The sequence below is a fragment of the Arthrobacter sp. zg-Y179 genome (assembly GCF_020907345.1).
GTDB classification, from domain to species: domain Bacteria; phylum Actinomycetota; class Actinomycetes; order Actinomycetales; family Micrococcaceae; genus Arthrobacter_B; species Arthrobacter_B jinronghuae.
The window spans coordinates 1-56,837 of the sequence record NZ_JAJJOB010000006.1; the positions used below are offsets into that span (position 1 = coordinate 1).

The following is a 56,837-nucleotide window of genomic DNA, read 5'->3' on the forward strand; positions in this document are numbered from 1 at the left end:
CCGGATGTGGAAGCGGGGACTAAAGACCCGTGAAGCTGACCGGTACTAATAGGCCGATAACTTACACCACACCAGCACCTGGACGGACACGACTTCAAACGGTCCGTCAAAGTATAAAGGGTGTTGTAGATCATGCTGCTTGCGTCCACTATGTGGTTCCCGGACAACAACACTGTTGTTGCGCCTGGAACACGAACCCACTATGCCTCCTTGTCCAGGGGGCGGGTTCACCAATATTTACCGCACTGCCGGCACCCCTTTGGGGTTTCGGGACGTGTTGTAACCATTGTTTTCCCCTTCCACCCTTTGGGGTGGGTGCGGGTAGAAGGGTTACGGCGGTCATAGCGTGGGGGAAACGCCCGGTCCCATTCCGAACCCGGAAGCTAAGACCCACAGCGCCGATGGTACTGCATCCGGGAGGATGTGGGAGAGTAGGTCACCGCCGGACAATATTTAGTACAGAGGGTCAGGTCCCGCACCATTCGTGCGGGACCTGATCTGTTTAACCGGCAGATGCGGATAGGGTAAATGTATGGAATCCAGAGTGGAGACAAAAATCACCAGCGGGCGCGGTATTCTCTGGCTGACCCATTTCGCTGCAGTGCTTGTTCTGGCGTCCTGTTTTGCCTATGGAACCACGATTTACGATTCCTTGCCGGAAACCATTCCGACCCACTGGGGCGCCGGTGGCCGCCCGGATGCCTGGGAGGCCAAATCCTTCGGGACCGCCTTCCTCCCTCTGCTGATGGGTGCCGGTACCAGTGCACTCCTGGCCTTGGTGGCCGCCGTCGTACCCGCCATGGTTCCCCCTGAAAAGGATCCGTCGCCCTGGGAGCTGTATCGGCGCGAGGGAATGATCCGCGGCACGGTTGTTGCCCTGGGTGGGACTTCTGTCCTGATAGCGGCGCTGATCGGCGCGCTCACGGTTGCCGGCTGGCGGAGCCCGGACCATGTATCCGGCGGGCCGGCCCTCGTGATGATTCCCCTGATCCTTGGCTTCTTGGTCCTTTCCTATACGGCTGCCGCCCGCTGGGCGCGGCGGACGGCTGAGCGGCACGGTGCCCGCCCCACAGAGGAGGAAGAGGAGGAGGAGAAGCGGTGGGTCGGCGGCATCCTCTACAACGACCCGAATGATCCCCACATCCTGGTACCCAAGCGCAGCGGGTCCGGCACCGGCTTGACGGTGAATGTCGGCAACCGCAGGGGGCGCACCGCCGTCGTGGTGTTCCTGGTGGTCTTTGTTGTCCTTCCTGCTGTGTTCGGAGTCTTTCTGGCCCTCTAGGCACTGCCTGCCGGCTTGGTCCGTTTCTCCACTAGGCTTGTACCCATGCGTATTGCTCGATTTGTACAGGACAGCGACCCCGCCTTCGGCGTGGTCGGCGGAGAAGAAGGCAGCGAAGAAATCGCCGTCATTAAGGGTGACCCGTTCTTTTCGGGCGTCCAGCTGACAGGGGAGCGGCACAAGCTGGAAGACGTGCGCCTGCTGGCCCCGATCATCCCGCGAAGCAAGGTGGTCGGCATCGGCCGCAACTACGCGGACCACGCCAGCGAAATGGGTAACGACGTGCCGCCGGCCCCGTTGATGTTCCTCAAGCCCAACACCTCGGTCATCGGCCCCAACGATCCCGTGGTGCTGCCGTCCTTCTCCGACGAGGTTTCCTACGAAGCCGAACTCGCCGTCGTCATCGGACGCATCTGCAAGGATGTCCCGATTGAACGCGTAGACGAAGTCATCTTCGGATACACCTGCGCCAACGACCTCACCGCCCGCGATGCCCAGCGCACCGACGACCAGTGGGCCCGGGCCAAGGGCTTTGACACCTCCTGCCCGCTGGGCCCGTGGATCGAAACAGAGCTGGATCCCGAGAACACCGCGGTCCGTGGTTACCTCAACGGTGAACTGGTCCAGGACGGCAACACCAACTCGATGATCTGGGGCGTCAAGGAACTGGTTTCCTACGTCTCGCAGGCCTTCACCCTGCTGCCGGGCGACGTCATCCTCACCGGCACCCCCGCCGGTGTCGGCATCATCAGCGACGGCGAACGCTTCGAGGTCGATATCGAAGGCATCGGCCGGCTGGTCAACACCGTCCGCAGCTGATGTCCCGCGGAGCGGCCCGGGAGTCCGGCCGGAGTACAGCCATGTCTGCGCTGATCTGGTCCCTGATCCTCCTGGCCGCTCCGTTTCTCGGCTCCCCACCCGCTGCCGCCCTGCCGTGGGGCACAGGTGCAGCGCTGCTGATGGGTGTTTTCCCGGCTGTCCTGGTCACCTACCTGCAGCGGAACAATGACCTCCGCCGCCTGCCGCCGTCGTCCCTGCCGCCAACAGTGCTGGGTGCGGCGGCGCTGGCGTTTATGTTCCAGCGGCTCATCCTCTGGCTGGACGGGCCGCTGCCGCTCTCAGCGGCGGTCTTCGGCCTGCTGGCTGCCGCCGTCGTGCTGCTGGTCGCAAATGCGTTCACGTCCTGGTCCTGGCTGGACCTCACCCTGGGGGCGGGCATCGTGATCCTCGGTTCGACGGCGTTCCTGCTGTTCCCCGGACTGCCGGGAACCATGGCAGGTGTCGTTCTTGCCGGCGCGCTGGCACTTTCCCTTACTGCCCGGCTGCGGCAGGGACGCCCGGCAAGACATCTCGCGGCCGCGGCCGCCGGAGCGGTGGCCGGCGGGGGAGTCTTCCTCTGGCTGCTCTCCTACGCACAATAAGGCGGCAACCGGGCGGAAGAGTCTAAACTGGGAAACATCATGACTAACGCTCCCACTCCCTTAGCTGACCTTCCCACCGTTACCGATGACACGCCCGTACGCGTGCGCTTCTGCCCGTCTCCCACGGGCACCCCGCACGTCGGCCTCATCCGGACCGCCCTTTTCAACTGGGCCTATGCCAAGCACACCAAGGGCACCATGGTGTTCCGCATCGAAGATACCGACACTGCACGCGACAGCGAGGAGAGCTACCTCCAGCTCCTCGACGCGCTGAAGTGGCTTGGCATCACGTGGGATGAAGGCGTGGAAGTGGGCGGGCCGCACGAACCGTACCGCCAGTCCCAGCGCGGCGAGATCTACCAGGACGTCATCGCGAAGCTGCGCGAGGCCGGCTACGTCTACGAGTCCTACTCCACCCCGGAGGAAATCGAAGCGCGCCACCGCGCCGCCGGACGCGACATCAAGCTCGGCTATGACAACTATGACCGCGACCTGACCCCGGAACAGATCGAAGCCTTCCGGGCCGAAGGCCGTTCACCCGTGCTGCGTGTCCGGATGCCGGATGAAGACATCACCTTCACTGACCTGGTCCGCGGCGAGATCACCTTCAAGGCCGGAACCGTTCCCGACTTCGTAGTGGTCCGGGCCAACGGCGCACCGCTCTACACGCTGGTCAACCCGGTTGACGACGCCCTCATGGGGATCACCCACATCCTGCGCGGCGAGGACCTGCTCTCCTCCACCCCGCGCCAGGTTGCGCTTTACCGCGCCCTGATCGACGTCGGCGTCGCCAAGTACATGCCCCTGTTCGGTCACCTTCCGTACGTCATGGGTGCCGGCAACAAAAAGCTGTCCAAGCGCGATCCGGAGTCCAGCCTCTTCCTGCACCGGGAACGCGGCTTCATCCCCGAAGGCCTGCTGAACTACCTGTCCCTGCTGGGCTGGTCGCTGTCCGCAGACGAGGACATCTTCACCGTCGACCAGCTCGTGGAAAACTTCGACATCCACAACGTGCTGGCCAACCCTGCCCGCTTCGACCTGAAGAAGGCCGAGGCCATCAACGGCACCCACGTACGCATGCTCGAGGCCGAAGACTTCCGCAACCGGCTGGTTCCTTACCTGCAGCAGGCCGGTCTGGTAGGGGAGACCCTTACGCCGCGTGAAGAGGAAATCCTGACCGAAGCCGCACCCCTGGTACAGGAGCGCATCACCCTGCTGGGTGAGGCTCCGGACATGCTCGGCTTCCTGTTCAAGGCCGACGACGCCGTCGACGTTGCCGATGACGCCCGCAAGGGCCTGCCCGCGAACCTGGGCGAGGTCCTCGATGCCGCCCTGGCGGCTCTCGAGTCCGTGTCCGACTGGACCGCGGAGAACATCCAGGCAGCGCTGCGCCAGGCACTGGTGGAAGACATGGGTATCAAGCCTCGGCTGGCCTTCGGTCCGGTGCGCACTGCGGTCTCCGGACGCCGGATTTCGCCGCCGCTGTTCGAGTCCATGGTCATCCTTGGCCGGGAATCCTCGCTCGCACGGATCCGCGCGTTCCGCGCCGCAGCCTAGGAACACCGAAATGGGCAGGTTCATCGATGCGGTTCTATTCGACATTGACGAGACCCTCATCGATCTGCAGGCCGCCATGGGCAGCACGCTGCAGGCGGTCAGCGTCGATGACCTGACCCATTTCACGGCGGCGGACTGGGAGGCCTATACCTCCCTGTTCGCCGCCGACCCGCAGGGGCACTACAACGCTTACCTGGCCGGGCGGCTGGGCTTTGCCGACCAGCGGGTACTGCGCCTGCAGCACGCCCGCGAACAGGCGGGGCTTGCACCCCTGGACAGCGATGCGGCCCGGGCATGGAACCAGGCCTATGAACAAGCCCTGCCGCAGTACTTCCGCGCCTTTGACGACGTCGTTCCCCTTCTCGATGCCTTGGAAGCCCGCGGCATTGCGTACGGGGCAGTCAGCAACAACGTGCACGACTACCAGCGGGCCAAGCTGGACGCCGCCGGACTGCAGCGCATCAAGGTCCTGGTCGGGATCGACACCGTCGGTGCCGCCAAACCGGAACCGGCAATCTTCCATGAAGGAGTACGCCTCCTCGCCAGCAGACCGGAACGGGCTGCCTACGTGGGGGACAACCTGCAGGTGGACGCCGTGGGAGCGGCAGCCGCCGGCCTGCTGGGCGTCTGGCTCGACCGCATAGGCAATCCTTCCCCTGTGCGCGTCGACGGAGCAGCAGTGCCTTCGGGGGTCCCCACAATCGGGTCCCTCGGCGAGCTGCTCGAGCTGGTCTGAAGCGGCTGTCGGGCCCGTTTTGTACTTGGCCCGAAACCCGTGTATAGTTATATCTCGTGCTGAGGGGTTGCAGCCGAGGATAAGTCCTCGAGAAGCAGCCAGGAAAGTGCATTGGGATATGGTGTAATTGGCAACACATCGGTTTCTGGTACCGACATTCTAGGTTCGAGTCCTGGTATCCCAGCGGTAATAGGGTAGAGAATATTCGACTTTGTTTCCAACACTAGGGCCCCATCGTATAGCGGCCTAGTACGCTGCCCTCTCACGGCGGTAACGCGGGTTCGAATCCCGCTGGGGTCACATATAAAAGCCGGTCCCGGACATTGTCCGGGACCGGCTTTTCTTATCTGTTAGTACGCAAATGCGCGGTGGTGCTCTCGGATGGCGTTTACGTCGCTCCGCAGGAGGTTTCAGTTGCTGACCGGCTACAGCTAAGAGATGGGCCGACAGATACCCGTTCCCGGGGGAGCATCGGGAATGGGTATTTTTCCTCACGGCCGCTTTTTGTGCCCGCGTCATACACCCGTGAGCACCGAACGACGGGTCGTCGCGTTACGCTTCACCCGCCGGGGACCGCACCGCATCGCCTACCAGCTGCACCTGGCCCGGTCCAGCGGATTGCCCAGTCGAAGGCCCGGCGGGCCTACTCCGAGATACTCACCGATTAGAAAAAGGAGACCGCCGCCGTTTTCCGGCAGTGCGCCCCGGAAGTTCTTCGACGGCCACGGCACACCGTGTTTCGGGTGCTCGGCGGACAACGGGTCCTGCTATGGTTCCCAGGCCTTCACGCTAGCTCTTGGGCCGGGGATCAAAGAAAATTTTCCCACCCGTACCGGCCGCGTACCAACGGGAATGGGTGCGATTCAACCGCACGCTGGACATGGAACAGGCGTACGCGAAACCCAATAGGAATAGGAGCGAAGAAGCCAGGATCGCTGATCACGATTCCTGGCTTCATCACTACAACCGTCACCGATCCCATACCGGGATCGAGGCCTCTCACTTACGGAACACGTCAACAACGCCCGCGAGAGTTATATCTAGAGCCGTGAACCGCGATCCTCCGCAACAGTTCCACGCGTATCCAGGAAAATTTTGCTCAACCCGGCCAGATGGTCTACTTCATATTCTGAGTGGCTCTGAAGAAGGACCACGGCGTCTGCCTCTGCCGCTGCCCGCTCGAGGTCGGTGATGCACTTCTTTTCAGTATTAGGGGCCAACCAGTTCGCCACGTATGGGTCGTGATAGTCAACTTGTGCGCCCTGTGATTCGAGCAGGTCCGCAATTTCAGACGCCGGCGACTCGCGTTGGTCGGCTATATCAGCTTTGTAGGTGACACCTAAGAGCAGAATCTGCGAGCCATTGAGACTCTTTTTCTCCATATTTAGAAGACTCTGCACTCTTCGAGCCACGTAGCCGGGCATGGAGTTATTGATCTCTTCGGCCAGCTCCACAAATCGGAACGGGTAGTTAAGTGTCTTGCGGACTTCAAAGCTTAGATAATTGGGATCGATGGGGATGCAATGTCCGCCGACACCCGGACCAGGATAGAAAGCTTGGAATCCAAAGGGCTTGGTTTTTGCAGCCCGGATAACGTCCCACAGATCAATACCCAGCTCATGACAGAATTTTGACATCTCGTTCACAAGAGCGATGTTCACGTGTCGGTAGGTGTTTTCTAGGAGCTTTGCTGTTTCGGCTTCCTTGGCACCCTTGGTGGCAATAACTATATCCACGAAGCGTTCATAAAAGGTACGCGCCCGAGCGGTAGACGAAGGGGTAAGTCCTCCTACCACTTTCGGCGTGTTCTTGAGACCGTAAATCTTATTTCCTGGATCGATGCGTTCAGGCGAGAAGGCAAGGAAATAATCCGCATCGAATTCCAAACCGCTGGATGCGAGAATAGGCAGCAGAACATCTTCCGTCGTGCCTGGATACGTGGTGGACTCAAGGACAACCAACGTGTCCGAAGTTAGATGACGGGCTATGCTTTCCGTTGCGGATACGACCGCCCCCAGATCGGGGGCTCCAGCGTCACCCAGCGGTGTGGGGACGCAGATCACAATGGTGCGCGCATCAGCGAGGACTGTCTCGTCTGACGTTGCTTGATAGCCCGCGGCAATCATCCCAGCGATATCTTGGTCACTGACGTCATCGATATGCGAGACACCACTATTGAGAAGTTCTACGGTCCCGGCACTGGGGTCATAGCCAGCGACTTTGAGACCTGAATTTGCTGCTTCGCGGGCGAGGGGAAGGCCAACATAGCCTTGACCCATAACGACTACATCGAACGGCACGGGGCAATACCTAATTCCTGTTATTGAGGGTGATTCAAGTCTTTATTCGGTGAAATGCAGCTGCAGCCCGCAGGCATGGAGCAGTCTGGCAACGTTGTTCAGTTTCGGAGTGCGGGGTATTCCGGCGGGGAGCTTGATGATTCCGACGTCCAGATCCTCAGCCAGGAGCAGAGCCTGCGCCACATAAGGAAGAATCCGTACGTCGGCGGGGGCATCATAAGGAATGACTAGACCTGCATTTGTTGGAACCTGAAGTATTTCATCGGAGAACGATGACAGATAGGCATCCGACATCGGAACCATTCGAAGCTCAAATTCCCTGGGGCAAGCGAAACCATGCCATTGCAGGTCTACTGTATCCTCACCGTCCACGTTGAGCTTGAACATGTTAGTTCCATACGTGATTGCTCGTGGTGTGTAATCTACCGTTGGAATCGCTACTGATGCCGGCGCCAGCATCGAAATTGCTGCGTCGGCCAATTCTGCGGATACCGGTGACATCAGGTTGATCGCCCCGCCGGCATAATGGCCGAAAGAAAGGATGCAACTCACGGCCAGCCGATCGTTGGCTACGAGCCGAGGTATGTGATCCATGGCAAGAACCTGAACCGACGGAAACGCGTCATAGTTCTCAGGACTGGCAATGACGGTACAGAAGCCATCGTCGGACTCTCGTTCCCAAGTAAATTTCATGCGTTCGTGCTTTCTAGCTGGCGCAGCATGCTGCGCGGATCGAGTTCCGTATCCATATACCTGGCGGTCACAGAAGGGTGCAGTTTACCTAGGGTCCCTCGCAGGTCCTCAGACAGATCATCCGGGGTGTAGAGATACGCATGGGTTTTCAAAGCGGACTCTTCGCCGTCCGTGGCGGTGTAAGCAGCCACGATGTCCTTCCCTAGGCGGGGGAGCGATTCTGCTGGTCCGGAAAGTACGAGCAATCCAGCCTCGTGGGGCAGTGTGGTGAGGAAACGCAGCAAGTGCGAATCTAGATACGTTTCTACGCCCGACCTAGTACTAGCTTGCGGGGTTTCGACCTCGGCCCCGTCGGTTGGCCAGGAAGAAAGGTCGAAGCCCACGCCTGCAGAGGTAAGGGAAGCTAAATCCACCCATCGCGCGTCCCGGAGTTCCCCGTATGACGCCAGAACTGCTCCGCTGATGTCATCGGTGAGGGTCACAGCGGTGAAGCGCGGATCGTCCATGTATCTTCCAGGGAGGAGGATCATGTGTTCAGGAGGTATACGCAGCGTCCGCTTGGTCAAATGATCCGGCAAATAGGGCTGGATAAGTGCTTGCGGATTATCGGCGCCGGCGATTTCAACAGGGACACTGTCCTTCATGCGTTCCCGGATCGCCTTTTGTTTGCCAGGACGAATGCTTCGAAGTGCAAGGCTGGACGAAACGCGTGCCGACGACTTCTGTACGGTGGAGTCAGCCGCAGTGACCTGGCGATCATGTAGTCGCCGGATGAGATGGAAGTGGCCTGTATGTGCCAGCTTGACACCAGACCGTGCTAACCGTAGTGCCAAATTATAATCCGAACCGCTTCGTAGGCGCTCGTCATAACCGATTTGCTGTATCAGTGCTGTTTTTAGCATCAGGGTTGCATGGGCATAGACCTTGCTGCTGAATAGCAACGCAGACAGCGAGAACTCCTTGCCTGCATTCGCCATGCAGTCGTTGGCATCCCTGTTTTGGAAGTCGATCCAGCCCCCATATGTCCCGCTTATACCTCCAGCCAGAGCCTGGAAGTGGTTCTCGATCCGGTCCGGAAACATGATGTCGTCGTCGTCGTGAATTACGGTATAGGGAGAGAGGGAAACCGAAGCGGCAAAATTCCTAGCTGCTGCGATCCCAGCTGGCTTACGTTTAAAGTATCGTACTCGAACGTCATCTATGTTCTGCACGACCGATTCAGTGTCGTCAGTGGAGCCGTCGTCGATAACAAGGACTTCAATATCTTCGACCGTCTGGTTCAATACGGAATAGATACTCTCCGGTATATACTCGGCACGATTTCTAGTGCTTATCACCACTGAGGCTAGGGGTGGGGCGTCGTGCGGTTGGTGTGTCCAGCGTTTAGTGTTGCGAACGACTGATTTATCGTTGAGGAAGATGTCCCTATTGAATTTGATGGCAGCAACGCCTTCAGGTGACTGACTCACATCCTGTCGGCTGGACGGATGCCACATGTGGTACATCCGCACCCGGGGGTCTTCGAGCCAACTCAGTCGAGTACCGAACCATCGAACGCGCTGGGCAAAGTCCATGTCTTCGCCCCCGTAGATCTCCATGCGCTCATCAAATCCGCGAATCCCCAGGTAAGTTTCCCGGCTGACGGCCATCATGCCGCCCATGCCCCACCTGGGGCGAAGGGTCGAGGCATCTGAATAGTGCTGCCATTGGAAGTTCGATGGGTCTATTGCTGCGGCATGAAAACGTTCAGGAAGGTCACGGCATTGAAGAACGAGCGCTTCGGAACTATTTTGAAGAATCCGCTCCCCAATGATTGCCATCGATTCAGGTGTGAACAACATATCGGCATCGGTAGATACAAGAACTCGCCCGGTCGACTGCGCGAATCCGGCGTTGAGTGCCCTGGAACGCGACCAAACACCGTTTGTCGACGTATATACATATTTAGCGCCAAGAGCTTCAACGTGTTCCTGTAACGAAGAAGGCAGTTCCGAACCGTAATCCGAAACGATAACTTCACCCTTAAGCGGGCCGAAGGACTGCATAATGGATCGTATGGAAAGGAGTAACCGTTCCATGCCCCAATCCTTAAAGCCAATGACTACAGATATGTCAGCGGGGCTGCTCATGTAATTATCCTTTTGATTCATTACGCGGGGCTGCCAACTGGCCACACGAGATTTACCGAACGTGCCGAATGGGTTTCTAGCCGGCCAATATTTGTCAGGAAAACGAGCGCACCAAACTGGTCAGTCCTGATTGGCGTGCGAGTAAAGATGGGTACGTAGTCGATACGCAATGACGCGATTCGTTTACGTAATGCCAATTTTGGGAGGGGCATGAGGCCCAAGGCTGGGGTGTCGGATACGTATGCGAATACAGAATCAAGGTGGGAGGACGTGGATAGGCCCAGCTCGGACGCAGCAACTTCTTGCCCGCTTGCGTCCTTCACCTCGAACGTCCAGACGCCGGAACGTGCTTCTATGGCCGCCCCGAGATTCGTTACACCGCCCTCAAAACTATCGATTGGCGTCTCAAAGGTCAGATTGAAGAGTTCCAATTCATGTTTCCACTTCTACTATCGCGATCCTGACCGCACCGTATAACAAACCTCCGTAATGATATCCCATGCATTGCTCACTCGAGATTCACCGGCGGGTTTTAGGACGCCAACAGCGGAGTTACGGGATTTGAGTATGCGAAGGAGCGTGCGGCGGCGTCCTGGTACCAACTTCAGCTGCTACTGCGCTGGACCCTTGCAGGCATGCGACCGTGTATGCCAGAGGACAATCCTCGAGTTCCGGTTCCACCCGCTTGTTTAGGGGAGCCTTTTTCGGGACACCGGCGGCTGAAACGCATATACCGACGCGTATGCTTTGGCAGCGTCCGTCCTCTGATGTAAGCCGGAATTCTTCGACTAGGTCTGAGCGTTCCGGGGGCGCACCGTTAGCTTGAGGGGAAGCCGGGAGATGACGGAATTCTACGTCTTGGCTACAGGCCGTCCTCCAGCCTAAAACTTCCCTGCCTCCCTACCGTAATGGCGGCGATCAAGGCGTCGTGGCCGAAATCGTCACGTAGCGGGATAACGCAAGGGCGGCGATCTTACGACGCAACCCGGCGGTCTAAATCGCTCCTACGTATGGCGGTGCCGTTGACGTTCACCCCTTACAGAAACAGTCCGTAGTCGGACGCGAATCGGGCTCGTCGAATTCGGTTCCGCGGGGAAGGAGGCACCATTGGGACACTCCTCCGGCGTGCTAATTTCGAAACGGTAGCCGCAAAACAATAACGAGAGGAATCCCGTGCCGCCCGAAGCCCTGACCGTGGACCAGCTAGATGAGAAGGCACTCCTGGCCCGGATCTTTCCCCGGCTGGGGCCGGACACTGCGCTGCTGGGGCCGGGCGACGACGCCGCCGTAATCGCGGCGCCGGACGGCCGGACCGTGATCTCCATCGACACCTTGGTCCAGGATGCAGATTTCCGCCTCCTGTGGCCTTGCGGTTACCGCACCACCGGCTTCGATGTCGGCTGGAAATGCGTTGCCCAGAACGTTTCCGATATCCGTGCCATGGGCGCGGTCCCCACCTCGCTGGTGGTCAGCCTCACCCTCCCGGGCAGTACGGAAGTCGCCTGGGTGGAGGAACTCGCCGCAGGGCTTGCCGGCGGCATTGATTCCCTGGCGTTCGAGCGGTGCTCCGTGGTGGGCGGCGATCTGGGCCGGGGCAACCAGATTGTGGTCACGGCCGCTGTCACCGGTGACCTGGAGGGGAGGGACCCGGTTCTGCGTTCGGGGGCCCGGCCTGGCGATATTATGGCCCACATCGGGTCGCTGGGACTTGCGGCAGGCGGGCTGGCAGTACTCGAAAGCAACGTCGACATGGCGGACCCAGGGGATTCCAAGGACCACGCGCTTGCCGTGCTGGCCATGGCGCAGTGCCGGCCGCGTCCGCCGCGGACCGGGGCCGGGCCCGAGGCAGCGGCTGCGGGCGCCACCGCCATGCTGGACGTCTCCGACGGCCTCGTGCGCGACGCCGGCCGCATCGCCCGCGCCTCGGGGGTGGCCATTGACCTCGACGCCGGCTATCTCTCCGACCGGGCGGAGCTGCTGGCGCCGGCAGCTTCCCGCCTCGGTGCGGATCCGCTGGCCTGGGTGCTGGGCGGGGGAGAGGATCACGGTCTGCTGGCTGCCTTCCCGCCGGACGCGGTCCTGCCCGAGGGCTTTGTGCGCATTGGAGAGGTAACGGACGGCGAGGGGGTTACGTTCGGCGGAGAGGTGCCGCCGGCCATCGGCTGGGACCACTTCGCCGGCTAAGGGCGGGCTGCCGGCACGGCCCGCTCAGGAAGGGGGCTGAATACGCCGGTTGCGGATCCTTTCGGCAAGATCCAGCAGCTGCTCCCGTGACAGGTCCGGCAGGTGCTCCAGCTCCTTGACGAAGTCATCCAGCGCGGTGGTGGCCCGGGCCTTGAGGAGTTCGGTATAGAAGCCCACAATAATACCGGTCATGAGGGCCACCACGAGGATCCCGTACAGGGTCACGACCACCGTGATAATCCGGCCGGCCGGTCCGGTGGCCACATAATCGCCGAAGCCGACGGTCGTGAAGGAAACGAACAGGTACCAGAGGCCGTCGCCGAAATCGCTGAATTCCGGTTCGAGCCGCGGCAGCAGGAAGCTGGCGACCCCCAGGACAATCAGGAAGCCAAAGAAAATGTAGTCGGCGCCGGAGATCCGGATAATGTGCCACAGCACCCGCATCCGCTTCATGGGAACTCCCTTGGGTTTTCGATCCCCAACGGTTTCCCAATATAGGGTTACTCGCCGCTGTTGCGCAGTGCCTCGGTGAGCTGGGCTCCGGCCTTGGCCACCACTTCGGCGTGAACGCGGCCCGGCTGGCGGGTGAGGCGTTCTATCGGCCCGGAAATCGACACGGCGGCAATCACCCGGCCGGACGGCCCGCGCACCGGAGCGGAAACGGAGGCGACGCCGGGTTCGCGTTCGCCCAGGCTCTGGGCCCAGCCGCGGCGTCGGACGCCGGCCAGGACGGTAGGGGTGAAGCGGGCATTCTGCAGGCCCTCGAGCAGCCGGTCATGGTCCTCCCATGCCAGCAGGCACTGGGCGGCGGAACCGGCTTTCATGGACAGCTGGGTGCCCACGGGTATCGTGTCCCGCAGGCCGATGGGCCGCTCGGCGGAGGCGACGCAGACCCGCCACTCACCCTGCCGCCGGAAGACCTGCGAGCTTTCGCCCGTGGCGTCGCGCAGCGACAGCAGCACCGGTCCGGCGGAGGCTATCAAACGGTCCTCACCAGCCGCGGAGGCGAGTTCCACCAGGCGTCCGCCCAGGACAAACCGGCCCTGGATATCGCGGCCGACCAGCCGGTGGTGCACCAGTGCCAGCGCCAGCCGGTGCACCGTGGGGCGCGCGAGTCCCGTCGCGGAAACCAGCTGCGCGAGCGTGGTGGGGCCGGCTTCCAGTGCATCCAGCACCATGGCCGCTTTATCGATGACGCCTACCCCGCTGACTGTGTCCATAAGCTGATACTGCCGTCTCACTATCTGAGATGCAAATCGCAAAGCTGGACCGCCGGCTCTGCCTGCTGGTTCTCTTGAGGAACTACGGATTGAACCAAATGAGGGGTACCGGCATGGGTGAGCATGTGGCAGGCAGGACGCTTGCGCAGAAAGTCTGGGACGAGCACGTTGTCCGCAAAGGGGAGGACGGTGCTCCCGACCTGCTCTACATCGATCTCCACCTCGTCCATGAGGTCACCTCCCCGCAGGCCTTCGAGGGCCTGCGGCTGTCAGGCCGCGGGCTGCGCCGCCCGGACCTGACCATTGCCACCGAGGACCACAACACTCCCACCCTGGCCATCGACAAGCCCATTGCCGACCCGGTGAGCCGCACCCAGATTGAAACGCTGCGGGCCAACTGCGCCGAGTTCGGTGTGCGGCTGCATCCGCTGGGGGATGCCGAGCAGGGCATCGTCCATGTGGTGGGCCCGCAGCTTGGCCTGACCCAGCCCGGACTCACGGTGGTCTGCGGCGACTCCCACACCTCGACACACGGCGCGTTCGGTGCGCTGGCGATGGGTATCGGCACCTCCGAGGTCGAGCACGTGATGGCCACGCAGACACTGTCCCTCAAGCCGTTTCGGACCATGGCGATCAACGTCGAGGGAACCCTGCGGCCCGGTGTTACGTCCAAGGACATCATCCTGGCGGTGATCGCCAAGATCGGCACCGGCGGCGGACAGGGCTACGTGCTGGAATACCGCGGCTCCGCCATCCGCGCACTGTCGATGGAAGCGCGGATGACCATCTGCAACATGTCCATCGAGGCCGGTGCCCGGGCCGGGATGGTCGCCCCGGACGAAACCACCTTCGCCTACCTCAAGCACCGCCCGCACGCACCCCAGGGCCGGGACTGGGACGCCGCCGTCGAGCACTGGAAATCCCTTGCCACGGACGCCGACGCCGAGTTCGACGCCGAGGTTTTCCTGGACGCCGACACCCTGGAGCCGTTCGTCACCTGGGGAACGAACCCCGGACAGGGAGTCTCGCTTTCCGAAGCCGTGCCCGCACCCGAAGATTTCAGCGATGAAAACGCCCGCGCCGCCGCCGAACGCGCGCTGGCCTACATGGACCTGGCCGCCGGCACTCCCATGAAGGACATCCGCGTGGACACCGTCTTCCTGGGCTCCTGCACCAACAGCCGCATCGAGGACCTGCGGATAGCCGCGGATATTATCCGCGGCCGGCAGAAGGACCCCGCAGTCCGGATGATGGTGGTGCCCGGCTCCGCACGGGTGCGCCTTGAGGCCGAGGCGGAGGGACTGGACCGGGTGTTCAAGGACTTCGGTGCCGAATGGCGGTTTGCCGGCTGTTCCATGTGCCTGGGCATGAATCCTGACCAGCTCGAACCGGGGGAGCGCTGCGCCTCCACCTCCAACCGCAACTTCGAGGGCCGGCAGGGCAAGGGCGGACGGACCCACCTGGTGTCCCCGGTGGTGGCAGCAGCCACTGCCGTCCGGGGAACCCTCAGCTCACCCTCGGACCTTGACCCGCTGCCGGGCGCCGTCGTCGGCGCCGCAGCCTAGGAGAACCGTTATGGACAAGATCACCACCCACACCGGCATCGGCGTCCCGCTGCGCCAGAGCGACGTCGACACCGACCAGATCATTCCGGCCGTCTACCTCAAGCGGATTACCCGCACCGGATTCGAGGATGCGCTCTTCGCCGGCTGGCGGAAGAACGAGGACTTCATCCTGAACCGGGAGCCCTACCGCCAGGGCTCCGTGCTGGTTGCCGGACCGGACTTCGGCACCGGATCCTCCCGTGAACATGCCGTCTGGGCCCTGAACGACTACGGCTTCCGGGCCGTGCTCTCCTCCCGCTTCGCTGACATTTTCCGCGGGAACGCCGGCAAGCAGGGCCTCGTCGCGGCCCAGGTTGCGCAGGACGACATCGAGCTGATCTGGAAGGTCCTGGAAAGCTCCCCGGGAACAACAGTCACCGTTGATCTGCAGGCCCGGACGGCGGTCTGCGGCAGCGTCACGGCTCCATTTGAAATTGACGAGTACACCCGCTGGCGTCTGCTGGAAGGACTGGACGACATTGCCCTGACCCTGCGCCATGAGTCCGACATCACTTCGTTCGAGGCCGAGCGTCCCGCGTACAAGCCCACCACGCTCCCTGCCCTGCACTAGGGCGGCTCCGGCGGAGGCACGCCGACCCGGAATGGTCAGCAGGCTTCCGGTTTGCACTCTGGAGGTTTTTCTGCCCCTCTCAGAGCCCCGATATCATTGATAGGCCCCGCTTCGGCGGGGCCTATCCGCTTTCGACTGCGGGCATGACCGGAATCACACCGGTTCCGGCCTGCCGGAGGGCGGCGTTATTTCAGTAAGCAGACCCTTGCTCATATGCTTGAGTGCAGTCTCTTATTGCTTCCGGGGCCAATCTATTTTAAGAAATCAGGTGTTCATGGGTAGCGTCCTCACCATCCGAGGCGGTGTTCCTCTCTCAGGGAAGGTACCGGTCCGCGGGGCGAAAAATCTGGTCCCCAAAGCGATGGTTGCGGCCCTGCTTGGCAACGGCCCGTCCACACTGCGCAACGTTCCTGAAATCAAGGACGTCGAGGTAGTTACGTCCCTGCTTCAGCTGCACGGCGTTGAGGTCACCAAGGACCCGGTCACGGGCGATCTGACCATGGATCCGAAGAACGCCAAGACGGCGGCGTCCAAGGACATCGACGCCCACGCGGGCGATTCCCGCATCCCGATCCTGCTCTGCGGGCCCCTCATGCACAGCCTGGGTGAAGCCTTCATTCCCGACCTCGGCGGCTGCAAAATCGGCGACCGGCCCATCGATTTCCACCTGCAGATGCTGCGCAACTTCGGTGCCGTGGTGGAAAAGCGCCCCGGCGGCATTTCCATTTCCGCGCCCAAGGGCCTCAGCGGTGCCAAGCTGGAACTGCCTTACCCGAGCGTCGGGGCCACCGAACAGGTGCTCCTGACGGCGGTAAAGGCAGTGGGCATCACCGAGCTGCGCGGCGCAGCCGTGGAACCGGAAATCATGGACCTCATTGCCATCCTGCAGAAGATGGGCGCCATCATCTCCGTGCAGACGGACCGGGTGATCCGCATCGAGGGTGTTTCCGAGCTCACCGGGTACAACCACCGGGCGCTTCCGGACCGCAACGAGGCTGCTTCCTGGGCCTCCGCCGCACTCGTCACCAAGGGTGACATTTACGTTGAGGGTGCGGAGCAGAAGGACCTCACCGCCTTCCTGAACACCTACCGCAAGATCGGCGGCGCGTTCGACGTCGACGACGGCGGCATCCGGTTCTACCACCCGGGCGGCGCCCTGAACCCGCTGGTGCTGGAAACCGACGTGCACCCCGGCTTTATGACCGACTGGCAGCAGCCCCTGGTTGTAGCCCTGACGCAGGCCGAGGGCGTGTCCATCGTGCACGAAACCGTGTACGAGAACCGCTTCGGTTTCACCGACGCACTGATCCGGATGGGTGCCAACATCCAGGTACACCGTGAGTGCCTGGGCAGCGTTCCGTGCCGTTTCGGCCAGCGCAACTTCCTGCACTCTGCGGTTATTGCCGGATCCGTGCAGCTGCGCGGTGCCGAGATCGACATCCCGGACCTGCGCGGCGGCTTCAGCCACCTCATTGCGGCGCTGGCTGCCGAGGGCACCTCGCGGGTGACCGGCATCGAGCTGATCAACCGCGGGTACGAGCACTTCCAGGGCAAGCTTGAGGGCCTCGGCGCGGACTTTGACGTCGCTTCCGGCGGATCTGCCGGACTCCGGTAGCCTGACGGGATGACGGAATCGAATAAGTCACGGGTTGTTTTTGCTCTGCTCGCCGGATCTCTCCGGCCGGTATTCAATATCTTCCTGAAAAAGCAGTGGCAGGGGGCAGAGAACCTGCCCAAGGACCCGGGCTTCATTGTCTGCCCGAACCACGTGACTGAAATCGATCCGGTGGTGGTGGGGCACTTCCTGTACAACCAGGGCCGTTCGCCGCACTTCCTGGCGAAGGCGTCGCTGTTCAAGGTGCCCGTGCTGGGACCGGCGCTGTCCGCCACGAACCAGGTCCCGGTGGAGCGGATCACCACCGGGGCCGCGGGTTCGCTGGATGCCGCCCGTGAAGCCCTGGCGGCAGGGCGCACGCTGGTGATCTACCCCGAAGGGACCCTCACCCGGGACCCCGACCTCTGGCCGATGAAGGGCCGGACCGGGGCTGCGCGGCTGGCCCTGCAGACCGGGGTGCCCGTCATCCCGATCGCCCACTGGGGAGCGCAGGAAGCGTTCCCGCGGTACGCGAAGTTCCCCAAGCTGTTCCCGCGCAAGCGGGTGCGGCTGGTGGTCGGCAAGCCCGTGGACCTGTCCGAATTCGCCGGCCTGCCGGTCAGCAAGGCTGTGCTGGACGCAGCCACGGAACGGATCATGTCCGACCTCACGGACATGGTCTCCAAGCTCCGCGGTGCCCAGCCGCCCACGGAGCGGTGGAACCCCGTGGCCAGGGGCCAGCGGCAGGTGGGGCGTTCCTTCGAAAACGGAGCCGGCGGATCCGGCACATCAACCAAATCAATCCAACCGGAGGCCGGACAGTGACCCCCCGCAGTGAACACCCCGCCGTCGTCGCCGTTTTGGGCGCCGGCAGCTGGGGTACCGCCTTTGCCAAGATTGCCGCCGACTCGGGCGCCGAACGCGGCACCGATGTCCGGCTCTGGGCGCGCCGCCCCGAGGTGGCCGCTGACATCAACGGCAGGCACCGCAACACCCAGTACCTCAAGGACACCGTCCTGCCCGCCAACCTGCGCGCCTTCACGGACCTCGGCGAGGTGCTGGCCGGAGCCGACATGGTGGTCCTCGCCGTCCCTGCACAGTCCCTGCGCGCGCAGCTTAAGGACGTTGCGGGCCGGATTCCCGCGGAAGCCGTCGTTGTGTCGCTGATGAAGGGCCTGGAACGGGGCACCGACGCCCGGATGAGCCAGGTGATCGCCGAGGAACTGGGACTGCCCGCCGAGCGTATCGCCGTGGTTTCCGGACCGAACCTCGCCATGGAAATTGCCCGGCAGGAGCCCACCGCGTCCGTGGTGGCCTGCACCGACCTGGACACGGCCGCCTGGATCGCCGAGGCCTGCACGGCGCCGTACTTCCGTCCCTATACCAACGAGGATGTGGTGGGCACCGAGATCGGCGGCATCGTCAAGAACGTTATTGCCCTCGCGGTCGGGATCTGCGACGGAAAGGGTATGGGAGATAACACCAAGGCCTCCGTGATGACCCGCGGACTCGCCGAAACCACCCGCCTGGCCCTGGCACTGGGCGGCAATGCGGAGACCATGGCCGGCCTGGCCGGTATGGGCGACCTGATTGCCACCTGTTCCTCGCCGCTGTCCCGCAACCACACGGCCGGCACGCTGCTGGCCCAGGGCCTGAGCCTCGCCGAAGTCAACGCGTCCATGACCCAGACGGCCGAGGGCATCAAGTCCGCGCAGGCCGTGCTGGACCGCGCCACCCAGTTGGGTGTATACATGCCCATCACCGAAAATGTTGTCGCCGTACTGCAGGGCGTAATTACTGTTGATGAACTGGGCCCGCGGTTGCTGGCCCGAGAACTGAAATCCGAAGGTGTGTCCGCCCCGTGACTGTTGAACCCCTGCCCGCCGGTACCGTAGAGGACCGCTCCGGAACCGTGCGCCCCCGGGTGGCCGTCCTGTTCGGCGGACGCTCCAGCGAGCACGCCGTCAGCTGCGTAACCGCGGCGGGCGTGCTGCAGGCCATCGACACGTCAAAGTACGACGTCGTCCCCATCGGCATCGCGAAGAACGGCCAGTGGAGCCTGGTCTCGGCTGATCCGGCCGAATGGTCCCTGCGCGCCGCGACCCTGCCCGAGGTTCCGGCGTCGGAGGAATCCGTGGTGCTCTCCTCGCAGGACGGCAGCCGGGAACTGGTGGCACACGCCGCCGGCAGCCTGCCCCGCAGCCTTGGCACCATCGACGTGGTGATGCCGCTGCTGCACGGTCCCTTCGGCGAGGACGGAACCCTCCAGGGCATGCTGGAAATGGCGGACATGAGGTATGTGGGAGCCGGTGTCCTGGCGTCGGCCGTCGGCATGGACAAGCACTACATGAAGGTGGTCTTCGAAGCCGCAGGCCTGTCGGTGGGCCCCTACGAGGTCATCACCGACAGGCAGTGGCTGCGCGATCCGCAGTCCTGCCTGGACCGTGCCGGTGCCCTCGAATTCCCGCTGTTCGTCAAGCCCGCCCGCGCCGGTTCGTCCATGGGTATCACCCGCGTCACGGATGCCGCGGAACTGCCGGCAGCCATCGAGGCGGCACGCCTGCACGATCCGAAGGTCGTAGTGGAAGCCGGGATCATCGGCCGGGAAATCGAAGTGGCCGTCCTGCAGGGGCGCGGCACCGAGGATCCCCGCACCAGCCAGCCCGGCGAGATTGCGGTGCGCGACGGCGGCCACGAGTGGTACGACTTCGAAGCCAAGTACGTGGACGGCGCAGCGGCAGAGCTCAGCTGCCCGGCCGACCTTCCGGCGGATATCACCGCCCGGGTCCGCACCCTCGCCGGAACCGCCTTCGATGCAGTGGGCGGTGAAGGCCTGTCACGGGTGGACTTCTTCTACACCCCGGACGGCGAACTGATCATCAACGAGATCAACACCATGCCCGGCTTCACCCCCATCAGCATGTATCCGCAGATGTGGGCCAAGTCCGGATTGCCGTACACCGAACTGATCGATGAACTGATTTCCCTGGCGCTGGCCCGGAAGACGGGGCTGCGCTAGCCCTGTCCGGCTTCCAGGTCCAGGGTGTCTTCGGGGCTCAGGCACTGGCTGGTGGGCTCGATCTTCGACACCGCGTTCTGCAGCTGGACCAAAAGCGTGGACGAGGCCACCTCATTCGGGTCGAAGAGAACTTCCACCGCCGGCTCCCGGCCGTAGGTGGTGGCGGTCCAGGTGTCTTCACCCTCACGCAGGATCCAGTCGATGCCGTTCACTGAGGCGCATGGATCGGTTGTCGGGCCCGGCACGGGGACGCCGCACTTCAGGATCGCCCGGGACGGGTTGCCCCACGCAGCCGTCGACTGGCTGTCCGTGTCCCGCAGGGCGTAACCCGCCATCTCGTCCGGCAAGGCCACCATGACGGCGGCGCAGTCCGGGTTTGCAGCGTCCGGAGCCGATTCGATGCTGGCTACCGGGCTGCAGCCGGCGGCGGCCACAGCCGAGAGAACGAGTACTGCTGGTAACGCATAGGACTTCATGATTCCAGCGTATCCGCCGCGGTGCCCCGGACCTGAATCGGTCCGGCTCCGGGAATGTATAGACTCATAGCGCCCCCGATCTGAGGAAAAACACTTGAGCGAGTACACGATGTCCCCCGTCACACAGCCACGAAAGAGGCATCCGGTGCGCACCACCATGCTCGTAATGCTGACCGTCGTGGTCGTGGCTGCACTGGCGGCGGGCGGTTACTTATGGCACTTGGCACGGACCTTCGATTCCGGTACCAACACCATCGCCAATGCGCTCCCCGACGCGCGGCCGGAGAAGGAAGCCGCCGCAACGGATTCGCAGAACATCCTGCTGATGGGCAGCGATACCCGCGATCCGGCCGGCGGCGACGCGCGGTCGGACACGATGATGCTCGTCCACATCCCGGGGGACCGGAGCGGCGTTTACGTCATGTCGATCATGCGCGACACCTGGGTGGAGGTCCCCGGCCACGGGGAACAGAAGATCAACGCCGCCATGGCTCTCGGCGGAGTGTCCCTGACTGTGGACACCGTACAGACCCTGTTCGACGTCCCCGTCGACCACGTGGCAATCGTCGACTTTGAAGGTTTTAAGGGTCTGACGGATTCTTTGGGCGGGGTTACCCTCAACAACGAAGTTGCCTTCCAGTCCGACGGCGTCGAGGGCGAGTACTTCCCCGCGGGGACCATCAGCGTTAAGGGCGAGTCGGCGCTCAAGTACGTCCGCGAGCGGTACGCCTTCACTGATGGGGACTACCAGCGCGTCAAGAACCAGCAGGCATTCCTGCGTGGGGTGATTTCCGGCGTCCTCAACAAGGGGACCTTGACGGACCCGGTGAAGGTCAGCAACGTGGTGGGCGAACTCTCGCCGTATCTGAGTGTGGATGAAGACCTGGACGCATCGGCGGCAGGGGCTTTGGCTGTGAGCCTGCGAAACGTCCGTTCGGGCGATGTGCAGATGTTCACCCTGCCCAACGCCGGAGTGGGGATTTCTCCGGACGGACAGTCGATTGTGGTGCCGGATTACGCTGCCATCAGTGAAATCGCCGCAGCATTGGATGCCGATAACTTCGACTCGTATGCCGCTGCCGTCCAGGGGAACTGACCCGATGCCATCGATCCTCCTGCGCCGTGCGGCAGGCAGCCTGCTGACGGCCTGTTTGGCTGTTGCGGTTCTGGCTGTCCCCGCGCAGGCCCAGGAGGGCGAACAACCCGCGGTCGATCCGCCGGTTGTTGTGACCCCGCCGGATCCCGCGCCTGAACCTGCCCCGGCTCCGGCTCCTGTTCCGGCGCCGGCTCCGGCTCCTGCCCCCGCGCCGGCTCCAGCCCCCGCTCCGGTTCCCGCACCGGCGCCGGCGCCTGCCCCCGCGCCAGCCCAGCGCGCGAACCAAATCGATCCGGTGACGGGCTACGTTGTGGATCCGGCAACGGGGTACCTCGTCCACCCGGACACCGGTCTGCTGATTGAGCCGGGCACCGGAAATCTCATCGATCCGGTAACCCGCTTTTACACCGGTACGGTCTGGGATCCGGAAACGATGCAGATTGTGGATCCGAACGCGGAGCCCTCACCCACACCGAGTCCTTCTCCTTCGGAATCACCCTCCGCCTCACCGACTCCGTCACCTACCCCTGCCACCGCCACGCCCACACCCAGTGCCTCGGCCGTTGCCGCCGAAAGCGTGAACGCCGGTTCCGGCGGTTCCGGATGGGTGGCCCGTGCCGGAGTTGTCCTCCTGTTGCTGGGCGCCGGCGCGCTCTACTACAGCAAGCTGCGGGGAACGACAGCCGGCCTCCCGTTCAAGACAGGGAAAAGTGACGCGTAGAATAGGACGAGCCTTCCTGCGCCGCGAGTGGTGCAGGGTTTGAATTACAGTGTTGGTTATTGGGGGAAGTGCAGTGCGGATTCAGTTATTAACGCATTCGTATTCCCCGGAACACAGCCCGCCCCAGCGGCGGTGGATGCAGTTTAACCGGTATTTCCGTAGCCTTGGCTGGGATATCGACGTAATTGCCCCGGTAGCGCATGCACCGCACGGCCGGCGCACCCTTCCGAAACGGGACGCGGGCCGTGCCTTCCGCCGGGATGCGGGAACATTCGGGGAGCGAATCCTGCGGGTTCCCTACCTCTGGCACCGCACTACCCGGCGGGGACGGCTGCTGGATCACTGCTTCAGCGCTGGTGCATCCGTGGCGGCGGGGATGATGACGCGACGGCCCGACGCCGTAATCGTCACTGTGCCGAGCCTTCCCATTCTGGGCGCCGGGTACGTTGTGTCCCGGCTCCGGCGCGTGCCGCTGGTGGTTGACATGCGTGATGCCTGGCCGGATATTGCCCGGGACGCCCAAATTGTCCGGAGTAGCGCGAAAAGCCTGACGGAACGCGCAGTAGCGGCCTTCCAGGACAGGGCAGACCTGGTGGTAACAGTTACCCATGGTTTCGCTTCCACGCTCCGAGCCCGCGGGGTGAAGAACGTTGCCACAGTGGTAAACGGCGTGGATATTTCGGTGCGTGAGCTGCTGCCCCCGCCTCCTGAAAACCGGGACCGGCTCAATGTGCTGTATTTAGGCAACCACGGCGAAAGCCAGCGCCTGGATACGGTGGTGCGGGCTGCGGCCCTGGCCCGCGACTACGTCCGGCTGACCATGGTGGGCCACGGTGTCCGGCGGGGGGAACTGATGGCGCTGGCCGAGAAGCTGGATGCTCCGGTAATTTTCCACGGCCCCGCGTACCGGCGTGAAGTCATGGAGTTCTACCGGGAGGCGGACACCTGTGTAGTCTCCCTGCGGGACGACTGGAAATCTTTTGAAACCACCATTCCCTCAAAAACCTACGAAGTCCTGGCCGTGGGCCGTCACGTCACGGGTATCGTCCGCGGCGAAGCCCGCCACATCGTCGAAGAATCCGAAGCCGGTGACGTAGTTGAGTCCACTCCTGAGGCCATTGCCCAGCTGTGGAAGGAGCTGCAGTTCGACCGCATCCGCTTGCTGCCCGGGACTGCGGGCCGGGACTGGGTACAGAACAACGCAAACCTCGACGTCCTTTCGGCCGCCTACGCGGACCTCTTGCTGGGCGTGGCAGCAGGCCGGTCCGAGTGAAAGCACTCACATACGTACGCAACGCATCCCTGGCCGCTGCGACCGTCCTGGAACATCTGGGTGATGATCCTGTGGTCCTGGCACTGCAGGTTTCCCGGCGGTTACCGGTGTCCTTGGTGCGTCCGCTGGCCGCGGGAGCAGCGAAACTTTGCGGACGCAGCTTCCTCGGTCCGCTGGCATCGTTCATCTGCGGTGACACCGCGGCGGTGTCCCGCAGCCTGGATGCGGCTGCAGCAGCTTCGGGTTCACTTCCCCCTGCCCGCGCGGACCGGCGGAACCGGCGCCTGGCTGATGTTGCCATTGCCGCGGGTTTTCCCAAGGAAGCCGACCAGCTGCTCGCCCGCGTGAGCACGGACGCACCCGGGCGGCCAGGCACTGTTGCCCGCAGCCGTTGGCACGCAGGAGACATGAGTGGTGCCGTTAGCGCCCTTTCGAACGGACGCGGATTCGAGGGCCGCCACCGGCGGCGGCTGGAATCCGAGCTGGCAGTGTTCGAGGGCTGGCGGCCCGGCCTTGACCCCGTGGAGTCCTACACGCCGGAATCAACTACCGTCCTGCATGTTCTGACCAACTCGCTGCCGCACACGGGCAGCGGCTATGCCCAGCGAAGCCATTCCATCCTGAAGGCACAGCATGAGCTGGGCTGGAACGTCCATGCTGTGACCCGCCCGGGGTATCCCGTCCAGGTGGGCAAGGTGTTTGCCTCGGAACAGGACCGGATCGACGGTGTGACCTATCATCGGCTGCTGCCGGCACGTCTTCCCTTCGGTATGCAGGAAAGGCTGCAGCTGCAGGCTGAGTTAACGCTCACGCTGGCCCTCAAGACGCGCCCTGCGGTTCTGCATACCACCACCCACTTCGTCAACGGACTAGTGACTGCCGCCGTCGCCGAGGCACTCGGCATCCCCTGGATCTATGAGGTCCGCGGTCAGCTGGCCGATACCTGGGCTTCGACCCGGCCTGCCGAGGCCCGGGAGAGTGAGCGGTATCGGCTTTTCTCCGAACGGGAAGCCGAAGTAATGAGCCAGGCGGCCCTGGTGCCCACCCTCGGCACCATTATGGCCGGACAGATCGCCGGGGCCGGCGTTCCCCGGGACCGGATCCGTCTGCTTCCCAATGCCGTGGGGGAGGGATACCTCGAAAACCCCCTGTCGGCGCCTGAGGCCCGGGACGCGCTCGGATTGGACCCGGACACTGAATTGATCGGAACGGTTAGCAGTCTGGTTGACTATGAGGGGCTGGATGACCTCATCGCAGCTTTTGGGTTGGTCGCCGCTCGGCAGCCGAAGCTCAAATGCCTGATTGTCGGGGACGGGGCGGCTGCGTCGCGGCTGAAGTCGCTGGCAGCCGAGCTCGGGCTGGCGGAACGCGTCCTCTTCACCGGTAGGGTCCCTAGGGGCCAGGCCCATTTGTACCATCAGGCGATCGACGTTTTCGTTGTGCCGCGGAAGGATTTGGACGTGACACGAGCGGTTACCCCGCTGAAGCCGGTGGAGGCCATGGCCTGCGCCCGCCCGGTAATAGCCAGTGACTTGCCTGCGCTGGGTGAAATGGTCCGGCACGGAAGCAACGGTCTTCTGGTGCGGCCTTCCGATCCCGCACACCTCGCCGAGGCAATTGACACCCTGATTTCCGATGCCGCGCTGCGTGCCGACCTCGGCCGTAACGGACGCAGCCATGTCCTTGCCGGCCGCACCTGGGGAGTGGTCGCACGGTCGACCGCCGAGATGTACCGGCACGCGGGGGCAGAAGCATGACGCAGCCGAACGTTACTGCCGTGGCGGACGAGAAGCACGTGACGGTCGCCGTCGATCTCCGCAAGGTGTCCAGAGTGGGGGCGAAGCCGCCGCTGCTGGATTATCTGGTGTCGCTGTGGAACTACCGGCACTTTATGCTCTATGACGCCAGGGCCCGGGTACAGACGGGTAACAGCCGCGACCGGTTGGGCAGCGCCTGGCTGCTCCTGGACCCGCTGCTTAACGGGCTTGGCTACTTCGCCATCTTTGGATTGTTGTTGGACTCAGGGCGCGGGGTGGAGAACTTCATCGGGTACCTCATTATCGGTATTTTCCTGTTCCAGATGAGCTCCCGTTCCATCGTTAACGGCGCCCGGGTGATCCGGAGCAACCAGAACGTTATTCAGGCGTTTAATTTTCCGCGTGCCACCTTGGCTGTAGCCGTCAACATCCGCGAACTGCTGGCCAATATCCCCGTCATCATCATGATGTTCCTCCTGGTGATTTTCCTGGCACCGGTGGAAGAAGTCACCTGGCGATGGGTGCTGGTGATCCCGGCGGTCCTTCTGCAGGTCCTCTTCAATCTAGGAGCAGGACTCCTGCTGGCGCCCCTGGTGGCCAAGGTCAACGACCTGGTTCACGTCATTTCCTTCGCCATGCGGTTTTGGATGTTTGCCTCCTGCGTCATGTTCAGTATCGAGAGGTACAACTCGGTTCCGTGGCTGAAATCCGTGGTCGAGGCCAACCCCCTCTACCTCTTGCTGACGATCGTTCGGGAGTCCGTCCTATACGCCGAAACTCCCTCTTGGCAAAGCTGGGCGGGGCTGGCCGCCTGGGCGCTCGGCGCCGTAGTCATCGGCATGGTTGTCTTCTGGAAGGGAGAAGAGTCCTATGCCGGGAACGACTGAGCCGAAGCAGTTGGTTATTGCGCCCGCAGTGGTGGTGGACAACGTGGCCATGACCTACCGGGTCGCCTCCTCCGGCCCTGCGGATCCCGGAGACGAACAGCCCGCATCCCGGTTGAAACGGTGGAGCCGCAGGCCTTCCACGGTTGAGGTCCGTGCCCTGGCAACCTTGTCCTTCGTCGCCGAACAAGGGGAAGCCATAGGTGTGATCGGGCTGAACGGTTCAGGGAAGAGCACGCTGATGAACCTGCTCTGCGGCAAGCTCCAGCCCACCGGCGGTGCCGTGTACGCGTCATCTACCCCCACGATGCTGGGAGTTTCGGCTGCTCTCGTTCCGGACCTGTCCGGAGCCCAGAACATCATGCTGGGATGCCTCGCCCTCGGTATGACCCATGCGGAAATCGCAGCCAAGTACGAGTCCATCCTGGAGCTTTCCGGCCTGGAAGGTTCCATAAACCTTCCTATGCGTTCGTATTCCGCAGGTATGTCCTCACGCCTGCGGTTTGCTATTGCCACCTCCATCGATCCTGAAATCCTGATCATCGATGAAGCGCTAAACACGGGCGACGACGAGTTCCGGGACCGGACCAAGCGCCGGATGGATGACCTAAGGGCACAGGCCGGCTGCGTCTTTTTGGTTAGTCATAGCCTCAAGACAATCCAGGATTTGTGCACCCGCGTTATCTGGCTGGATAAGGGCGATCTACTCTTTGATGGCGAGCCTGCAGTTGCCCTGAACTGGTACCGCCGGTACACCAAGGAGCTCGCGAACAAGGACCGCTTTGCGGCAGCGAAAGTGCGCCGCCGGATGCTGAATGACCTGCGTCCCGTGTCCATCCAGCCACTGGCTGCCGGCCGTCGAAAGTCTGACGTATGAGCGGGTTTTTCCAGGATGCGCGTGCCGCCGCCTGGCACTTCCGCCGTGCCGGAATATCCGGTCTCCTCGAAAAGCAGCGTCGGGTGCGTGCTGAGAAGAGCGCCCATGCCGGCGGCGTCAGGAACTCACAGCCGCGCAGGTCCCGACGCGGGCGAAAACGACTGCGGTTCGACCCGTACGTACCCGGGATGCTTTCACCGCGCCGCGCGGATCTCACGGTGGCAGTGATCCTTGATGAGTTCTCCCTCTCTGCCTTGCAGTTTGAATGGCAGCAGGTTGCCCTCTCACGCGCAGGCTGGCGGGATGAAATTGCCTCTTCCAAGCCCGATCTGCTCTTCGTGGAATCCGCATGGGCGGGAAACGGCGGACAGTGGCGTTACCAGCTCACCGGCGAGTCCGGCCCCAAAGCGGACTTCCTCGAGCTGATGGATTGGTGCCGTTCCCTGGGTATTCCCACAGTTTTCTGGAACAAGGAGGATCCGCCGCATTATGCCGACTTCCTGGAAGCGGCCAAGCTCTTCGACTATGTCTTCACCAGCGATTCGGGCCGAGTCGCATCCTATGTAGCGGATTTGGGTCACGACCGCGTGGGCGTTCTCCAGTTCGCCGCGCAACCCGCGCTGCACAACCCCGTCCGTCCGAGTAAAGGCTGGCGGAGTAGGGATGTGGCGTTTGCGGGAATGTACTTTGCCCACAAGTATCCGGAGCGCCGGGAGCAAATGCAGTTGCTGCTGGGCGGCGCGTACGACGCCGGACTGGAGAAAGGGACGGGACTGGATATCTTTTCCCGGCATTCCGGAGCAGACGCGAATTACCGTTTTCCACCGCCTTATGACCAGTACGTCGCCGGTTCGCTGCCTTACAGCCAGATGCTTACTGCGTACAAAACGTACAAGGTCTTCCTCAACGTGAACTCGGTGGTTGATTCACCGAGTATGTGCGCCCGCCGCATTTTCGAGATCACGGCGGCGGGGACATCAGTAGTGAGCACTTCCAGTGAGGCGCTGGCCACCCAGTGGAAACCTGGTGAGCAGTTTATTGTCAGTTCACGCGAGGGTGCCAAGGAGACGATCCTGGCACTTACCCGCAATCCGCAGCTTTCGGATCGCCAGGTCCACCGCGCTCAGAGGCGTATTTGGTCTGAGCACACCTACGCCCATCGGGTAGAGGCGATTATTGAGGCCGCACTGCCTGCAGCCTCGCGCCCTATGGTTCCCCCCTCGGTGTCGCTTCTGGTAGCCACCATGCGGCCGCACCAACTGGAGCATGTGTTCAGGACGGTGGGTTCGTTTGAAGGTCCCACGCCGCAACTTGTGCTGTGCACCCACGGTTTCCAGGCTGACTCCGCCCAGGTGAAAGCATGGAGCCTGCGCTATGGCCTCACCGACGTGGTCGTCTTGGCACGCCCCGGCACAGTGTCCCTTGGCGAATGCCTCAATGCCTGCGTGGCGGCTGCCGGAGGGCAGGTGCTTTCCAAAATGGACGACGATGACTTCTACTCGCCGAATTACCTGCGTGACCTTGTCCATGCCCTGCAGTTTTCCCGGGCGGACGTTGTGGGTAAACATGCGCACTACATGTACGTTGCTGCGCAAAATGCCACGCTGCTGCGTTTCGCAGACCGGGAGCATAGGTTCACTACCTCGGTAATGGGACCAACCATTACCGCCCGCCGCGAAGTCTTTGAAGAAATGACCTTCGCCCAGCTGGATCGGGGCGAAGACACGCAGTTCCTGAAGGATGTTCGGGCGAACGGGGGCCAAATTTACGCTTCTGACCGCTTCAATTACACCCAATTCCGGGGCGTGGGTAATCACACTTGGAAAATATCCGACACCGCACTGTTGGGGTCGGGAGAAATCGTGCTCTTCGGCAACCCCGAAGAACACATCGCGCTATAAGGGATTTGTTATGAAAGAAATCAAGGACGTTGCCGTCATCGGACTCGGATACATCGGTCTGCCGACTGCCGCCGTGCTTGCAGCCAACGGTCTCAATGTCATTGGCGTGGATGTCAAGGAAACCAATGTTGAAGCCATTAACCGAGGAGAAGTCCCGTTCGTCGAGCCCGACCTCGGGGCCCAGGTAGCGGCCGCCGTCAACCAGGGCATGCTGAAGGCAACCACGGAGACCCCGACGGCCGACGCCTATATCGTCGCCGTGCCTACGCCGTTCAACGAGGACAAGACGGCGGATCTGTCCTACATTGAAGCCGCAGCCCGCGGAATCGCAGCTCAGCTGATAGGGGACGAGCTGATCATTCTGGAATCAACCTCTCCTCCCGGTGCCACCCGGCACCTCGGCGAATACCTCACCGAACTGCGACCGGATCTCTCCTTGGACCCCGAGTCGGGGCTTCCCCTTATCCATGTGGCGCACTGTCCGGAGCGGGTCCTCCCCGGACGGGTGATGATTGAACTCGTCACCAACGACCGCATTATCGGCGGTTTGACTCCGGTCGCTTCCGGGCGTGCGCGGGACCTCTACAGCGTCTTCTGCAAGGGGGGTATGCACCTCACCGATGCGACGACAGCCGAAATGGCGAAACTGGTGGAGAACTCCTACCGGGACGTCAATATCGCTTTTGCCAATGAACTCTCCGTTATCAGCGACAAGCTGGACATCGATGTGTGGGAACTGATCGAGCTCGCGAACCACCATCCCCGGGTGAACATCCTGCAGCCGGGACCGGGAGTGGGCGGCCACTGCATCGCCGTGGATCCGTGGTTCATCGTCGCAAGCGCACCCGAGGACGCAAAGCTCATCCGGCAGGCCCGTGAAACCAACGATGCCAAGCCGCTGTGGGTGCTGGATCGAGTGGAACAGCTAAGTGCTGGCAAGCCGTCGCCAAAGATCGCCGCGCTGGGCTTGGCATTCAAGGCAAACATTGACGACCTTCGTGAGTCGCCTGCCGTTTCCATCGTTGCTGATCTCAGCACCCGGATGCCGGAGGCAGCAATTGCCGTGGTGGAACCGCATGTCGTGGAACTGCCGCGTAGCCTGGCCGACCGCAGCAACGTTGACCTCGTTGCTACAGAGAAGGCCCTTGCCGACGCCGATATCGTGCTCTTGCTGGTGGATCACGATAAGTTCAAGGCCCTCGACCGCACCTTGCTCGAAGGCAAACAAGTAGTCGATACCCGGGGAATCTGGCGCTAACGCTGCCGTATACCCGCACTGCTAACCACCAAGTTGGAAGTTCATGACCTACGCAGACGAACAGTTGTCCTTTTCTCCCGCTGAAAGCCTCCGGCGTCAGCGCTACGCCACAGACGTGGATGCGCTCATCGCTGATTACGAACGTGTGACGGCACAGGGGAAGCAGGATGCCCGCGAGCTGGAATCCTTGCGGGGCGAGTTCCAGTCACTGCTGCGTGAGTCCGTGCGGCTGCGGGCAGAGTTGCAGTCTTCCAAGGCGGAAGCCGTGCGATTGAGGTCTACGCTGACCGCTCTTCGTGCGTCATCGAGCCTGCGGGCGGGGAAGGCAGTTATGCTGCCTGCTCGCGGGCTCCGCAAATCGGTTCGTGAAATTCGGCGCATCCGTGACGCCGTCCTTTCACAGGACGGCTCTGCCGCGTCGACTGCAACGTCGACGCATACTTCCTCGACAGCAACAAAGTCGAGGCCCCAGCTTCGCGCACTCCAGCAAACCTACCTGGCCAAGGCACAGGAGGATCCCACCGCCGCCAATATCATACGGGCGGTTTCCCACGCCTATTTTGTCCTGGGCGACGTGAAGGAACCCGCTGCACTAATCCGACAGCACCAGCCCGTCCTGGATAACCCAAGCGCCAAGGACCAGAGAACCATCGACGCTGTGCTGGGAATGGACCGGCTGATGGAACGGCTGCCGCCCCTGGCTGCACGCCAGCCCAACCCCGGGTACTTGGTAGAGCGTGGACGCATTATGTACTGCGCCCACAGCACCGGCCATTTCAACAGCAACGGGTACTCCTCGCGCACAGCGGAACTCAGTCAGGGCCTGCTGCGTGGGGGCATGGACGTATTGGTTGCTGCCCGCCCGGGCTATCCCTGGGACGTTGCGACAGACCACCCGCCGCACGGTTTTGATCGTTTTACTCAGAAAATCCGCGGGGTGGAACATGTCTTCAACCCCGGGCCCAGCTGGACGCAACAATCGCTGGATCATTACTGGTTCGAAGCAACAGATGTTTACGTACGGGAAGCGCAGCGTGCCAGGGTGGAGGCCATCCATGCAGCATCCAACCATGTGACCGCCCTTCCCGCATTGGCAGCGGCCCGACGTCTCGGTGTGCCGTTTTCCTATGAAGTCCGGGGCCTGTGGGAAGTCACCGAGGCATCAGGAAAGCCTTCGTGGGAGCAATCGGACCGCTACCAACTCGCGGAAAAGCTGGAAACCTTTGTCGCATTGCATGCGGACACGGTCTTTGCCATTACCGAGCAGGTGAAGGACGAACTGATCCGCCGGGGCGTAGCACCGGAGAAAATCCATCTCCTTCCCAACGGGGTGGATACTGACCGCTTTGCTCCAATGCCGCCGTCCGCTCGGCTACGGGACAAGCTCCGCCTGCCGGCAGATATCCCGGTGGTGGGATACGCCGGGAGCCTTATCCACTATGAGGGCATCTCGGATCTCCTCAGCGCCCTTGCCATCCTCAAGGACAACGGAAAACAATTCCGGGCGGTCATCGTGGGAGACGGCGCGGAATTAGGGCAACTGCGCCGCCAAACGGGCGCACTTGGGCTGGAAGACCGCGTGCAGTTCACCGGACGGGTAGACGCGGAGGACATACCGGATTACGTCAGCATCTTCGATGTTATGCCCTGTCCTCGGCTTCGACTGCCGGTTACGGAACTCGTATCCCCTTTGAAGCCGCTTGAAGCGATGGCTGCGGGTAAGGCCATGGTCCTGACCGACCTAGGTCCGCTGCGGACATTTGCCGGGGAGGACCAGGAACGAGCCCTATTGGCCCAGCCTTCGGACCCCGAATCCCTGGCGCGGGCCCTCGGTGCCCTTCTGGATGACCCACAGCAGCGCCGTGATCTGGGACGCCGCGCCCGGCTTTGGGCTGTTAGCCACCGGAAGTGGGACGTTATCGGTGCCGAAACGGCACGGGAATTGAACGCGGTGATCGCTGAAGCTCAAATCTCGGCACCTACCGGCAAGACGCTGAAGCAGATAACCGTCGGCGTTATTGCAGATACCTTCACCACCGAAGGGCTGCGTCCCGAAGTGGCAGTCAGCGAACTGCATCCTGATAACTGGCGCGCACAGATCCAGGACCGTCCCCTCGACGTACTCTTCGTTGAATCCGCGTGGGAAGGTACCGGCGGCCATTGGCGGCAGAAGGTGGGGTATTACGACGACGAACGGTTCCGTCCGCTCCGGGAGTTGGTCGAATACTGCCGGCAACAGTCCATTCCGACCATCTTCTGGAATAAGGAGGACCCGGTCCATTTCAACCGGTTCCGCCGGACAGCCGAAATCTTCGACCACGTCTTCACCACGGACGCAAACTGCCTCCGCCAATATGCCCGTTCTGACGGCACGCACAATCGAACGATCTCTTCACTTCCCTTCTACGCACAGCCTCAACTCCACAACCCGCTTCCCACCGAACGCCCCTATTCCCATACCGTCGCGTACGCCGGTTCCTACTACGGGGAGAGATACCCCCAGCGCTCAGCGGAACTAACTGCCCTTCTGGACGCAGCGCGGCCCCTCGGACTGACGATTTATGACCGGCAGCATCTCAATCCGGAAAGCCCTTACCGGTTCCCCGGGGCGCTCCAGCCGTTTGTCCAGGGCGGATTGCCGTATCTGGAGATGGTCAGCGCCTATAAAAGCCATCCCGTCCACGTCAACGTGAACTCAGTGGATGCATCCCCCACCATGTTTTCCCGTCGGGTGGTGGAACTCGCGGCATCAGGAACCGCCGTCGTCAGTGGCAATGGGCAGGGCGTAGACCGCGTTCTGGGCGGGCTCATTCACACGGTGGCCGGGCGTGACGAGACCAAGGTCCTCCTCGACCGCTGGATGAATGATGAAGGCGCCCGGCTGGACGACGTCTGGCTGGCGTATCGACTCGTTCACCGGGGACACACCGCTGCCCACCGCCTTGCCTATGCCCTGCGCTGTGCAGGCCTGGTGATCACTGCACCGCAGCCACCCGGCTACGCGGTGAAGGCGCAGAGTGTCAGCCCGGCCTTCCTGAAGAGCCTTGAAACGCAGACTGTCCGTCCCGCTGCCGTGATAGTTGCCGGTGATCCCTCCGGACTTCGGACAGACCTCACCTGTGTACGCGAGGAAGACGCCACACCGGAGGTGCTGTCACGCCTAGGCGTGAGCTGGCTGGCGACCGTACCGGACATGGTCCCGGACCGAACCGTTTTTGAGGATCTGCTAACAGCAGTCTCGTTCGGAGACTGGGCGGAGATCGGTGTCGCCCAGGAGGAACCGGTTAACCGGCCGGGCGGCGGCTTAGCAACTGTCGGACCCAGCCGCGCGGCAGGCACCCGGCTCGTACCGCTCCATTCAAAGAGCGCGGGTAAGCAGGCGGTCTCCTTCCGCCGTCGTGGAATGGCAGGGAACCGCACAGCGGATACTGCGGCGCCCAACCCGGCGCGGCGGCCGCAGAGCGTCCTGGTAGCCGGCCACGACCTGAAGTTTGCCGCAGGCATCATCGGTGCGCTGGAAGCTGCCGGCCATACGGTGGCTATCGACCGTTGGCAGGACCATAACCGGCACAACGAGGAACAGAGCAGATCATTGCTGGCAGCTGCCGACACAGTGTTCTGCGAGTGGACGCTCGGAAACGCTGCCTGGTATTCCAAAAACGTGCGGCCGGACCAGCGGCTGGTCACCCGGATGCACTCCCAGGAATTGTTTACGCGGTACCCCGGGGAAGTGGATCAGGGCAGCGTCCAATCAATGATTTTCGTCGGCAGGCATGTGGCAGACCTCGCCATCAGGGATCACGGCATCCCTGCCGAAAAGGTGCGGGTCATCCCCAATCCGGTTGACACCCTCGCCTTGGGGCTGCAGAAATCCGACGAGGCGCGGTTCCGGCTGGGTCTCGTCGGGATAGTGCCGGCGCAAAAGCACCTGGACCGTGCCCTGGACTTATTAAGCATCCTGCGGAAACAGGACACCCGCTATCAGTTGCATATCAAGGGAAAACGGCCGGAGGACTATCCGTGGATGGCCAACAGGGCCGACGAAATGGCCTATTACCGGGAGCAGGAGAGCAGGATCAGCACCGATCCGACTCTTCAGGGGGCCGTTCACTTTGACGGACACGGCAATGACATGCCGCAGTGGTACCAAACCGTGGGTATCGTCCTGTCGCTCAGCGACTTCGAGTCGTTCCACCTGACGCTGGCAGACGGAGCGGCCAGCGGTAGCGTGCCGGTCACCCTGCCTTGGGCGGGGGCTGACCAGATCTACCCTGTTTCATGGATCCAGCCCGGACTTTCGGAGATGGCGGACTACATCTCCGGTGTGACTTCCTCCGCGGAAAAGTGGCGGAGCGCCGGCGCAGGGGCCCGGTCTTTCGCCGTGAAGCAATTCGCTCAAACCAAGATTCTGCCGGAGATCCTCGACGTCATTCTGGGAACAGCATGAATCTGCGAACTGTCTTCAACCGCGCCGGAACGCGCGTTGCCCGGGACGTCCGTGACTGGGAAACCCGGTGGGCCATGGAAATCCTGACCCGTCCGTTCCCGCCATTGCCTGCCACGCAGCTTCGGCGGAATGACAGGGACGGTGGGGAACGTGTGTTCTCGACCGTCCTCGGGGAGGAGCACGTAACCTGGCGGATCCCGGCGGGCTATCGCATCGAGCTGCACGGACATGCCTTTGTCCTGATAAGCAGGCGTTCGCGCCGGCTGGCAGAAGTCCTGGTTGAAGCGGACGCACCGGTTCGGCTGCAGGGCCTTGAACTCGAAGCACTGCAGCCCCCGAAGCCCGGCGAAATCCGGCTCAGCGGTCCTGCCGGGACCGCAGGCACAGTGGTGGTAGGAGAAGCCCGGCGGGTGGTTGACCGTGGCGTGGAAGCGGGAGGAGACGGTTGGCGGACCTGGAACGGTCAGCGCCGCCTTACGTATCATCTGGAGGAGCCGCTGACAGAGAAGGGAAAATCGACACTCTGCGTAGCCTTCTCCGCCATCGGCGCGCCCTACGATTTCACCTATAACTACAAGTCGTCGCTGGCGGAAGTGGACGCCTACCGCCTCTATATCCTGGATAACTTCGGATCCCAGGGCTCGTACTACTATGCCGACCACCGGGATACCGGCATATTCGAGGCGGTGCAGTCCTTCCTGCAGGAAATATCCTCAACACTGGGCATCCTGCCCGCCGGGATGGTGTTCCTCGGATCATCCAAGGGCGGCACGGCCGCACTGGCCCATGGACTGCGCCTGGGTGCAGGACGGATCCTTGCCGGTGCCCCGCAGAGTTTCCCCGGCACTTATCTCAACGGTGCCGCACCGGACATTTTGAAGTTCATTGCGGGGGACAGCACAACTGAATCGGTCAATTGGTTGGACCAAATGATTCCGAACGCCGTCGGCAGCACACAGGGAAACCCGAGCATCACGGTACTGGTGGGGGAGAACGACAGCCACAAGCACGTCCACGTGGAACCGCTGATGAAAATGGCAGCGGATGCAGGACTTTCAATACAGACCCTCGTGATAAAGGATCTGTCGCACCAGGACATCGGTGCCGCATTCGGTCCTTACCTGGAAGCCGTCCTGCAGCCGGGTATTACTTCGACAGAGGGTTCCCTGCCATACCGGCTGGCACGCAAGGATGGTGCGGACAGCATGGTGCAGTTCAAGCTGTGGCTCCCACCGGGAGAAGTTGCGGCAGTTGAAGTCCGGACAGCACATTCGCAGGTCTTTACCGCCGGGTATTCCGAGGAAACGTACTTCCTCTTCGAAGCACCCGCCAATGAAGCTGTCCAGGCTACGGTCAGGCGCAGGGTTGGGGACGCGGAGGCGGGAAGCTTCACCACCGGTTGGCTTCAGCCTCAGAGATGAGTTTGAAGGATGCCCGCAGTTCAGGGACGTTCAATCGAAAACCCGGACAGCCTTCCGGCTGATGATTTCTCCGCCGTGTCGAACGAACGCACGGACCGTACAGCCGGTGGGTGCGTCGTCGAAGACTGCGTCCGGATTATCGGAGTACCAACGGATATCAATGCGGTCGGTGCCTTGCATAAGGTACAGCGCCATTTGATGGTCCGGGCCGAACATCGCCTTGAGGTTGGTGGAGACAGTAATCCTGCCGTTCCCCGAACGGCTTACATTGAGGCGGAATTCCCGCGGCAGGGCCGCGAGGATCGGGTTGGTCGGCTCGCGGACCGGAGCCGCACAAACATGGTGAACAAGGTCGGCCTCGCTGGCGAAAACGAGCTCAGCGTGTGTGGCATCGATAAATTCGGCCTTGGACTGGCGGGAGAGATTCGAGGTCCGCCGCATATACACGAACGTGGGTTCATTCGTGCGTGCCAGGGTGAGGATGGTCCCTCTCCGGGCGAACCGGTCTACCGCATCCTCGTCAATCAGCTCGGGAATACTCCACGGGCTGTGGACGGCCGCTTCCTCGAAATGGCGGGCCGGGATGACAAAGAACTTATTTCCGGGGATGACCCGGCTGAAGTCCACAGTCGTGAGCGTTACACCTTGGCTCGTCTCTGTTGCCAGATTCTGACGGTAAAGGCCTGCAGCACTGACAGAATCCGGGTGCTCGTGCAGGAGGGTGTCTGCGAGCGTGCAGATCTGGTTCAGGTGCCCTGGGAAGTACAGGTCGTCATCGTCCATGGAAATGCGGATTAGGGCTTCATATTCGGTCCACTGCCCAGGAGAAGCCGCTTCTGAAAACAGCGTTTCCCGGCGTCCGGGCTGCTTGTTGGGGTTCTTGATCTTGTCGATGTGTGCCGTTGGCTCTACGGCATAACCTGCGGCGGGATGATCATACAGATGGACCCGGCTTCCGCTGCGGATCGCCGGACCCATGCGGCTGATGGCCTCCGTAATCCGAGGCAGGAGAGCTTGCTTGTCCCGGGAGAGGTAAATTGTTAGCCGAAAGTCCGTGCCTTCCGGAATGACCTGCTTTCCAAGTGACGAAAGGGTCAGCATAAACCTCCGGAGATATCGCTCGATGACTGCCGGATCCCGCTCCGCATCGCAGAAGATGGTGTCTATCCAGAGAAGCTTCCTCGCGCGGACCGTCAATCCGTCCTTCAACTGGTTCATGCTGTTGACACATCTCCCAACAGGTCGTCATAGCGGCTTCGGTCCCACTGCCGCTGGGGCAATCCCCAGTCTTCCAACGAGAGGTCCACGAAGCGGTTGAGGACCTTCCGGTAAGGCATATTGTGGCCTTCCGCGAACCGGTCGACTAGCAGCTGCACGTTGCCGTTGCGGGACACCGAAGATCGTGCCTCCATCCCCAGTGCGGCAGCGAACGGGGTCAAATGGTTTTCCATATGGAACGCGTCGTCGTCGTTCTGTACGTAGATGACCTGGTAGCTCTCGGCTTTGTCCGTCCGCACCCTGGCCACTGCGCTGACCCGCGGTCCGAAAGTATCCAGTCCCGCAGCGGAATCCAATTCCGGAAACAGTGTGCGCTGATAGCCGGATACGGACTTGTTCCAGTACTTGCGGATCACCGTCTGCGGGTTGAAAACGAGGGCCCGTGAGCCCGGTACGGAAGCGGCCAGCGCCAGCGAAGCGAATCCGCCGCCGGATCCGCCCATAAACAAGATGCGGTGAATGCCCAGCTGGCGGGCGACAGTGCTGACGATATTGCTGAACCGCGCCGTCAGATCATCTGTGGCATTTCCGGTGAACCAGGCCAGCTCCAGATCCGGGTGGGATTCCAGGGCGCCGTCAGCCAGGAACAGAAGATTCTCCGGGCGCCCCTCCAGCGTGGCCAGCCACTCAAACCGTGGAACCTGGTATTTGCCGCGGGGCAAGGCGCCGTGGCTCATAACCAGCAGGGTGTCCGAGCCGGTGTTCTGCAGGAGGAACCGGGCGGGAAATTCTTCGCCTGTCTTCGTGCGTGGGGCCAGCACGTGTTCCGTACGGCCGGGAATATCACCGTTGAACTGTGCAATGTCCGTCCAGTGCAGTATCGGGGCCCCGTGCCGCTCGTCCAGGTTCCAGTGGGCATGCGAGCCGGACTCCGCCTCGGCCGGCGCAGCGGCAGCAGCCAACCGTGCTGCCAGGGAGTGGTAGCAGGAGTCCAGCAGATTGAACGGGGTCCGTCCGGCGGCGTGACCTGATGCCGCCCTCGTCCGTGGCTCGGAAATAACGGAGATGCCCAGTGCACGGAGGTGGTCATAGTAGGGCTGCACAAAGGTGTTCATCTGCCGCGAGTCCGGGCCGAAAGACAGCTCTACACTGGCGCCGGTTTCGTCTGCGGCGGCCCAGGGAAGGTCCAAGACAAACGTCCGGGATTTCAGCCCCAGGGTCTCCAGCACGGCGACAAAACGGCCAGCGGCCGCCTGCCATAAGTCGAGGTGTTCCTGTGAACCAAAGGCCACGCGGCGTCGTACCTGGGTGCCGCTGACAGCAGCGCGTGCAAGCTGTGGAGATGTGGTGAGGAAGCTGCCGTCACTCAGCTCGCTGACACCGAAGCGTTCGTCAGCCAGGTCCCAAAGCAGCAGGTCCACGTCAACACGGGTCAGGTCTGCGGTCAGGGAAGAGGCTGCATCCCGCCGCACGTGGTTTGCAGCGGAGACCGTCAGGTCCGCCGGCACGGTCAGTTCGACGTTACTGGGCCCGTTCATGGCGCTAATCAGGGACTGCCTGGCCACAAAACCGGAGCGGGTGACGTTTGAGCTGTAGGCAGTAACCATCGCCGAGGCGGCATTGCTGCCGTAGACGAAGATCCGCCTAGGCATACGCGAAGTCAGCGGTACGCGTTCCCAGACCCAGAAGCTGCTCAATCGCTGCAATGGTCCGGGCAGCAGCTTTGCCGTCGCCGTATGGATTGACGGCATTCGCCATCGAATCGAAGTGGTCCTGATCGTTGAGCAGGCGGGTTACCTCGGCAACGATGCGGTCTTCATCGGTGCCGATGAGCTTTACGGTTCCAGCGATGACCGCTTCCGGCCGTTCCGTGTTTTCTCGCATGACCAGCACCGGCTTTCCCAGGCTCGGGGCCTCTTCCTGGACGCCGCCGGAATCGGTAAGGACCAGGTGGGAGATGGAAAGCATGCGGGTGAACTCACCGTAGGCCAGCGGCTCCGTCACGATGATGTTGGATTTCCCCTCGAGTGCGGGCATCACGGCCGCCCGGACTACCGGGTTCCTGTGAAGCGGAACAACAATTGTCAGGTCGGGCTCGGCGTCGGCAATACGGGCGAGAGCCTGGCCGATGCCGCGCATGGCGACGCCCTGGTTTTCGCGTCGATGCGTAGTGGACAGCAGAATTCGGCGGCCCGAGGCGGCAAGGTCTTCCAGCTGGGGGTCGTTGAAGGGAACTTTCTTGTCTACGGTCATCAGCAGAGCGTCAATGACGCTGTTGCCTGTCACGGCAATAGCGGGGGCCTCGATACCTTCCGCCAGCAGGTTATCCCGGCTGGTAGTGGTCGGCGCCAGGTGCAGGCTTGCGATCTGGGAGGTCATTTTCCGGTTGGCTTCTTCGGGGAAGGGAGAGAACAGATCTCCGCTCCGAAGTCCGGCTTCCACATGGATCACCGGAATGCCGTGGTAAAACGCGGCGATAGCTCCGGCGGTTGATGTTGTGGTGTCGCCCTGCACTACTACGGCATCGGGCTTATTGACCGAGAAAAGCTTATCCAGTCCGTCGATGGTCCTGGTCAGGATGCCGTTGAGCGTCTGGCCCGGCTCGAAAATATTCAGGTCATGGTCCGGGATAATCCCGAACAGCCCGTTGACCTGGTCCAGCATGGAACGATGCTGGCCGGTGACTGTGACAAAGCAGTCAAGTGTTGGTGAGGCCTGGAGGGCAGCAACGATCGGCGCCATTTTTATGGCCTCGGGCCGGGTTCCGTAAATCGGCATAACTACTGGCAAAGAGTTCCCCCGAATACGCTTGACAAGACCGGTGATGTGATTGCCAGTGTATCTGAGGGCAACAGATTTAGTGCGCGGGCCTATGTATGGCCCTAGCCGGCTGAAGCTGCTGTTGGCCGAAAAGGGTTAGCCGAAAAGCACGAGCAGGACGATCAAGCCGGGCACCGACAGGCAAACCAGGGCCGTCAAGGCCAACGCAATCAGGCGTTTCCGGCCGTAGGCCGGATCCCGCTGCAATACCGGGGCAAGGCGCGAGTTGACCGGGCGCGGCGCGGATCCCTTTCTTTTCCTCGGTGGAGGAGCCTTGCGGGGTTCGCCAGGCCGACGCTCGCGAGGTGTGGGCTCGAGAGGCTGGTTCCGCATGTGCCGGGCAGCGGCAATCTCCGGATAGTGCTTGATGGGCATGGGTCAACCATTCCACATCGGCGGCCCAACCGGCGGTAAATCGTTATCGGGCACTGTCAGTGCCCTGCGGTAGGCTTCCTAATGACATAGACGGTTAGCGGCAATGACGACGAAGACCGGATAGGACGGGCCACGATGAGCGGCACCAGCAGGACCAGCGACAGCTCTACAAGCAGGAAACGGGATTACCTTGCAGACTAAAATCACCGCCAACGCGCAAGCGCTGAAGCGATGGTTGAGCAATGCAGAGGTCTCCTTGGGTAACCACAGCGACCGCCTCAATGCCATCAATATCTTCCCCGTGGCCGACGGCGATACCGGCACCAACCTCTACCTGACTCTCTGCGCCGCCTCGAGGGCTATTGCGGAAGAGGACACGGCGGACATCGGCGAGCTGCTGGGAACAGCCGGCCGGGCCGCAATGGAAGAAGCGCGGGGCAACTCCGGAACCCTGTTTTCCGTCTTCCTTACCTCCATGGCGGAACCCCTGGCCGGCGCAACCCGGCTCTCCGCTCCGTTGCTCGCATCCGCCCTGCAGCGCGCGCAGCTGCGCTCCTGGTCGGTGCTCAGCGATCCGGTGCCCGGCACCATGCTCTCCGTCCTCGAGGCCGCAGCCCACGCCGCGTCCGACAGCGAAGCCGCCGTCACCGGAGACGACAGCAACGTAGGGCTCGCACTCACCCTGCGGGCCATTATGGACGCCGCCCTGACCGCCGTCATCCATACCGAGAGCCAGCTGGATGCGCTCACCGCGGCCCGCGTGGTGGACGCCGGCGGCGTCGGCTTCCTGCTGGTACTAGATGCCCTGCGTGCCGCAGCCCTGGGTGAGGAACTGCAGGAAGAACTACTGGACGGACTGCACGGCTACGACGTCCAGGACCCGCACATCCACGCCCACATGCCCCGCATGGAAGGCGTGGAAGTCATGTGCACCATCACCCTGAGCCCGCTGGATGCTGCAACTCTGCGGCTCCAGCTGGACGAGCTGGGGGACTCCGTCATCATGAGCGCCGTCAGCCCGGTGGGAGACGGCTACCGCTGGCGGATCCACGTGCACACCCCCGACGCCGGCGCCGCCATCGATCTGCTGCGCACCCTGGGCGATCCGGAGAACCTGACCATCACCGAGCTGTCCGCTGACGGACACGAAACCAAAGAAGTCCCCGAGGCACATGGACTCTAGGCTCCCCGGAGAACTCGACTTTCCGCTGGACCGACGGATCGGCAAAACAACGGCCAATGCCATGGAGAAACAGCTTGGCCTGAAAACCGTCGGCGATCTGCTCCACCATTTCCCGCGCCGGTATCTGGAGCGCGGCGAACTCACGCCGATCGCCGAAATACCGTTCGACGAAGACGTCACCCTGATAGCCCGGGTGCAGAGCAACAACCGCCGGCAGATGCGGGCCCGCAAGGGGACAATCGTCGAGGTGGTCGTCACCGACGACACCGACGGCAGCCTCGGACAGCTGCACCTGACGTTCTTCAACGGATTCAATGCTTCCAAGGAACTCACCGTCGGTACCCGTGCCATGTTCTCCGGCAAGGTGGGCGCGTACCGGGGCCAGCTGCAGCTGACCAATCCCAGCTATGTGCTCCTGGACGAAGACTCGGTGGACGAGGAGGAGGCCAAACGTCCCATCCCCGTTTACCGGGCCTCGGCCAGGGTGGCCAGTCCGACCATCGCCAAGTCCGTGTCGATGCTGCTGGACAGCATGGAAGGCGCCCGGCTGCGCGATCCCATCCCGGCGGCGATCCGGGAGCGGGACCGCCTGCCCGATATCGTTGCCGCTTACAACCGAATCCACCGGCCCGCCACCATGGAGGAGGCCTACGCCGCCCGGCACCGGTTCAGGTACCAGGAAGCCCTGGTCCTGCAGACCGCGCTGGCCCGGCGTCGTGCCCTGACCGCCGAAGAGGAAGCCACAGCGCGTCCGGCAGTGCCCGGCGGCCTCCTGGACCGCTTTGACGCGTCCCTTCCCTTCACCCTGACTCGCGGCCAGGCCGAAATCGGGCGTGACCTATCCGCCGAACTGGGCGGGGACCACCCCATGAACCGCCTCCTGCAGGGCGAAGTGGGTTCGGGCAAGACACTGGTGGCCCTGCGCGCCATGCTTCAGGTGATCGACGCCGGGGGACAGGCCGCGCTGCTGGCACCCACCGAAGTCCTGGCATCGCAGCACTACGAGTCCATCAGCGCCATGCTCGGCCCGCTGGGCCGCGGCGGCCAGCTGGACGGCGACCCTGACGGCACCCGCGTGGCGCTGCTGACCGGTTCGATGAACACCGCCGGGCGCCGGGCTGCCATGCTGGATGCTGCCAGCGGCGCGGCCGGAATCATCATAGGCACGCACGCCCTGCTGTCCGAGAACGTTTCGTTCGCCGACCTCGGCCTGGTGGTGGTGGATGAACAGCACCGGTTCGGCGTCGAACAGCGCGACGTGCTGCGCACCAAGGGGCACAGCACCCCGCACCTGCTGGTCATGACGGCCACGCCCATTCCCCGTACCGTCGCGATGACTGTCTTCGGCGACCTGGAGGTCTCCACCCTCACCGAACTGCCGGCCGGGCGGTCCCCCATCTCCACCTACGTCTCGCCGCTGGCTGAGAAGCCGCAGTGGGAGCAGCGGATCTGGGCCCGCGCCCGGGAAGAGATCGACGCCGGCCGGCAGGTTTATGTGGTCTGCCCCAAGATCGGAGCCAAGGAAGAGGAGCCCGGCACGGACCTGGCACTGTTCGACTCGAAGGAAGCCGCAGAGGGGCGGGCGCGTGCCGAGCGGCAGGAGCTGACCTCCGTCACCGAGCTGGTCGAGTATCTCACCACCGTGCCGGCGCTCGCAGGCAAGACCATCGCGCCCCTGCACGGTCGGCTGGACCCCAACGACAAGCACGAGACCATGGCTGCCTTCAACCGCGGCGACATTGACGTGCTGGTCTCCACCACCGTTATCGAGGTGGGCGTGGACGTACCCAACGCCTCGCTCATGGTGATTATGGACGCGGACCGGTTCGGCATCTCCCAGCTGCACCAGCTGCGCGGCCGGGTGGGCCGAGGCGGGCTGCCCGGTACCTGCCTGCTCGTGACGCAGCTGGAACCGGGACATCCGAGCCGGGAGCGGCTGGAGGCCGTGGCGGCCACCACCGACGGTTTTGAACTGTCCCGCAAGGACCTTGAGCTGCGCCGCGAAGGCGACATCCTGGGCGCCAGCCAGTCCGGCGGCCGTTCCACCCTGAAACTGCTGCGCGCCGTCCAGGACGAACCGCTCATTGAAAAGGCCCGTGCCGACGCCGTGGCCCTGGTGGCGGCGGATCCGGACCTGCGCGACTACCCGGCTCTGGACGAAGCCATCGAGGCCTACCTGAACCCCGAAGCCGAGGCGTTCCTGGAACGCGGCTAACGGGCACGGGAAACTGAACAGGCCCCCGGCAGCGGATAAAGTGAAGGCATGAGCCGCATTATTGCCGGGGCTGCCGGCGGATCCTCCTTGTTCAGTGTTCCGGGTGACGGAACGCGTCCCACCACGGACCGGGTGAAGGAAGCCCTCTTTTCCCGCCTGGAGTCCTACGGCATCCTGCAGGAAGCCCGCGTGCTGGATCTGTTTGCCGGGTCCGGTGCCCTGGGTGTGGAGAGCGCCAGCCGCGGTGCGGCCGCCGTCGACCTGGTGGAGCTGGCAGACAAGCCCGCGGCGACCTGCCGGCAGAACGCGGAACTGGTCAACAAGATCCTGGGCCGGACCTGCGTGAATGTGCACCGGGCCAAGGCCGAGACCTTCCTGCTCCGGGTCCCGGCCGACGTGCGCTGGGACGTGGTGTTCATCGATCCGCCCTACGCGTTTACCGAAGCCGAGCTGGCTACCGTCCTCACCCCGCTGGCCGGGCACCTCGCAGTCGGTGCGGTAGTGGTGCTCGAGCGCTCCACGCGTTCCCCCGAGCCGGTCTGGCCCGAAGGCCTGGAGCGTTTCAGCGAGCGTAAATACGGTGAGACCACCCTGTGGTTCGCCGAACCTGCCGACGACGACGCCGAGTCCGACGACGCCGAGGCAGCGGAAGCCTAACCTGCGAAGCGGTCCAGGTCCTCGCCCGTCAGCACTGCCGCCGGGTGCGGGCCGGCAGCCAGGAGCTGCTGGGTCCACTCGGCGGGCCAGGGGAACCGGGTTGCCCCGAGCACAATGTTGCCGGGATAGCGCCCCGTGAACATGTCCCGCTGCGCCAGCGCCGCGACGTCGCCCGCTGTCTCCATGCCGCCCGTACCCAGCGCGGCCTGGACTTCGCGGATCTGCCGGCGGGCGAAGGCCAGCGGCGGATCGTCCCCGACGTTGACCAGCAGCACCCCGGCGGGGGAGAGCAAGGCAATCAGTTCGGCGTAGAAGTCCGACGTCGCCAGGTGCGCGGGTGCATCGGGGCCGGCGAAGATGTCCAGCACAATGGCGTCGAAGGACCGGCCGGCAAAGCGGTCCAGTGATTCCCGGGCGTCTCCGATGACGGTCTCGAGCCGGGTGCCCTCCGGCAGCGGAAGGTGCGCCAGCACGAAGTCCAGCAGTTCGCGTTCCAGCTCCACCGCCGCCTGCTCGGACCCGGGGCGGGTGGCCTGGAGGTAACGGGTGAGGGTCAGCGCCCCGGCACCCAGATGCAGTGCATGCAGCGGCTCCCCGGCCGGTGCGGCCAGGTCCAGGACGTTGCCTATCCGGCGCAGGTACTCGTAGGAGATATCCTGCGGGCGGGCCATGTCCACGTGGGACTGCTCCGCGCCGCCGATGCTCAGGATGTAGGCGCCGGGGGTGAAGCCGTCGTCGGTGATGGTGGCGTGGGCGCCGATGCCCCGCAGCAGCCGGGACGCGTTCACAGCAGCCCGCCCAGCCGGGCGAGACGCTCGGAGGCCTGGTCCAGGACGTCCGTTTTCTTGCAGAAAGCGAACCTCAGCAGCGACCGGGTGCGCTGCGCTCCTTCCGCGTGGCAGAACACGGCCACCGGAATGGCCGCCACGCCGATCAGTTCCGGCAGCCGCCGAGCCAGTTCCGTGGCGTCGGTAATGCCCAGGGGTGAAGTGTCGGCGGTAACGAAGTACGTTCCGGCGGAGGGCAGGACCTCCATCCCGGCCGCCCGCAGCCCGGAACCGAGCAGGTCCCGCTTCGCCTGCAGCGCGGCCGCGGCGCCGGTGAAGTAGGAATCCTCCAGTCCCAGGCCGACGGCGACCGCGGACTGGAAGGGGGTGCCCGAGGTGTAGCTCAGGAAGGTCTTGACGGTGCGGACCGCTGCCACCAGCGGCGCCGGGCCGGTGAGCCAGCCGATCTTCCAGCCGGTCACGGAAAATGTTTTGCCCGCCGAGGAAATGGTCAGGGTCCGTTCCGCGGCACCGGGCAGCGTTGCTACGGGGATGTGCACCGGCCCGAAGGTCAGGTGTTCGTAGACCTCGTCGGTGACGATCACGGCGTCGTGCTTTGCCGCCAGGTCCACAATCTGCTGCAGGACCGTGCGGGGGAGGACGGCGCCCGTGGGGTTGTGCGGGTTATTGACCAGCACCACCCGGGTGCGGTCGGTGAACGCCGCTTCGAGGGCGCCGTCGGCGGGGAGGAAATGCGGTGCCTCGAGGGCGACGGTGGTGTGCGTGGCACCGCTGAGCCCGATGACCGCGCCGTAGGAATCGTAGAACGGTTCGAAGGTCAGCACCTCGTCTCCGGGACCCGTCAGGGCCAGGAGGGCCGAGGCAATGGCCTCCGTGGCACCGGTGCTGACGATGACCTCGGTGTCCGGGTCCACATGCAGCCCGTAGAACCGTTCCTGATGAGCGGCGACGGCGTTGCGCAGGACCGGCAGGCCCTGTCCCGGGGCGTACTGGTTGGCGCCGGAGGCAATGGCCTCCCGCGCGGCGGCGAGCATTACGGCCGGGCCGTCTTCATCGGGAAAACCCTGGCCGAGGTTGATGGCTCCGTGCTGTCCGGCGAGGGCGGTGATTTCCTCGAAAATGGTCACCCCGAGATTGCCGTCCGCCGCGAGCAGGTTGGCTCCCGCGGCGGTCCGCTGCCAGGGCTGGGCGGCGGCGGTGCCGGTGCCGGGCCGGGCGCGGAGCAGGGACGCGGCTGTGCTGATACTCATTCCTCAAGTATTACCCGCCCGCACCCGGTAGATTCGACCTATGCGACGCGCTGTATGCCCCGGTTCCTTTGATCCCATCCACAACGGCCATGTGGAGGTGATTGCCCGTGCGGCAACCCTCTTCGACGAAGTCATCGTGGCGGTGTCCACCAACTATGCGAAGAAATACCGTTTCAGTGCCGAGGAACGCCTGGAGCTGGCGGCGGAAACCTTTGAGGCGCTGGCCGGGGTTTCCGTCGTCCCCATGGGGGACGGACTCCTGGCCGACTTCTGCCGGGAGCACGGCGCCTCCGCGATTGTGAAGGGGCTGCGGTCCGTCCAGGACTACCAGTACGAACTGCCCATGGCCGTCATGAACAGGCAGCTCACCGGTGTCGAGACTGTCTTCCTGGCCGCGGAAAGCAGCTACACCCACCTTTCCTCGTCCCTCATCAAGGAAGTGGCCTCCCTGGGCGGCGACATCGCCGGCTATGTTCCCCCGACGGTGCTGAAGCGCCTGACGGAAGGCTGGACGGCAAGTTAGACCGGGTTGGCGCAGGCGGGGCGGATCAGTCCGGCTGCCACGGCGCCGGTCTCTTCCACGAAACGGCCCAGCCACTGGCCGGGTCCCAGCTGCGGAGCGGACTCCACCATGGTGATGTTCGCAGCACTGCACTGCTCCAAGTTCAGTTCCGCGCGGGTCACGTGATAGCGCGAAGTCACCACAATGATGTCCGTCCAGCCGTTGTCCTTCGCCAGCCGGGCGACGGCGCGTGCCTCGCCGCGGGTGGTCATTGGGTCCGGGGAGAAGCAGACAACGCGGGGGTTGAGGTTCCGGGCGCAGACTGCGTCAGTTTCCTTGTTTCCGGGCGTGGACGTGGCAGAGAGGACCAGCGTGGGTGCGTATTCCTGCTCCATTAGATCCAGTCCCACCGGCAGGCGCTCGCTGCTCGCGCCGGCCAGGACGACGACGGCGTCCGCCCCTGCGGGTTCGGCGGCACTGGCCGAAGGATAAACAAACAGGATCGACGCCACCAGGAGCCAGACCGCAAAAAGGCACAGGGCCGCCGTCGTGCAGTGTCGAAGCAGCCGGCGCCCCAGGAACCAGCGAAGGATTCTCACGCTCCCACCCTAGGGGACCGCACTCCCTGCAGCCGTGAAGCGGCACCCCCTGGAGTCCGATTAGCCGGATGCCCTGTGGCGGGTAAACTGGTCTGTGGAGCACGTGCCCGCACGTGTTCCTTGGCTGCGGTGCAGCCGCAGTTTGAGAGATTCCGGCAAGTCAGGCTAAGATGATATGTCGGTCTATGTTCTACAGGAGTTCTCATTAGCGAATTTTCGCGGTCCAATCCGGAAACTCCCCTGGCTATCAACGTCAGGGACCTCGGGCGCAGCCCGGGAACGATGCGGACCTTGCATGAACATGTACCGGCACCGAAAGACTTCGGTGTTGCGCTTATCGGCGTTCCGGAAGGATCCGGCCTCGAGATCGATCTGAGGTTGGAGGCCGTGCACGAAGGGATTCTGGTATCCGGCGTAGTAATCGCCCCCGTAAAGGGCGAATGCGGCCGCTGCCTGAAGCCACTCGCGTACGACCAAGAAGTCGATGTGCAGGAACTCTTCTACTACGAGGACGCTGAGTCCTTCGAAGAAGAAGATGAAGAAGAGCAACACCGGATCGAGCGAGATGTCATCGATCTTGAGCCGGTATTGCGGGACGCAGTGGTTCTTACCATGCCGTTCCAGCCGGTGTGCCGGGAAGACTGCGAAGGCCTTTGCTCCGAATGCGGAGCGCGCCTTGAGGAGGATCCGGGTCACCACCATGAAGCAGTGGATCCTCGCTGGGCAGCCCTCGCCGGGCTGACCGGCACGGCCGCAGAAGATACTGCGGCACCAAGTACAGAGTCAGACGAGAGAGAAGAGAGTTAGCCGTGGCTGTTCCGAAGCGGAAAATGTCCCGCGCGAATACACGTGCACGCCGGTCCCAGTGGAAGGCGACCGCGCCCAACCTGGTGAAGACCGTGGAGAACGGCCGCGTCACCTATAGCCTGCCGCACCAGGCCAAGGTCGTAACCGACTCCGCCGGCACTGCGCTGTTCCTTGAATACAAGGGCCGCAAGGTCGCGGACGTCTAAGACCAGTGTTCGGCCCGGTTTTGCGCATCATTAGTGTTGTTGCGGACGGGCACGTGAATACTGCTTTTCGGGTTGTATCCAAAAAGTGAAGAATACTGAAGAGCTTATGAAGCGTCTCGGTGTCGATATCGACGCCGGGACGCTTCGTCTTGCACTCACGCACCGTTCCTACGCTTACGAGCAGGGCGGCATCCCCACGAACGAGCGCCTGGAATTCCTGGGTGACTCCATTCTGGGGTTCTCGGTAACCGATGCGCTCTACCGGGATAATCCTGATCTTTCCGAGGGGGAGCTGGCCAAGCGCCGCTCCGCCGTCGTAAGTACCCGTGCCCTCGCGGGCATTGCCCGTGGCCTGGGGCTGGGGGAGTACATCCTCCTGGGCCAGGGCGAAAAGCTGACCAACGGGCGCGACAAGTCCTCCATCCTTGCGGATACCACCGAGGCAATCATCGGTGCCGTGTACCTGGATCACGGAATTGAAGCCGCGCGCCAGATGGTGATGCGCCTGGTTGGGCCGCTGCTGTCCAACGCCGAGGCGCTGGGTGCCGGTACGGACTGGAAGACCAGCATCCAGGAGATCGCTGCCGGCCGGAAAATGGGCGACATTGAATACCGGGTCTCCGGATCCGGTCCCGACCATTCCCGCAGCTTCGTTGCCGTCCTGCATATCGGCGACAAGGCCTACGGCACCGGCGTCGGCCATTCCAAGAAGGAAGCCGAGCAGGAAGCCGCCGCTGCCTCCTGGAAGATGATCAACGCTAAGGGAGCCGACTCCGCGGCTGCCGGTTCCTAGGCACTTCCGGCGATGCCTGAGCTTCCCGAAGTCGAGGTGGTCCGCCGCGGACTGGCGTCATGGGTCCGCGGCCGCACCATCACCGGCGTCGAAGTTGTGGATCCCCGTTCCGTGCGGCGCCATGCGCCCGGCCCGGCCGATCTTGTCGCCAACCTTGAAGGCGCGGTGGTGGCCGACGTCGTGCGCCGCGGCAAGTTCCTCTGGCTGCCGCTGCTCGAGTCGGCTCCTTCGCCGGCCGGCGCGGCTTCCGGGGCGGACGACGTCGTCGTGCCCCCTTTTGCGCTGATGGCCCACCTCGGCATGAGCGGGCAGCTGCTGATGGAGGACTCGGTGCTTCCGGATGAAAAGCACCTGAAGGTCCGGTTTACGCTCAGTCCCGCCGTTGACGCCTCCGGTGTTGCGATGCCGGACGAGCTGCGTTTTGTGGACCAGCGGATTTTCGGCGGCGTGTTCCTCACCGATCTGGTTCCGACGCCCGACGGCGCTCCCGGCGGCCTGTCCGAGACCGGACTTCCGCTCGTGGCAGCCGAGGCTGCCCATATTGCCCGCGACCCGCTGGATCCAGCGTTTTCCTTTGACGAGTTCTACCGTCGGCTGCGGCTGCGGAAGACCGGGATCAAGCGCGCCCTGCTGGACCAGGGGCTGATTTCCGGGGTCGGGAACATTTACGCCGACGAGTCCCTGTGGGCGGCACGCATGCACTTTGCCCGCGCCACGGACACCATGCGCCGGGCCGAAGCGCTGCGGCTGGTCGAAGCCGCCCGGGACGTGATGACCCGTGCCCTGGCTGCGGGCGGCACCAGCTTTGACTCGCTGTACGTCAATGTGAACGGTGCCTCGGGATACTTCTCCCGGTCCCTCAATGCCTACGGCCATGAAGGGCTGCCATGCCCGCGCTGCGAGGAGCTGGGACTGCACACTCTGATCCGGCGGGATTCGTTTATGAACCGGTCCTCGTACAGCTGCCCCGTGTGCCAGCCTCGGCCTCGGAACGGGCGCTGGTAGTTTTCCGTTCCACGAACTGGATCGGATGTCCGTCGAAGTCCTCGACGAATGCAACCCGCAGTTTTCCGTCCAGGAACGGGTGCGGTCCTTGAAGGGGCTTTGCTCCGCCCTCGAGCGCAGCCGTATAGGCGGCTGCGGCGTCGTCCGTCCAGAGCGTGAGGCACGCGCGGTGTCCGGCCGTGACCGGGGTGAGCCCGTGGGCTTCGGCCGCCGGTCCGGGCAGCGCGAGCCCGAGTTCGAAGCCTTCCAATGCCATTTCTATTTTGACGGGTGCTGTCCCTGCTCCCGTTGCCCTGAACTCTTCATTGAAGCCGAGGGCCGCGTAGAAGCGTGCCGCCCGCGCGACGTCGGCGACGAACAGAATGACCTGCGGATTGTAGATTTTCACGGCTGTCCTCATCTCGGGCGCCGGTAGGTTCACCGGCCGATTCAGCGCTACGGATTGAGCAGGTCCCCGGAGGCAGCCAGTTTGCGCAGCTCCTCGATATGGGCCTTGAATGCCTTTTGCCCGGCCCTGTTCAGGGCCACCCAGGTTCGAGTGCGCCCGTTCACGGAACCCTTGCGCACGGTAACAAACCCGGCCTGTTCGAGCACCTTGACGTGTTTGCTTAGTACCGAGTCGCTGAGCTGCAGTGCGTCTCGGAGTACGCCGAATTCGGCTTCGCCCACTTCGGCAAGGATCGAACAGATCCGCAGCCGGGTGGGCACATGGATGACCTCATTGAATCCGCCCATCAGCCGGCGCTCCGCAGCGCGCGTGCCAGCCGGGCATCCATGGCCGGTCCCATCACCAGTGTCAGGACCAATACGACGACGCCGGCGGCGTAGCCGATCCAGGCCCGGGAGTAGGTCGAGTGGAGCACAACGGCCGCGACGCAGACAAGCAGAAAAACAGCGACGTAGGTCCAGGACAACCCCCGGCTTCCCGGATGGGTGTAGACATCAACCACCACGCGGCCGCGGGTCTGGAGCATCGGCAGGACACAGAAGAGTATTCCGGACACGGCGAAGAGTCCGGTGGCCCAGCCGGCTTCCTTGGAGAAGACGAGGCCGATGACGAACATCGCCATTCCTACTCCCTGGGCGGGATAGAGCCATGCCGGTGACCGGACGTGCGGAGCCAGCGCCCGCTTGGACAGGGTGATGGATTCCAGGGCCTGGCGTGCTTCGTCGGGGGAGGGGCGGGGGCCTTGGGTGTGGGGCATGCCGAGAGCCTAGACTTTCCGCGGCGGAAAGGGAAGGGTTTCCGGTGCGGAAAGTCGCGGGAGCCTCCGCTGCCCTCTCGAGAAAAAAATTACGAAACTCTTGTAATTGTTTTGGAATTACGTAATTCTCTATCCATGACCGCACGAGACGACGCCCGGCTGCAGGCGCTGGAAGCACGCGTGGCAGCCCTGGAGCAACGCGCGGAAGCCGCCGAACCGACGTCGGGCGCGGAGCCCGCGTCGGCCGCGGACGCGACGTCGGCCGCGGACGCGACGTCGGCCGCAGACGGGGCAGACGTGTTCTGGGCCCTCGAAGGGGTGCGGAAGCGCCATCCCGAGCCGGGAGCCGTGCTGTTCACCGGCACCGCCACTACCGCCGCCGGTGCCCACTACGAGTACCAGTACGGGTTGGAGACCGGGCACCTGCTCGACGTCGACTGGACGCAGTTCGCTGACTCACTTGCCTCCCTCGGCCATCCCGTCCGTCTGGCTGTGCTGCGCGCCGTCCTCGGCGGAACCGAGACCGTGGCAGAGCTGGTGGAGGAACTGGGTTCCGGAACCTCCGGACAGATCTACCACCACGTTCACCAGCTGACCGCCTCGGGCTGGCTCGCACCGCACGCCCGGTCCCGCTACCAAATCCCGCCGGCCCGGGTCATCCCGCTGCTGGCCATTCTGACCGCTGCCTCCGGAGGTAACTGACATGTCCAAATACAGACGCATGACCGTGGCCGTCCTTGCCGCTGCAGCGGTACTGGCCGCCGGGCTCCTTGCTGCTCCGTGGACGCCGCGCCTGTCGACGCAGGTTTCCGGGGATGCAGCCCTCGCCGAGGCCGTCCGGCCCCTGCTGCAGAAACCTGCCGATGCGGTCAGCGTGGCCTACCTCGAAAACGGCGCCGTCCGGGTTGCCGGATTCGGTGCCGACGAGCGGACCGAGTTCGAAATCGGTTCGGTATCCAAGACATTCACTGCAGCGCTGCTCGCGGACGCCGTCGAGCGCGGCGAGGTGACGTTGGAGACCACCGTTGCCGAGATCCTGGGTCCGGAGCTGCGGGATCCGGAAGCCGAAATCGGCACCGTCACCTTGGCCGAGCTGGCCAGCCACCGTTCGGGGCTTCCCCGGCTTGCCACGGATCCGGGAGCGCTGGTCTCCCTGCTCGCCGGCACCGTCCTCCACCGCGACCCCTACACCGCCTCGCCTGCCGAGGTGCTGGCGCAGGCACAGTCTGCGTCGGTGGGGGAAAGGGGAACGGTGGCCTACTCCAACTTCGGGTATGCCTTCCTCGGGCAGCTGCTCGCCAAGGCAGCCGGGATGGAATACACCGATCTGCTGGAGCAGCGGATTTTCGAGCCATTGGGAATGAAGGACACGTACGTGCCGACGACGGCCGACAATCTGCGTCCCGATGCTCCGACCGGCCGGAATGCAAACGGACTGCCAGAGGGTGCCTGGACCGGCAACGGCGGGGCACCGATGGGTGGGATCCGGTCTACCGCAGCGGATATGTCGCTCTACCTCCAGGAACTGCTGGCGGACACTGCTCCGGGTGCCGGCGCCCTGGAACCCCAGTGGGATACCGGTGAGGACGGAGAGCAAGTGGGTCTGGCATGGTTCACGCAGGTCTCATCCTCGAGTGGGCGGGCCGCGACGTGGCACAACGGCCAGACCGGAGGTTTCTCCTCCATGGTGGCCATGGACCGTGAAGCGGGCACGGCAGTGCTGATCCTCTCCAATGTGGCCGTCGGGCAGGAAGAAGCTGCGTTGGCTTTGCTGAAGGAAGGTCTCTGATGACATTCAGCCTGATGTCCTGGATCCTCGTCGCCTGGCTGGTGGCGACGTGTCTGTCCGTGGCGGTTCCTGTCTGGAAGCGGGCGGGACAGCCTTCCGGCCCCAGTCGGAGGTCGCTGCTGGCCGGTTTGATGGAAGCAGCTTCGCTCGCGGGCCTTTTGCGGCTGGTGGTGCCGTGGACTCCCGGGTCGGTGGCCCTCTGGGTGGTGGCCGTGGTCGTTTTGGCGGCGGCTGTTGCCGGAGCGGTTCTTCGCTGGCCGGTGTTGCCGGGTCGGGTTGAGTCTCAGGGCCCGGTACGGGAGACGGCATCGGGGGCTTCAACGGGACCGGAGGACGCGGAGTCGGAGGGGTCGGAGCTGGAGGGCGCGGAGCTGGTTCCGGAGCCAGATATCCCTGCGGAGGCATCGGGTCAATCCCGGCGGCCGCAAAGCGCCACAGTGGGGACCGCCACAGCGGAGACCGAGGCAGGGCCAGTCGCGGCAGGGCAGCAAGGCACGGCCACGGAAGCCGCAGCGGTGGAGCGGTCCCGGCGGGCGTTCCTTCCTGTGCGGGAAAGGGCAGCCGCACCCGACACCGGGAAGTCCGACCCCGGTAGTCCCGACCCCGGGAAGTCCAACCCCGGCAGCCCCGACCCCGGAATGCCTCGCCTGCAGGCAGAGGCCGGGAAGCCTCGCCGAAAGTCAGAGGCCGGGAAGAAGATGAAGAAGGAACCCGGAAATCTCGCATTGGCTGGGAATGCGGCCCTGCTGCTCGCCGTCGTCGTGATTTCTTTTCTAGCTGGTTAGGGCCGGTTCGGCCGCAAAGGGCATCCGCCTGGAAGGCCTTGAAAGAGGATTGAAAAAACAGGTGGCGGAACAGGTATTTCTTCCCTAGCTCCGACGTTGGAGCCTCGATAGACTCGAACACATGTTCGAATACTCTCGCCCTGCAAGCCATCAGCGGACCGGCGGATTGACTGCCGGTACCGCGTTGGTGAACGCGTGGGTTGAGGTACTGGGGGAACAAGCTGAGGGCCTGCCCAGCGGGGAGCACGAAGACCGCGAGCTGATTGACCGGATCCGGGCCCTGGAGGAACTCAAAGCCGCAGCTTCGGCGGCACAGGCCCGGGCTGCTGCAGTGTTCGATGCCTCGCAGCGCCGGAAGCAGGCCGAGGCCGGAGCGCCGCGGGAGGAACTGGGCCGCGGTGTCGCTTTCCAGATTGCCTTGGCACGGAGGGAGTCACCGAGCCGCGGGGGACGGCTGCTGGGGTTCGCCAAGGTGCTGGCGGAGGAGATGCCATGCACTCTGCACGCGCTGACCCGCGGGAAAATCAGTGAATGGAGGGCAACGCTGCTGGTCCGCGAAACGGCTTGTCTGAGTTTGGAGGACCGGCGGCGGGTGGATGAAGAAGTGGCCGGAAATCCGGACGTGCTTGAAACACTGGGGGACCGGCAGATTATTTCCCGCGCCAGAGGTGCCGCCTACCGGCTGGATCCTTCGGCAGCGGTCAAGCGTGCGGCCAAAGCCGAATCGGAACGTTTTGTCTCCTGCCGTCCTGCACCGGACACCATGACCTACCTGACCGGGCTTCTGCCTGTCGCCCAGGGCGTGGGCGTTTTTGCCGCCCTGTCCCGTGAAGCGGACCGGCTGCGTGCCTCCGGAGATTCCCGGGGTCGGGGCCAGATAATGGCTGACACCCTCGTGGAGCGCGTGACCGGACAGGCCGAGGCAGGCCAGCTGAAGGTGGAAGTTCAGCTGGTGATGACGGATCGGACGCTGTTCGGCGGCGATTCCGAGCCGGCCGCGGTCCCCGGGTACGGCCCGGTGCCGGCGCAATGGGCAAGGGACCTGGTCCGGGGAAGGCGTCGGAGGCAGGAACCCGGGCGGGATACCCGTGGCGCCAAACCGGGAGAGGGCCGGGAACAACAAGACCGGGAATCGGGCCGGGAACCGAGCCTGGAGCAGGGCGCAGGGCGGACAACAAAGCGGGACAAACAAGACGAGCGCTGGCTTCGGCGACTGTACACAGATCCCGATACCGGAGAACTCGTTGCAATGGATTCACGGGCACGCCTGTTTCCTACTTCGCTGGGACGGTTTATCGCGGCACGCGACCAGACCTGCAGAATGCCGTGGTGCGGGGCGCCGATTCGGCATTTAGACCACATTCGTCCGCACCGTGACGGCGGGGAGACCAGCACTGCGAACGGCCAGGGACTCTGCGAGGCGTGCAACCAGGCGAAGGAAGCACCTGGTTGGAAAGCGCGAACGGTCGATACTCCAGGGAAGAGCGGACCGCACACAGTCGAGACCACCACCCCAACAGGGCACACCTATCGGTCCACCGCGCCGCCGCTGCCCGGAACCAGGGTTGAGAACAGCCAGGATGATCGGCTCGGAAGCGAGGAACGAGCGGGTGCAGCTACCGGATCCCGCGGGCGGTCAGGATCTCCGGCGCCGAAGGGTTTCCTTGAGCGCTGCATCGTGGACCTGGTATGGGCCGCATAGTTGGCGGACCCGCGGACCCGCGGACCCGCGGAACCAGGACCCTACCGGTCCGCCAGCTCGGCAAGAATCCCATCGGTAAAGGGAGGCCACACCTCGGCGGCCCAGGGACCGAAATCGCGGTCGGTGAGGCAGACAGCAGCAGCACGAGCCGCAGGATCCACCCAAAGGAAGGTTCCGGACTGGCCGAAGTGCCCGAAAGTGGCCGGCGAGCTGTTGGCGCCGGTCCAGTGCGGAGACTTCCGTGCCCGGATTTCGAAGCCAAGGCCCCAGTCGTTCTCCTTCTGCCGGCCGAAACCGGGAAGCACTCCCGCGAGGCCGGGAAAGACCACCTGCGTGGCTTCGGTCAGCCGGCCCGGATCCGTGAGCGTGGGAGCCTGCAGCTCGGCAGCAAACCTGCTGAGGTCCGCTGCTGTGGAGACGGCACCGGCAGCAGGGGAGCCCTCCAGGGTTGTGGAAGACATGCCCAGCGGAACCAGTACGCCTTCCCGCAGGTATTCCCCGAAGGCCATGCCCGTGG

51 protein-coding genes, 2 tRNA genes and 1 rRNA gene (1 of these 54 running past the window's edge) are annotated in these 56,837 nt (G+C 63.4%); 37 read left to right on the forward strand and 17 right to left on the reverse strand.

Going from position 1 to position 56,837, the window contains the following annotated elements:
* Positions 1–331: 331 nt before the first annotated feature.
* The 8 genes from rrf (at position 332) to LOC56_RS06760 (ending at position 5,296) form a co-directional block, all read left to right on the forward strand.
* Positions 332–448: ribosomal RNA gene (rrf, locus tag LOC56_RS06725) — 5S ribosomal RNA — on the forward strand.
* Between the two features lie 84 nt (positions 449–532).
* Positions 533–1,282, forward strand: coding sequence for a DUF1648 domain-containing protein (locus tag LOC56_RS06730; RefSeq protein ID WP_229951540.1), 750 nt, complete (start codon positions 533–535; stop codon positions 1,280–1,282).
* A 45-nt stretch (positions 1,283–1,327) separates the two neighbouring features.
* On the forward strand, positions 1,328–2,101 hold the full coding sequence (locus LOC56_RS06735; RefSeq protein WP_227923562.1) for a fumarylacetoacetate hydrolase family protein: 774 nt from the start codon (positions 1,328–1,330) through the stop codon (positions 2,099–2,101).
* Positions 2,102–2,142: 41 nt separating this feature from the next.
* The gene (locus LOC56_RS06740) at positions 2,143–2,703 is read left to right on the forward strand and encodes a hypothetical protein (protein WP_229951541.1); all 561 of its coding nucleotides are present in this window, start codon (positions 2,143–2,145) and stop codon (positions 2,701–2,703) included.
* Positions 2,704–2,742: 39 nt separating this feature from the next.
* Entirely contained in the window at positions 2,743–4,260 is a 1,518-nt protein-coding gene (gene gltX, locus LOC56_RS06745) for a glutamate--tRNA ligase (protein ID WP_229951542.1), read from the forward strand.
* A gap of 10 nt (positions 4,261–4,270) precedes the next feature.
* Entirely contained in the window at positions 4,271–4,996 is a 726-nt protein-coding gene (locus tag LOC56_RS06750; protein ID WP_229951543.1) for an HAD family hydrolase, read from the forward strand.
* A 112-nt stretch (positions 4,997–5,108) separates the two neighbouring features.
* A tRNA-Gln gene (locus tag LOC56_RS06755) sits at positions 5,109–5,180 on the forward strand.
* Positions 5,181–5,223: 43 nt separating this feature from the next.
* A tRNA-Glu gene (locus tag LOC56_RS06760) sits at positions 5,224–5,296 on the forward strand.
* A 740-nt stretch (positions 5,297–6,036) separates the two neighbouring features.
* On the opposite strand, the gene LOC56_RS06765 is transcribed toward LOC56_RS06760, so the two are convergent.
* The 3 genes from LOC56_RS06765 to LOC56_RS06775 are packed head-to-tail and all read right to left on the reverse strand — an operon-like array spanning position 6,037 to position 10,118.
* The gene (locus LOC56_RS06765; RefSeq protein ID WP_229951544.1) at positions 6,037–7,296 is read right to left on the reverse strand and encodes a nucleotide sugar dehydrogenase; all 1,260 of its coding nucleotides are present in this window, start codon (positions 7,294–7,296) and stop codon (positions 6,037–6,039) included.
* A gap of 42 nt (positions 7,297–7,338) precedes the next feature.
* Positions 7,339–7,989, reverse strand: a complete 651-nt coding sequence (locus LOC56_RS06770) for a hypothetical protein (RefSeq protein WP_229951545.1) — start codon at positions 7,987–7,989, stop codon at positions 7,339–7,341.
* Positions 7,986–10,118 (reverse strand): glycosyltransferase family 2 protein, encoded by a 2,133-nt coding sequence (locus tag LOC56_RS06775; RefSeq protein ID WP_229951546.1) that lies wholly within the window; start codon positions 10,116–10,118, stop codon positions 7,986–7,988. The genes LOC56_RS06770 and LOC56_RS06775 overlap by 4 nt, the downstream gene beginning before the upstream one ends.
* A 1,173-nt stretch (positions 10,119–11,291) precedes the next feature.
* Between LOC56_RS06775 and thiL the strand changes: the two genes are divergently transcribed.
* Positions 11,292–12,302 (forward strand): thiamine-phosphate kinase, encoded by a 1,011-nt coding sequence (gene thiL / locus LOC56_RS06780; RefSeq protein WP_229951547.1) that lies wholly within the window; start codon positions 11,292–11,294, stop codon positions 12,300–12,302.
* Positions 12,303–12,326: 24 nt separating this feature from the next.
* Here the strand turns inward: thiL and LOC56_RS06785 are convergent, their stop codons facing one another.
* Both LOC56_RS06785 and LOC56_RS06790 read right to left on the reverse strand, forming a co-directional pair.
* Positions 12,327–12,755, reverse strand: coding sequence for a potassium channel family protein (locus LOC56_RS06785; protein WP_229951548.1), 429 nt, complete (start codon positions 12,753–12,755; stop codon positions 12,327–12,329).
* Between the two features lie 47 nt (positions 12,756–12,802).
* Complete coding sequence (locus LOC56_RS06790) at positions 12,803–13,522, reverse strand: IclR family transcriptional regulator (protein WP_227923577.1); 720 nt, start codon at positions 13,520–13,522, stop codon at positions 12,803–12,805.
* Between the two features lie 113 nt (positions 13,523–13,635).
* Here LOC56_RS06790 and leuC point away from each other — a divergent pair, with 113 nt between their 5' ends.
* The 6 genes from leuC (at position 13,636) to LOC56_RS06820 (ending at position 20,310) form a co-directional block, all read left to right on the forward strand.
* Entirely contained in the window at positions 13,636–15,087 is a 1,452-nt protein-coding gene (leuC, locus tag LOC56_RS06795) for a 3-isopropylmalate dehydratase large subunit (RefSeq protein ID WP_229951549.1), read from the forward strand.
* 10 nt (positions 15,088–15,097) lie between these two features.
* Positions 15,098–15,697, forward strand: coding sequence for a 3-isopropylmalate dehydratase small subunit (gene leuD / locus LOC56_RS06800; protein ID WP_229951550.1), 600 nt, complete (start codon positions 15,098–15,100; stop codon positions 15,695–15,697).
* A 274-nt stretch (positions 15,698–15,971) separates the two neighbouring features.
* Positions 15,972–17,312, forward strand: coding sequence for a UDP-N-acetylglucosamine 1-carboxyvinyltransferase (gene murA / locus LOC56_RS06805; protein ID WP_229951551.1), 1,341 nt, complete (start codon positions 15,972–15,974; stop codon positions 17,310–17,312).
* A 9-nt stretch (positions 17,313–17,321) separates the two neighbouring features.
* A complete protein-coding gene (locus LOC56_RS06810; RefSeq protein ID WP_229951552.1) occupies positions 17,322–18,116 on the forward strand; it encodes a lysophospholipid acyltransferase family protein in 795 nt (264 codons plus the stop codon).
* Positions 18,113–19,156 carry an NAD(P)H-dependent glycerol-3-phosphate dehydrogenase gene (locus LOC56_RS06815; protein WP_229951553.1) on the forward strand — a complete coding sequence of 348 codons (1,044 nt, stop codon included), beginning with the start codon at positions 18,113–18,115 and terminating at the stop codon, positions 19,154–19,156. The genes LOC56_RS06810 and LOC56_RS06815 overlap by 4 nt, the downstream gene beginning before the upstream one ends.
* A gap of 11 nt (positions 19,157–19,167) precedes the next feature.
* Positions 19,168–20,310: a D-alanine--D-alanine ligase family protein gene (locus LOC56_RS06820; RefSeq protein ID WP_231703613.1), complete on the forward strand. Its 1,143-nt coding sequence runs from the start codon at positions 19,168–19,170 to the stop codon at positions 20,308–20,310.
* Here LOC56_RS06820 and LOC56_RS06825 read toward each other — a convergent pair.
* Positions 20,307–20,786 (reverse strand): DUF3515 domain-containing protein, encoded by a 480-nt coding sequence (locus LOC56_RS06825; protein ID WP_229951555.1) that lies wholly within the window; start codon positions 20,784–20,786, stop codon positions 20,307–20,309. The genes LOC56_RS06820 and LOC56_RS06825 overlap by 4 nt on opposite strands.
* A 94-nt stretch (positions 20,787–20,880) precedes the next feature.
* Between LOC56_RS06825 and LOC56_RS06830 the strand changes: the two genes are divergently transcribed.
* The 10 genes from LOC56_RS06830 (at position 20,881) to LOC56_RS06875 (ending at position 36,421) form a co-directional block, all read left to right on the forward strand.
* Positions 20,881–21,882, forward strand: coding sequence for an LCP family protein (locus LOC56_RS06830; RefSeq protein WP_229951556.1), 1,002 nt, complete (start codon positions 20,881–20,883; stop codon positions 21,880–21,882).
* A gap of 4 nt (positions 21,883–21,886) precedes the next feature.
* A complete protein-coding gene (locus tag LOC56_RS06835; protein WP_229951557.1) occupies positions 21,887–22,603 on the forward strand; it encodes a hypothetical protein in 717 nt (238 codons plus the stop codon).
* 136 nt (positions 22,604–22,739) lie between these two features.
* Positions 22,740–23,876 (forward strand): glycosyltransferase family 4 protein, encoded by a 1,137-nt coding sequence (locus LOC56_RS06840; protein WP_229951558.1) that lies wholly within the window; start codon positions 22,740–22,742, stop codon positions 23,874–23,876.
* Positions 23,873–25,633 (forward strand): glycosyltransferase family 4 protein, encoded by a 1,761-nt coding sequence (locus LOC56_RS06845; protein WP_229951559.1) that lies wholly within the window; start codon positions 23,873–23,875, stop codon positions 25,631–25,633. Before LOC56_RS06840 ends, LOC56_RS06845 begins: the two co-directional genes overlap by 4 nt.
* Positions 25,630–26,520, forward strand: coding sequence for an ABC transporter permease (locus LOC56_RS06850; RefSeq protein ID WP_229951560.1), 891 nt, complete (start codon positions 25,630–25,632; stop codon positions 26,518–26,520). Before LOC56_RS06845 ends, LOC56_RS06850 begins: the two co-directional genes overlap by 4 nt.
* Entirely contained in the window at positions 26,504–27,394 is an 891-nt protein-coding gene (locus LOC56_RS06855) for an ABC transporter ATP-binding protein (RefSeq protein WP_229951561.1), read from the forward strand. The genes LOC56_RS06850 and LOC56_RS06855 overlap by 17 nt, the downstream gene beginning before the upstream one ends.
* The gene (locus LOC56_RS06860; protein WP_229951562.1) at positions 27,391–29,295 is read left to right on the forward strand and encodes a glycosyltransferase family protein; all 1,905 of its coding nucleotides are present in this window, start codon (positions 27,391–27,393) and stop codon (positions 29,293–29,295) included. The genes LOC56_RS06855 and LOC56_RS06860 overlap by 4 nt, the downstream gene beginning before the upstream one ends.
* Positions 29,296–29,305: 10 nt before the next feature.
* Positions 29,306–30,553 carry a UDP-N-acetyl-D-mannosamine dehydrogenase gene (gene wecC / locus LOC56_RS06865; protein WP_229951563.1) on the forward strand — a complete coding sequence of 416 codons (1,248 nt, stop codon included), beginning with the start codon at positions 29,306–29,308 and terminating at the stop codon, positions 30,551–30,553.
* A 43-nt stretch (positions 30,554–30,596) separates the two neighbouring features.
* On the forward strand, positions 30,597–35,000 hold the full coding sequence (locus tag LOC56_RS06870) for a glycosyltransferase (protein WP_229951564.1): 4,404 nt from the start codon (positions 30,597–30,599) through the stop codon (positions 34,998–35,000).
* On the forward strand, positions 34,997–36,421 hold the full coding sequence (locus tag LOC56_RS06875; RefSeq protein WP_229951565.1) for a hypothetical protein: 1,425 nt from the start codon (positions 34,997–34,999) through the stop codon (positions 36,419–36,421). Before LOC56_RS06870 ends, LOC56_RS06875 begins: the two co-directional genes overlap by 4 nt.
* 30 nt (positions 36,422–36,451) lie before the next feature.
* Here the strand turns inward: LOC56_RS06875 and LOC56_RS06880 are convergent, their stop codons facing one another.
* The 4 genes from LOC56_RS06880 to LOC56_RS06895 form a co-directional block, all read right to left on the reverse strand.
* Positions 36,452–37,639 carry a hypothetical protein gene (locus LOC56_RS06880; protein WP_229951566.1) on the reverse strand — a complete coding sequence of 396 codons (1,188 nt, stop codon included), beginning with the start codon at positions 37,637–37,639 and terminating at the stop codon, positions 36,452–36,454.
* On the reverse strand, positions 37,636–39,336 hold the full coding sequence (locus LOC56_RS06885; RefSeq protein ID WP_229951567.1) for a DUF6270 domain-containing protein: 1,701 nt from the start codon (positions 39,334–39,336) through the stop codon (positions 37,636–37,638). Before LOC56_RS06885 ends, LOC56_RS06880 begins: the two co-directional genes overlap by 4 nt.
* On the reverse strand, positions 39,284–40,381 hold the full coding sequence (gene wecB, locus LOC56_RS06890) for a non-hydrolyzing UDP-N-acetylglucosamine 2-epimerase (protein WP_442860078.1): 1,098 nt from the start codon (positions 40,379–40,381) through the stop codon (positions 39,284–39,286). The genes LOC56_RS06885 and wecB overlap by 53 nt, the downstream gene beginning before the upstream one ends.
* Positions 40,382–40,555: 174 nt before the next feature.
* Positions 40,556–40,834 (reverse strand): hypothetical protein, encoded by a 279-nt coding sequence (locus LOC56_RS06895; RefSeq protein WP_229951569.1) that lies wholly within the window; start codon positions 40,832–40,834, stop codon positions 40,556–40,558.
* 223 nt (positions 40,835–41,057) lie between these two features.
* Between LOC56_RS06895 and LOC56_RS06900 the strand changes: the two genes are divergently transcribed.
* The 3 genes from LOC56_RS06900 to rsmD are packed head-to-tail and all read left to right on the forward strand — an operon-like array spanning position 41,058 to position 44,889.
* Positions 41,058–42,017: a DAK2 domain-containing protein gene (locus tag LOC56_RS06900; RefSeq protein ID WP_229951613.1), complete on the forward strand. Its 960-nt coding sequence runs from the start codon at positions 41,058–41,060 to the stop codon at positions 42,015–42,017.
* On the forward strand, positions 42,007–44,232 hold the full coding sequence (locus LOC56_RS06905; protein WP_229951570.1) for an ATP-dependent DNA helicase RecG: 2,226 nt from the start codon (positions 42,007–42,009) through the stop codon (positions 44,230–44,232). Before LOC56_RS06900 ends, LOC56_RS06905 begins: the two co-directional genes overlap by 11 nt.
* A gap of 48 nt (positions 44,233–44,280) precedes the next feature.
* Positions 44,281–44,889 (forward strand): 16S rRNA (guanine(966)-N(2))-methyltransferase RsmD, encoded by a 609-nt coding sequence (rsmD, locus tag LOC56_RS06910; protein ID WP_229951571.1) that lies wholly within the window; start codon positions 44,281–44,283, stop codon positions 44,887–44,889.
* Here the strand turns inward: rsmD and LOC56_RS06915 are convergent.
* Both LOC56_RS06915 and LOC56_RS06920 read right to left on the reverse strand, forming a co-directional pair.
* Positions 44,886–45,677, reverse strand: a complete 792-nt coding sequence (locus LOC56_RS06915) for a spermidine synthase (RefSeq protein ID WP_229951572.1) — start codon at positions 45,675–45,677, stop codon at positions 44,886–44,888. The two genes, rsmD and LOC56_RS06915, sit on opposite strands and share 4 nt — an antisense overlap.
* Positions 45,674–46,927 carry an aminotransferase class I/II-fold pyridoxal phosphate-dependent enzyme gene (locus LOC56_RS06920; RefSeq protein ID WP_229951573.1) on the reverse strand — a complete coding sequence of 418 codons (1,254 nt, stop codon included), beginning with the start codon at positions 46,925–46,927 and terminating at the stop codon, positions 45,674–45,676. Before LOC56_RS06920 ends, LOC56_RS06915 begins: the two co-directional genes overlap by 4 nt.
* A gap of 40 nt (positions 46,928–46,967) precedes the next feature.
* Here LOC56_RS06920 and coaD point away from each other — a divergent pair, with 40 nt between their 5' ends.
* The gene (coaD, locus tag LOC56_RS06925; RefSeq protein WP_229951574.1) at positions 46,968–47,450 is read left to right on the forward strand and encodes a pantetheine-phosphate adenylyltransferase; all 483 of its coding nucleotides are present in this window, start codon (positions 46,968–46,970) and stop codon (positions 47,448–47,450) included.
* Here coaD and LOC56_RS16090 read toward each other — a convergent pair.
* A complete protein-coding gene (locus tag LOC56_RS16090) occupies positions 47,447–48,028 on the reverse strand; it encodes a YdcF family protein (RefSeq protein ID WP_229951575.1) in 582 nt (193 codons plus the stop codon). The genes coaD and LOC56_RS16090 overlap by 4 nt on opposite strands.
* A gap of 240 nt (positions 48,029–48,268) precedes the next feature.
* Here LOC56_RS16090 and LOC56_RS06935 point away from each other — a divergent pair, with 240 nt between their 5' ends.
* From LOC56_RS06935 to mutM, 4 genes are all read left to right on the forward strand, one after another.
* Positions 48,269–48,835: a YceD family protein gene (locus LOC56_RS06935; RefSeq protein WP_229951614.1), complete on the forward strand. Its 567-nt coding sequence runs from the start codon at positions 48,269–48,271 to the stop codon at positions 48,833–48,835.
* Positions 48,836–48,837: 2 nt separating this feature from the next.
* Positions 48,838–49,041, forward strand: coding sequence for a 50S ribosomal protein L32 (rpmF, locus tag LOC56_RS06940; RefSeq protein WP_146364453.1), 204 nt, complete (start codon positions 48,838–48,840; stop codon positions 49,039–49,041).
* Between the two features lie 85 nt (positions 49,042–49,126).
* A complete protein-coding gene (gene rnc / locus LOC56_RS06945; protein WP_229951576.1) occupies positions 49,127–49,834 on the forward strand; it encodes a ribonuclease III in 708 nt (235 codons plus the stop codon).
* A gap of 12 nt (positions 49,835–49,846) precedes the next feature.
* On the forward strand, positions 49,847–50,839 hold the full coding sequence (gene mutM / locus LOC56_RS06950; protein ID WP_229951577.1) for a bifunctional DNA-formamidopyrimidine glycosylase/DNA-(apurinic or apyrimidinic site) lyase: 993 nt from the start codon (positions 49,847–49,849) through the stop codon (positions 50,837–50,839).
* On the opposite strand, the gene LOC56_RS06955 is transcribed toward mutM, so the two are convergent.
* Genes LOC56_RS06955 through LOC56_RS06965 form a run of 3 tightly spaced genes read right to left on the reverse strand, consistent with a single transcriptional unit; the run spans position 50,775 to position 52,044 of the window.
* The gene (locus LOC56_RS06955; protein WP_229951578.1) at positions 50,775–51,227 is read right to left on the reverse strand and encodes a VOC family protein; all 453 of its coding nucleotides are present in this window, start codon (positions 51,225–51,227) and stop codon (positions 50,775–50,777) included. The two genes, mutM and LOC56_RS06955, sit on opposite strands and share 65 nt — an antisense overlap.
* Before the next feature lie 47 nt (positions 51,228–51,274).
* Positions 51,275–51,574, reverse strand: coding sequence for a winged helix-turn-helix domain-containing protein (locus tag LOC56_RS06960; RefSeq protein WP_229951579.1), 300 nt, complete (start codon positions 51,572–51,574; stop codon positions 51,275–51,277).
* The gene (locus LOC56_RS06965) at positions 51,574–52,044 is read right to left on the reverse strand and encodes a hypothetical protein (RefSeq protein WP_229951580.1); all 471 of its coding nucleotides are present in this window, start codon (positions 52,042–52,044) and stop codon (positions 51,574–51,576) included. The genes LOC56_RS06960 and LOC56_RS06965 overlap by 1 nt, the downstream gene beginning before the upstream one ends.
* 135 nt (positions 52,045–52,179) lie before the next feature.
* On the opposite strand from LOC56_RS06965, the gene LOC56_RS06970 reads away from it, so the two are divergent.
* The 4 genes from LOC56_RS06970 to LOC56_RS06985 all read left to right on the forward strand — a co-directional run bounded on the left by LOC56_RS06970 (position 52,180) and on the right by LOC56_RS06985 (position 56,320).
* Complete coding sequence (locus tag LOC56_RS06970) at positions 52,180–52,746, forward strand: winged helix-turn-helix domain-containing protein (protein WP_229951581.1); 567 nt, start codon at positions 52,180–52,182, stop codon at positions 52,744–52,746.
* Position 52,747: 1 nt separating this feature from the next.
* Positions 52,748–53,833 carry a serine hydrolase domain-containing protein gene (locus LOC56_RS06975; protein ID WP_229951582.1) on the forward strand — a complete coding sequence of 362 codons (1,086 nt, stop codon included), beginning with the start codon at positions 52,748–52,750 and terminating at the stop codon, positions 53,831–53,833.
* Complete coding sequence (locus LOC56_RS06980) at positions 53,833–54,618, forward strand: hypothetical protein (RefSeq protein ID WP_229951583.1); 786 nt, start codon at positions 53,833–53,835, stop codon at positions 54,616–54,618. Before LOC56_RS06975 ends, LOC56_RS06980 begins: the two co-directional genes overlap by 1 nt.
* Positions 54,619–54,739: 121 nt before the next feature.
* Positions 54,740–56,320, forward strand: a complete 1,581-nt coding sequence (locus LOC56_RS06985; RefSeq protein ID WP_229951584.1) for an HNH endonuclease — start codon at positions 54,740–54,742, stop codon at positions 56,318–56,320.
* 41 nt (positions 56,321–56,361) lie between these two features.
* Here the strand turns inward: LOC56_RS06985 and LOC56_RS06990 are convergent, their stop codons facing one another.
* On the reverse strand, positions 56,362–56,837 hold the 3' portion of the coding sequence (locus LOC56_RS06990) for a serine hydrolase domain-containing protein (protein WP_331460917.1). Its footprint extends 343 nt past the window's final position; 476 of the gene's 819 nt are visible here — the last part of the coding sequence; its start codon lies off the right edge, out of view — the gene reads right to left on this strand; the stop codon is at positions 56,362–56,364.

What these genes read in the sequence shown, in the direction of transcription:
- LOC56_RS06730 (WP_229951540.1), top strand. Translation starts at nt 533, where the DNA reads ATGGAATCCAGAGTGGAGACAAAAATCACCAGCGGGCGCGGTATTCTC.
- LOC56_RS06735 (WP_227923562.1), top strand. Translation starts at nt 1,328, where the DNA reads ATGCGTATTGCTCGATTTGTACAGGACAGCGACCCCGCCTTCGGCGTG.
- LOC56_RS06740 (WP_229951541.1), top strand. Translation starts at nt 2,143, where the DNA reads ATGTCTGCGCTGATCTGGTCCCTGATCCTCCTGGCCGCTCCGTTTCTC.
- gltX (WP_229951542.1), top strand. Translation starts at nt 2,743, where the DNA reads ATGACTAACGCTCCCACTCCCTTAGCTGACCTTCCCACCGTTACCGAT.
- LOC56_RS06750 (WP_229951543.1), top strand. Translation starts at nt 4,271, where the DNA reads ATGGGCAGGTTCATCGATGCGGTTCTATTCGACATTGACGAGACCCTC.
- LOC56_RS06770 (WP_229951545.1), bottom strand. Translation starts at nt 7,989, where the DNA reads ATGAAATTTACTTGGGAACGAGAGTCCGACGATGGCTTCTGTACCGTC.
- LOC56_RS06775 (WP_229951546.1), bottom strand. Translation starts at nt 10,118, where the DNA reads ATGAGCAGCCCCGCTGACATATCTGTAGTCATTGGCTTTAAGGATTGG.
- LOC56_RS06785 (WP_229951548.1), bottom strand. Translation starts at nt 12,755, where the DNA reads ATGAAGCGGATGCGGGTGCTGTGGCACATTATCCGGATCTCCGGCGCC.
- LOC56_RS06790 (WP_227923577.1), bottom strand. Translation starts at nt 13,522, where the DNA reads ATGGACACAGTCAGCGGGGTAGGCGTCATCGATAAAGCGGCCATGGTG.
- leuC (WP_229951549.1), top strand. Translation starts at nt 13,636, where the DNA reads ATGGGTGAGCATGTGGCAGGCAGGACGCTTGCGCAGAAAGTCTGGGAC.
- leuD (WP_229951550.1), top strand. Translation starts at nt 15,098, where the DNA reads ATGGACAAGATCACCACCCACACCGGCATCGGCGTCCCGCTGCGCCAG.
- murA (WP_229951551.1), top strand. Translation starts at nt 15,972, where the DNA reads ATGGGTAGCGTCCTCACCATCCGAGGCGGTGTTCCTCTCTCAGGGAAG.
- LOC56_RS06810 (WP_229951552.1), top strand. Translation starts at nt 17,322, where the DNA reads ATGACGGAATCGAATAAGTCACGGGTTGTTTTTGCTCTGCTCGCCGGA.
- LOC56_RS06825 (WP_229951555.1), bottom strand. Translation starts at nt 20,786, where the DNA reads ATGAAGTCCTATGCGTTACCAGCAGTACTCGTTCTCTCGGCTGTGGCC.
- LOC56_RS06835 (WP_229951557.1), top strand. Translation starts at nt 21,887, where the DNA reads ATGCCATCGATCCTCCTGCGCCGTGCGGCAGGCAGCCTGCTGACGGCC.
- LOC56_RS06840 (WP_229951558.1), top strand. Translation starts at nt 22,740, where the DNA reads ATGCAGTTTAACCGGTATTTCCGTAGCCTTGGCTGGGATATCGACGTA.
- LOC56_RS06850 (WP_229951560.1), top strand. Translation starts at nt 25,630, where the DNA reads ATGACGCAGCCGAACGTTACTGCCGTGGCGGACGAGAAGCACGTGACG.
- LOC56_RS06855 (WP_229951561.1), top strand. Translation starts at nt 26,504, where the DNA reads ATGCCGGGAACGACTGAGCCGAAGCAGTTGGTTATTGCGCCCGCAGTG.
- LOC56_RS06860 (WP_229951562.1), top strand. Translation starts at nt 27,391, where the DNA reads ATGAGCGGGTTTTTCCAGGATGCGCGTGCCGCCGCCTGGCACTTCCGC.
- wecC (WP_229951563.1), top strand. Translation starts at nt 29,306, where the DNA reads ATGAAAGAAATCAAGGACGTTGCCGTCATCGGACTCGGATACATCGGT.
- LOC56_RS06870 (WP_229951564.1), top strand. Translation starts at nt 30,597, where the DNA reads ATGACCTACGCAGACGAACAGTTGTCCTTTTCTCCCGCTGAAAGCCTC.
- LOC56_RS06875 (WP_229951565.1), top strand. Translation starts at nt 34,997, where the DNA reads ATGAATCTGCGAACTGTCTTCAACCGCGCCGGAACGCGCGTTGCCCGG.
- LOC56_RS06880 (WP_229951566.1), bottom strand. Translation starts at nt 37,639, where the DNA reads ATGAACCAGTTGAAGGACGGATTGACGGTCCGCGCGAGGAAGCTTCTC.
- wecB (WP_442860078.1), bottom strand. Translation starts at nt 40,381, where the DNA reads ATGGCGCCGATCGTTGCTGCCCTCCAGGCCTCACCAACACTTGACTGC.
- LOC56_RS06895 (WP_229951569.1), bottom strand. Translation starts at nt 40,834, where the DNA reads ATGCCCATCAAGCACTATCCGGAGATTGCCGCTGCCCGGCACATGCGG.
- LOC56_RS06905 (WP_229951570.1), top strand. Translation starts at nt 42,007, where the DNA reads ATGGACTCTAGGCTCCCCGGAGAACTCGACTTTCCGCTGGACCGACGG.
- rsmD (WP_229951571.1), top strand. Translation starts at nt 44,281, where the DNA reads ATGAGCCGCATTATTGCCGGGGCTGCCGGCGGATCCTCCTTGTTCAGT.
- LOC56_RS06920 (WP_229951573.1), bottom strand. Translation starts at nt 46,927, where the DNA reads ATGAGTATCAGCACAGCCGCGTCCCTGCTCCGCGCCCGGCCCGGCACC.
- coaD (WP_229951574.1), top strand. Translation starts at nt 46,968, where the DNA reads ATGCGACGCGCTGTATGCCCCGGTTCCTTTGATCCCATCCACAACGGC.
- mutM (WP_229951577.1), top strand. Translation starts at nt 49,847, where the DNA reads ATGCCTGAGCTTCCCGAAGTCGAGGTGGTCCGCCGCGGACTGGCGTCA.
- LOC56_RS06960 (WP_229951579.1), bottom strand. Translation starts at nt 51,574, where the DNA reads ATGGGCGGATTCAATGAGGTCATCCATGTGCCCACCCGGCTGCGGATC.
- LOC56_RS06965 (WP_229951580.1), bottom strand. Translation starts at nt 52,044, where the DNA reads ATGCCCCACACCCAAGGCCCCCGCCCCTCCCCCGACGAAGCACGCCAG.
- LOC56_RS06970 (WP_229951581.1), top strand. Translation starts at nt 52,180, where the DNA reads ATGACCGCACGAGACGACGCCCGGCTGCAGGCGCTGGAAGCACGCGTG.
- LOC56_RS06975 (WP_229951582.1), top strand. Translation starts at nt 52,748, where the DNA reads ATGTCCAAATACAGACGCATGACCGTGGCCGTCCTTGCCGCTGCAGCG.
- LOC56_RS06980 (WP_229951583.1), top strand. Translation starts at nt 53,833, where the DNA reads ATGACATTCAGCCTGATGTCCTGGATCCTCGTCGCCTGGCTGGTGGCG.
- LOC56_RS06985 (WP_229951584.1), top strand. Translation starts at nt 54,740, where the DNA reads ATGTTCGAATACTCTCGCCCTGCAAGCCATCAGCGGACCGGCGGATTG.